Source organism: Arthrobacter koreensis, assembly GCF_035792275.1.
GTDB classification, from domain to species: domain Bacteria; phylum Actinomycetota; class Actinomycetes; order Actinomycetales; family Micrococcaceae; genus Arthrobacter_B; species Arthrobacter_B koreensis_A.
Genome location: NZ_JAMWKK010000011.1, coordinates 1 through 57,671 on the forward strand (window position 1 = coordinate 1; position 57,671 = coordinate 57,671).

The following is a 57,671-nucleotide window of genomic DNA, read 5'->3' on the forward strand; positions in this document are numbered from 1 at the left end:
CACTGGGTTGATAGGCCGGATGTGGAAGCGGGGACTAAAGACCCGTGAAGCTGACCGGTACTAATAGGCCGATAACTTACACCACACATATCCTGGGCAGAACACGACTTCAAACGGTTCCGCCAAAGAAGGGATATGAGATCATGCTGCTTGCGTCCACTATGTGGTTCCCAACCAACAACCCACCGGGTTGACTGGTTCCAGGGAACACAATAATTGAATACACGGTACCCACGTACCCCACATTTTTACCCACCCCCACGGCACGAGTGCCGGCACAAGGGTTTGGGTTGGAAGGGTTACGGCGGTCACAGCGCGGGGGAAACGCCCGGTCCCATTCCGAACCCGGAAGCTAAGACCCGCAGCGCCGATGGTACTGCACCCGGGAGGGTGTGGGAGAGTAGGTCACCGCCGGACAACCATTAAAGTTCAGACCCCGCAACGCTGCGGGGCCTGAACTGCTTTAACACGGCTTTCAATCCACGCCGGCCACCGGAGCCGGCCAGCCTGACCGTCCTTCCCACACTCCGTGACACCTGTGACCCGGTGGGACCACACCAGGCGGCACCAGCCCCACACCATGGGAACCACGGCACACACGGCGAGCCGATCAGGCCGGCGCGCTCTGGGCGAAGCGGGAAGCACAGCTTCTCGACTAGGCTTGAACCCATGCGTATTGCTCGGTTTATCCAGGACAGTGACCCTGCCTTCGGCGTCGTCGACGGTGAAGAAGGCCATGAAGAAATTGCCGTGATCAAGGGGGACCCCTTCTTCTCCGGCGTGCAGCTCACCGGTGAACGGCACAAGCTGGAGGACGTCCGCCTGCTTGCTCCGATCATTCCGCGCAGCAAGGTGGTGGGTATCGGCAAGAACTATGCCGACCACGCAGCAGAGATGGGCGGGGAAGTGCCGCCGGCTCCGCTGATGTTCTTCAAGCCGAATACTTCCGTGATCGGCCCGAACGACCCCGTTGTGCTGCCTTCCTTCTCCGAGGAGGTTTCATACGAAGCCGAACTTGCCGTAGTGATCGGCCGGATCTGCAAGGACGTTCCGCTGGAACGTGTGGACGAGGTTGTCTTCGGCTACACCTGCGCCAACGACCTGACCGCCCGCGACGCCCAGCGCACCGACAACCAGTGGGCTCGGGCCAAGGGCTTCGACACTTCGTGCCCCATCGGTCCGTGGATCGAAACGGAGTTGGACACGGACAACCTGTCCATCAAGGCTTACCTAGACGGAGACCTGGTGCAGGACGGGAACACTTCCGAAATGATCTGGGGAGTCCGCGAACTCGTGTCCTACGTGTCCCAGGCCTTCACCCTGCTGCCCGGCGACATCATCCTCACGGGTACCCCGGCCGGCGTCGGACTGGTTGCCGAGGGACAGCGCATCGAAATCCAGGTTGAGGGCATCGGCACGCTCGCCAACATCGTGCGCGGCTAGGCACCAGCTTTGGCGGGGGGATCACGGGAGCTGAGTGCCGGGGGCTTGCTTCCGGGCGTGCTTTGGAGCGCCGTGATCCTCCTTGCCTCGCTCAGCAGCGGACTGACGACGGCGGCGGCCTGGGCCTGGGGAGCCGGCACCGTCCTGCTCCTGCTGGTCTTTCCCTGGCTGCTGGTCCGGACGCTGGACCGCCGAGGGGACCTGCGTTCGTCGATCGCCAGGGCGCCGGTCACCCCGGTGATCCTGGGCGCCGGCGCGCTGTGCTTTATGATTCTGCGACTGATCCTGTGGCTTGACGGTCCGCGGGTGCTGGCGGCCGCTGTCTTTGCGATGCTCGCGTCCTACGCGACGGTGCTGGTCTTTAGCCGAGCCGTGAAGCTGGACTGGAGCGCTGTGAGCATTGGTGCTGCCGCCGTCGTAGTTCCGATTCTGCTTCTCTCGATCAGTGGCGGGCCGGTCCTGCCGGCAGCAGCCGGCGCGGTCCTTTGTGTCCTGCTCGCCCTGCGGATGCGCGGCGGATGGCAGCTGCCGCTGGCGTCGGCTGCTGCCGGTGCCGTAGTGGGCGGCGGCCTGTTTATGCTGCTTCAGGGCCTCAACACCTAGGGGTTTGGCAGCAGCGACTAAACTGGGAGAATCATGACTACTGAGCCTTCTTCCTTCGCTGATCTTCCCACCGTCGACGACAACACTCCGGTGCGGGTGCGTTTCTGCCCATCTCCGACCGGCACGCCCCACGTGGGCCTGATCCGCACCGCCCTGTTCAACTGGGCCTACGCCAAGCACACCGGCGGCAAGATGATCTTCCGCATCGAGGACACAGACAAGGCCCGGGACAGTGAGGAAAGTTTCCTCCAGCTCCTCGACGCGCTCGATTGGCTGGGCATTACCTGGGATGAAGGCGTCAACGTGGGCGGCCCGCACGAGCCGTACCGCCAGTCCCAGCGCGGCGGGATTTACCAGGACGTCATTGCCAAGCTCAAGGACGCCGGGCACCTGTACGAGTCCTACTCCACGCCGGAGGAAATCGAAGCCCGTCACCGTGCTGCCGGCCGCGACATCAAGCTCGGCTACGACAATTACGACCGGAACCTGACCGAAGAGCAGATCGCAGCGTTCAAGGCTGAAGGCCGCGAGCCGGTGCTGCGCGTGCGCATGCCGGATGAAGACATCACGTTCAACGACCTGGTCCGCGGCGAAATCACGTTCAAGGCCGGCACTGTTCCGGACTTCGTCGTGGTGCGCGCAAACGGCGCCCCGCTTTACACCCTGGTAAACCCGGTGGACGACGCCCTCATGGGTATCACCCACGTACTCCGCGGCGAAGACCTGCTCTCCTCCACACCGCGCCAGATCGCCCTCTACCGCGCACTGATCGACGTCGGAGTGGCTCAGTACATGCCGCTCTTTGGCCATCTGCCGTACGTTATGGGCGCGGGGAACAAGAAGCTCTCCAAGCGTGATCCGGAATCGAGCCTCTTCCTGCACCGTGAACGCGGGTTCATCCCCGAGGGCCTGCTGAACTACCTGTCCCTGCTCGGCTGGTCGCTCTCCGCCGATGAAGACATTTTCACGGTGGACCAGCTCGTGGAGAACTTCGACATCCACGATGTGCTCTCCAACCCGGCACGATTCGATATCAAGAAGGCTGAGGCCATCAACGGCACTCACGTCCGGATGCTGGAGCCTGCCGACTTCCGTAACCGCCTGGTCCCGTACCTGCAGCATGCCGGCCTGGTAGGGGAGCAGCTGACTGAACGCGAAGAAGAGATTCTCACAGAGGCAGCGCCCCTGGTCCAGGAGCGCATCACCCTGCTGGGCGAAGCCCCGGATATGCTCGGCTTCCTGTTCAAGGCCGACGACGCCATTGACGTGGCTGACGACGCCCGCAAGGGCCTGCCCGACAACCTCACCGAGGTGCTGGACGCCACGCTGTCTGCCCTCGAGCCGGTGGAGGAGTGGACAGCTGAGAACATCCAGGCCGCCCTGCGCCAGGCCTTGGTCGAGGACATGGGCATCAAGCCGCGTCATGCCTTCGGGCCGGTCCGCACCGCTGTGTCCGGACGCCGGATCTCACCGCCGCTCTTCGAATCCATGGTGATCCTGGGCCGCGAGTCCTCTCTGGCACGTATCCGCTCCTTCCGCGCCGCGGAGGCGTAAGCAATCCATGAGTGAATTGCGGAGCGGCAGGCCCACGGGGGTGCTCTTTGATATCGACGAGACCCTCGTGGACCTCCGCACCGCCATGGGCAACACGCTGCGCGAAATCAGCGCACGGGATCTGGCGCACTTCACCGAAGAGGACTGGATTGCCTACCAGCGCCTCTACACAGCGGACCCGCAGGGCTACTACGACCGCTATCTTGCCGGCGAACTCAGCTTCACCCGCCAACGGCTGCTCCGGGTAGCCCACGCCCAGCAGGCCCACGGTCTGCCGGCGTTCGACGGCGACGCCGAGGAAGCCTGGAACGCAGCCTACGACGACGTGCTCCCGCGGCACTTCAAACCGTTCGACGACGTTGTGCCCGTCCTGGACCAGCTGGACGCCCTCGGAATTCCCTACGGCGCTGTCAGCAACAACGTCCATGACTACCAGCGCGCCAAGCTCGACGCTGCCGGGCTGGAACGCATTCAGATCCTGGTGGGCATTGACGCAGTTGGCGCTGCCAAGCCGGATCCTGTGATCTTCCTGGAAGGCGTGCGGCTGCTCGGTACCGATCCGGCGCGGACGCTCTATGTGGGCGATAACCCCGTAGTGGACGGACGTGGGGCCTTGGCTGCCGGTCTGCAGGCGTTGTGGGTGGAGCGCAGCGGGACACCTGAGCTCCGTGCCGCGCACCCGGACCTGCCGGTGTCCGGGAGCCTCACTGCGGTGCCGGCAATGGTGGGCCAGTCCTCGCCTGCGCCTGGCTAGGCGGAGAAGGGGCCGCGGCCGTTTTGCACGCTGGCCGGAACCCGTGTATAGTAATAACTCGTGCTGAGGGGTTGAAGCCGGAAGTTGAAGCTTCTGGAACGGCCCGGATGAGCACATTGGGATATGGTGTAATTGGCAACACAACGGTTTCTGGTACCGTCATTCTAGGTTCGAGTCCTGGTATCCCAGCGCTAATCAAAGAAGGCTTCAGCCGGATTTGAGAAACAATCAGCAGGTATGAAATACTTGTTGAGCTTACTTAGCAAGTAATGCAAACGGCCCCATCGTATAGCGGCCTAGTACGTCGCCCTCTCACGGCGGTAACGCGGGTTCGAATCCCGCTGGGGTCACAAACATCGACCTGGCTTGGATGAATAATCCAAGCCAGGTTTTTTGTGCCCTTTCTGCTAACTGCAGCCATAAAGGCACTACCTCATTCCTCCTGTAAACTGGAAAGCAATGGGGCTAAGTCGTCGTATTTAGCCCTGATACAGATTTCTAGGGGGGTATTATGGCCTACGATAATTCCGCTGAGCCATACGATGACGTTGTGGGAACTCAGGTAGATGAGACCGCACTCTTTCGCGTTGCGCTCGAGCAACTCGACGCTGCGCATGAGGAGATATCCCGGCTGAGCAGGTTGGTGGACAACGGTGCGGGGTCACGCAGCGGTGATGTCGGACACATGTCTTCAAGGCTCGTTGGCATGAATGCACTGACTGTGGCTATGAATGAAGGGGACTATGAGTCGGCGTACGTGTGGGCCAAAGCTCTCTTCCCTAGGCTGAAAGGGAACCTACACTTTCTCCGGGCTTTCAGGGACGTGCAGTCTAAGCGTGGCGAGGTCACGGCCGCCCTAGCCTTGGTGCACCGAATTGCTGAGATAGACAAGAAAACCAGTCCCCTTGCGATTATGAAGCTAGAAGGGCGGCTCCGCGAGATCTCGGGGTGGGTACCCAAGATTCCGGGTAAACCGTCACCTGTAATGGACAGTGTTCCTGGCAGAGTTCTTCACCTAGTGAAAGAAAGCAGGCCTTTCCTATCCAATGGGTTTACATCCAGAAGCCACCAGAATTTTAAAGCTGAAAAAGCAGCAGGCTTGGAACCTATTGTAGTCACGGAGCCAGGCTTCCCAAGGAACATGGCAGGAAATAGCTTTAAGAAGAACGAAACCGTTGACGGTATACAACATATCCGTCTGGATATAGGCGACTTTGACTACGCTGGAATGCCGGCCGACGCATTTTTGAACCTGTTTGCTCAGTTAGCATATGAGGAGGTACTCAGGTTCAAACCATCCGTGATACACGCCAGCTCAGGTCGCCGAGGATATGACACAGCTCTAGTCGGACTAGCACTCAAAAACAAAACCGGCCTTCCGTTTGTTTACGAGGTGCGCTCATTTTTCGAAGCGAACTGGACTAGTGATGTTCAGCGTGAAACACGCGGTGAAATCTTCGAGAGGCGCATGCAGACCGAGGCTATGTGTATGCGTGCCGCGGACCGTGTTCTCACCATCGGCGAGGCTATGAAGGACGAGCTAATAGCCCGAGGAGTACCGTCAGAAAAAATCGGGATCATACCGAACGCTGTTGATGCGTCCGCGTTCGTCCCGCGTCCGCGGGACCCTAACCTTGCGAGAAACTACGGACTCGGAAACTTCCCAACGTTCGGCTACGTTTCGAACATGGATCACCACAGGGAGTCCCAAGAGACACTCCTCCGCGCGACAAAACTTCTGAAGGAGCGGGGAACAAACTTCAAGTGTGTTCTCGTTGGGGATGGACCCAGGCGCGCTATATTGGAAAAGCTCGCCATTGAACTGGATATTGTGGATAGTGTCGTATTTACCGGTTCCGTAGATCACAATGAGATTCCTGCTTATTATTCTCTTATTGATTATTTCGTTGTCCCCAGGACAGCCGAAAGAGCAGCCGTCTACGTTACGCCGCTCAAGCCGTTCGAAGCAATGGCCATGGGGAAACCGGTAATCACGAGCGACCTCCCCGCTCTGGTTGAAATCGTCAAGCCGCCCCTACGCGGCTTCGTCTTCGAAACAGACAATGACGTGGCACTTGCCGATGTGCTGCAGTCTGCTCATGACCAACCATCGGAGACCGAAAAGGTGGCTGCAGAGGGCTTGAAGTGGGTGAGGACCGACCGCACATGGGCAAGCAACGGACAGCGCTACGTGACCGAATTCGGTCGTCTAGTTGAAGGAGCAGACAAGTGAGGGCCAGCTATACGGGATTTGTTGACAGGGGGCAAAGCCCAGTTGCCGAGCTTTGGTCGGCCCTAACTTCACTCTCGAGTGTGGGACGTCCTCATCTCTACGGCTACACACCTGTGGCCAGAAACAATCCGTTTCAATCGCTGCTGTATAAGAAATTTGCAGATCATGGAATCGCCACAGCTCCGATTCTCCGTCCTGAGAAGTTCAGAGCGCTTACCGACTTTCGCGATTTAGCTAACGGCACTACGCTCCATTTGCATTGGAACGCTTGGATGACATTCGGCAGCGTCGAACCCGATCGTGCTCGGCGTATGGCTATGGGCATAATAGGCAGGCTAGAATCTCTTAGAGCCAAGGGAAGTAACCTCGTATGGACTGTCCATAACCTCTACCCGCACGACGCCAAGTTCATAGACCTAGAACTTGAGGTGCAGCAGAGAATCGCGGACAGCGCAAATGTAATTCACGTAATGTCTCGCTCTACTCAAGATGCTATGAAGGGCATCGTTGACCTTGCACCGGAGAAAGTGCTATTCGCACCGCACCCAAACTATCGCGGAGCATATCAGGACCTAACAACGCGGGAGGAAGCGAGATGTGTGCTAGGTCTTGGACCCGACGAAGTTGTTTTTCTACTTTTCGGTGCGCTGAAGCCGTACAAGGGTCTCCAACGGTTGCTGGATGCCCTAGACATAGTGGTGCGCAGAAATCCAGATAGACAAATCCGTTTGCTCGTGGCCGGCGCTCCGGATGATTCGCCCGAGGCGGAGTCCTTCGTGCGGAATGCTTTAGTCCATCCGAATGTCTTGATCGAGCCAGCGCGTATCCCTGCTGAGAGGGCGCAGTATTTTCTACGGGCGTCTGACGTGGGGCTCGTGAATTATGAGCGGATGCTCAACAGCGGTGCAGCACTTCTGTACCAGACCTTTGGATTGCCTACGGTTGCCGCCGACCAGGCGACGCTCCGCGAAGGCCTCCCCAGCGACGCGACGGTATTTGTAGACGGTACTGGACCGGATGATTTCGCAGACGCTCTAGAAAAGGCAACGGAAACACTGGTATCGAAAGAAATCCGGGACCGGGTGGCGGCGTACATTCGGCAATTTGACCCAGACATCGTCAGCGACAGATTTGCCTCCGATTTGCTCGAGCGCCTCCAATAACTCGGGCCGTGAATAAGACTTCATAGAATCATACAAACTTCGAGTGGGTAGTAAACGATGAGAAATATTTCCGACATAGCGGACCAATTATTCCACACCTACAGCACGGAAACGTCGTCTGCTATAACAGATAACGAACATGTTTCTCAGCTACTTGATGGTTTGCTCACTCTGGCCCCACATAGTTCGCAGCGCATTGGGCCCGATTTTCACTGGGGGAGCGACCCATTAGAGGATGCCAACTGGCGGTTTCAGTTTCACTGTCTAGTATGGCTAGATCGACTACGAGAGTCTAGCCTGAAGGCCGAATCTGTAGAGGGGATCGAGTTATACGAGCGTCTTTTGCAGTCCTGGGTGGCTGATAATCCAGTTGATTCACCGCCATCTGATTACTCATGGTTTGATATGGCAGTAGGAGTAAGGGCAATCGTTCTCCTTAAGGCGGTGGGTCATTTCGGTGCTGAACAATGGCTGATTGATGCTATTCGAACACACGGTGAACATTTGTCAGATCCAGACAACTATGAAGGCAGGGGAAACCATAGTCTGCATCAAGACATGGGACTGATTGCAATCGGCGAGTTTATGGAAAGGGCCGATTGGATCGAGCTAAGCGTGGACCGGATTCTCGCCATGCTTAGTACGGCTGTAGACGATGAGGGCGTGTCGGTCGAGGGGTCGGTAGATTACCAATACAGGAACTATCGGTGGTACGAAGAGGCGGCGCGGCGTATCAAGTCAGCGACCGGAGAATTGCCGGAAGTAATCGGTAAGGCCTTGGAGAACATGCCGATATTCATGGCGCATGCAACTTCACCGTCGGGCAGATATGCGCTCTTGGGTGACACGTTAGAGCACCGAGCCCCGATTCTTCCGGGTACGAATACGGAGTGGGTTCGAGATGCTGCCTTTGCGCCGAAGCCTCTAACGAAGCTGTACAAAGGTGGTTATTTATTTGCCAGGTCACGCTGGGCCACTTGGAAGGAAGATCCAAGTGTCGCCTACTTTACTTTGCGATTTGGGGCTGGGAGATCTTCGGCGGTACACGGGCACGAGGATGGCGGTTCTATCACCTGGGACATGCACGGCGAAAAGCTCTTATGCGACTCCGGTCTCTATGCGTACGAGGGTGGACCTTACAGGCTATTCTTCCGTGGGAGGGAATCGCATAACGTGGTAGATGTCTTGGGCCGGAAGTACTACCCAAGCGCGGAGAATCCGTTGATTTGTTTCCAGGAGACTCGCACACACGTCCTTGCTACCATTCAGGTGAAGGCTATCGAGGGTGTTGAATGGCACCGGACGGTTCTCTTTTCGCTGGAACACGGCTATATCTTGGTTGACGATCGAGTCCGGGACACATTGATGCCCGCTCCGATCCTTCAGAGGTGGCAGCTGCCCCGGCAGTCCGTGATGACCGTCAACTCAAATGAAGGAATTGTGGACGTGTCCACGCCTATGAATAACTTATTGCGTTTTTCGTCTATTGGGGGTCGAAATTCAGTCAGGATAGCCGAAGGATCTGAAGCGCCTATTAGCGGATGGCGCAGTGAAGACTATCGAATGAAATTTCCTACGCCTGAATTATCATTCGTCGCGCAGGGAGACTCGGTAAGATTTTCGACCTTAATTGAGGTGCACGACAGGCCAGATAGGGAAGGTTTCATCTCGATTGCTGATTCGAAACGTACATCTAAGTCGCTCGTAGTGAGCTTAGGTGGCAACAATTGGCAAGAGCGAGTTGAGTTGACCAGTAGCGGATTTAATGTGACCACCTGATAGGTTCCAGCGTCCTTGTGTGAGTCGTGAGCATTTCCATTTTCGAACAGACTAGGCAGGGCCGTCATTTTTATGCAGTATGGATGGGATCGTCAACTAGATCCGTGGTTGGACAAACTCGGGGGTGATGCCTGGTGAGTTAGCAAGTGCCTGCAGGATATGGAAATCAGCACAACGTTACAAGGTAGTGGGTTGCCATGCCCGCGCCAAGCGTTGTGAGGCGCTCATAAAGCTTCTCCCAAATCCTGCATCAGGAACGGGCTACGAAAAAGGCAGTGGGAAGCGCTTCCATAGGCCCAGTATTTACCCGAACACAGTGGGTAAGAGAGAGCAAGTGGCGCGCCGTTGAATTACTCTCGAAGAATTTGTGGTGCTAGGCTTAAGTCGATTTGGAATGGATTCAGGTCGAGCAATGCAACGCCCACAGAAGAAATGGACTGAAATGACACTCCTGACGGGCCGCCAGAGCCTCCTAGGGCTGATCAAGATGCTGAACTCCGACGACGCGCGTACCTGGCAAGAGGTATTTGTCAGTGGAGACGCTAGCTCGAGTGGCGTGAAGTGCGTTGGATCGATTCTTCACGGAACAATGGTCTCGCTTGTGTTCGTTGATGCACTAGAGTGCCGACACTATGTGACGATATCGGATGACATAGCACTCGGGTTCCCGATCGCAAGCGTATTCTCCCCGGGGGCCGGCACCTACTGGCAGGATGAATTGGCGGCAAATTCACGGGTTCACAAGCACGTCGAGGCGTTGGATTTGCATGATCATGCCGTCGCTGCGCGTCTCGTGACGGCAGAAGAGGCGTCGCCCCGCATCTTGGTACGAGGCAACGCAAACTTTGCTCACGTTCTGCTCTCCGTTTGCCCCGCGGTCGAGCGCCTGATAGACATGGCTGCACACGTCGGCACGCGGCTGCCTGCTGCTGCGCTGAAAGAGCGCCACCCGCTTGGGACGCCCGCTGAGATTTACCCAGAGTTGGGGGAAGTGGTCGATCTGGATGCTATCTCCGAGGACACTGGCTCGGGGTTGCGATACGTACAAGACTCGCTTGTCCCCGCGGCAGTTGGAGTCAGCAACAAGAAGCCGTTAATGGCGGTAACCGATGCTGCAAGAACGCGCCTTCGCGGATTCATCCCGGGTGATGCAGCGCTGCCGTCTGGCCTTTCCGAGAGGATTGCGGGCGGTGACCACGATTTTGTCCTCTGGATGTCTATCAGAATGCTGGCAAGGCGAACGATTCCGCTGGTCGAGGCAATTGATCTCGCTGCTCGCGTCGCCGCCCAACTTGAAACGAGGTACGAACGCCCGGCCATTATTTTGGATGGACTCTCGCTGCAGTCTGGCGACACACTGCAAAGTCGCGTGTCGGGTTTCAGCGTTGAGCAACATCTGGATGCTGAGCGTTTGGCGGCCAGTCTCATCTCAGCCCGCGTAGCCAAAGTGGCGCCTGGCTTGAGACTATATGCGGCGATTGGACTGCCACTGTGGGAATCGATCCGGCTCGCCGAGCAAGCGGACGCGTACATCGTTCACGACGGCACCACGCAGCATAAGATCGGCTGGCTCTATCCCGAGAAGCCGGGGATGGTGCATGGCCCGCGGCAACGAAATGTAGGTCAGGGCTATGTCTGGCACCCCGTTGATATTGGCACACCCGCGATCTATGTTCCGCCTGAATGTGTGGTGGATCATAAAGAATCCGGTGCAAGAATTCCGCATGCCAACTACGGCTACAGCCTGATGCAGGACGATCGCTTGGAAAGTTTCATCGCAGCGTTCCTAGGTGTGACTGGAGAGGACGATCCGAACGGCACCCTCTATCGGCAGGAATACGAAGGCAAGGTGTGAATTGAGCGACTCCCACGGGAGCTGCGGAATTTGGAAGTTCTACTCCTGTGCTGAACGGTCCTCGTGAACGCCTCAAGGGTGCCGCTTTGGGGCCTCGCGAGATACTTTAAGGAATTCCTCGTCGGACCGCGACCGTAAACGGAGGAAAGTTCCGCACACCGTCGTTTCGTCGAGTTTGTCGGTCACAGTGGCGGGCGCACGACCATCGATCGCACCGGGAGGCACGTCCTTTTGGCGCCGACGATGGTGAACGACCGATCATCACGGCCCCAGGATTTTCGCGCCGGTGGCGAGATGGGCGCAGTCGTCAAAGGGGGGGCGTGGGTTTCCATAACCGTCTCTATTCCACCGCTATTCTGTTCAGGGTCCGCATATTACGAATGGTGGTACAGGATTTATAGCGTGGCTTTACGGTGGCACGAGATAGTTCAGATTCCAGTGTGGCACCTTTGAGGGCTGTCCATGCGACTGCCTCGGGACCTAGGCGGACCTGCTCCTGCCCGGCAGCAGTCCCTAGGGCAAACAGCTCTTCCAAGATGCTCGGATCAGTACAGAAGGTCACGTAGGCATGGACGCCCGGGTCGTCTGCGGGATAAGGCACAGCGGCCGAGAGTTCGGAGAGGCGGTCCACGGTCAGCACAATGACCCAGGCGTCGTAGCCGAAATCTTGCCGCAGGCCGTTTCGACCATGCCTTTGACGTCTGCCGGATCTTTTGTAGCAGATACAACGGCGTTCCCGCTCGCCAGAAATGTCCTTACGTCGCGCAGTCCTGTCTGTTCCAAGGTGGCCCGAAGGTCTGCCATTTTCATCGTTACTCCGCCCACGTTGACACCCCGCAGCAGCACTGCATACCTGGTGGGTAAAACGTTCATGCGCCGAGGCTACTCCGGCCCGCAGCCGCCGTGCAGCATAATTGAATTCCGGGCAGTAACAGGGCAAAGGAAACAGGTTCGTGGCAAAGCACCCTCAACAAGTAGCGGAACTCGGCGAAGGGGAGCTGCTGTCCAGGATCTTTCCCCGGCTAGGCGGGCCACGGATGCTTGTGGGCCCGGGCGACGACGCCGCTGTGGTTGGCGCCCCGGACGGACGCATTGCCGTCTCCATAGACACCCTGGTCCAGGACCAGGACTTCCGGTTGGAGTGGCCCGGCGGCTACCGCACCACCGGTTTTGACGTCGGCTGGAAGTGCGCGGCGCAGAACCTCTCCGACATCAACGCGATGGGGGCGGAAGCCACCTCCCTGGTCGTCAGCCTGACACTGCCGGGGCAAACCCCTGTTTCCTGGGTTGAAGGGCTCGCGGACGGGCTTTCGGCTGCCCTGCGTGCGCTGGGCGCAGTGGACTGCGCCGTGGCAGGCGGAGACCTGGGCCGCGGCGGACAGGTTGTTGTCACGGCTGCGGTCACCGGCGACCTGCGGGGACGGACACCCGTCCTGAGGTCCGGTGCCCGACCCGGGGACGTATTGGCCGTGTGCGGAGCGCTGGGTGAAGCCGCTGCCGGCCTGGCGCTGCTGGAGAGCTCATTGGACTATGCCGAACTTGACGGAAGGCAGCGTGCGCTGGCAGCTGTGCAGTCCCGTCCCTGCCCGCCGTTGGCTGCCGGGCCGGCAGCAGCCAAAGCGGGAGCCCACGCCATGATGGACATTTCTGACGGGCTGGTCCGTGACGCCGGGCGATTGTGCGCCGCCTCCGGGGTTTGCGTTGACCTGGATCCGGATGTACTGCAACAGGAAAGTGCTACGCTCGCGGACATAGCGGCGAAACTGGATGTTGACCCTCTGCAGTGGGTGCTGGGCGGGGGAGAGGACCACGGGCTCCTGGCAGCATTCGCTCCGGAACGGGTGCTTCCCCGGGGATTCCGGCGTGTGGGTACGGTGCTGCCAAGGCTGGAAGAGCAGGGGATGGTCACAATAGGCGGAGAGCTGCCCTCCGCCGCCGGCTGGGATCACTTCGCCGGCTGAGACTTACTCAAGCAGATGCCGTTCCCGCACCTTGCGGGCAAGCGCTACCAGCTGCTCACGGCTCAGGTCCGGCAGGCGCTCCAGCTCGCTGACGAACTCCCGAAGGCTGTCTTTCGCCCGAGTACGCAGCAGGGCGTTGTAGAAACCGACGATCACGCCGGTGGCCAGGGCCACGACCAGGATGCCGTAGAGGGAGACCACCACGGTGATCAGCCGTCCCACAACGCTCACGGCCACAAAATCCCCGAAACCGATGGTGGTGAAGGAAACGAACAGGTACCAGAACGCGTCGCCAACACGGGGGATTGCGGGTTCGAACAGCGGCAGCAGCAGGGCTGCGCAAGCGTAGACAGCGAGGAAGCCGTAGAAAATGACGTCAGCGCCAGTGACGCGGATGATGTTCCAGAGGACGCGCAACCGTTTCATGGCCGCTCCTTTGAGCCCGGGCTTCCCACGATAGGCCGACGTCGGCTCAGTCGGTATTGGTTCGCAGTGCTTCGGTGAGCTGCTGGGCAGCTTTGGAAACCACTTCTGCGTGGATGCGTCCGGGCTGGCGGGTCAGTCGTTCGATTGGTCCGGAGATGGAGACGGCTGCAATCACACGGCCCGAGGGTCCGCGGACCGGTGCCGAGACTGACGCTACGCCCGGTTCACGCTCGCCCAGGCTCTGGGCCCAGCCGCGCCGCCGAACGCCGGCAAGCACCGTGGGTGTAAACCGGGCATTCTGCAGGCCTTCGAGCAACCGGTCGTGGTCTTCCCAGGCCAGAAGTACCTGGGCTGCGGAACCGGCCTTCATGGACAGCTGGGTTCCAACCGGAATGGTGTCCCGCAGGCCTATCGGCCGCTCAGCGGAGGCAACGCATACCCGCCACTCTCCCTGGCGCCGGAAAACCTGCGAACTTTCGCCGGTAGCATCCCGCAGGGCCAGCAGCACCGGGCCGGCGGAGGCGATGAGGCGGTCCTCGCCGGCAGCAGACGCCAGCTCCACCAGCCTGCTGCCCAGGACGAACCGCCCCTGAATATCCCGTCCCACCAGCCTGTGGTGCATCAGGGCCAGGGCCAGCCGGTGCACGGTGGGCCGGGCCAGCCCGGTGGCAGCCACCAGCTGGGCCAGAGTAGTGGGGCCGGCTTCCAGCGCGTCCAGCACCATTGCCGCTTTGTCGATGACTCCCACGCCGCTTGAATTGTCCATAGAATGATATTGCCGTCTCATTATCTGAGATGCAAGCCGATAAACTGGCGGGGCTGCGGCCAATGCTGGTTGTCTTAAAAACATCAGAATTCCGCAGGAGCCGGCACCAGCGCCGGAAACTGCGCCGGGCGAGGAGCAGATGGCAATGGCAGAACACACAGCGGGCAGGACGCTCGCGGAGAAGGTGTGGGACGAGCACGTAGTTTCCAAGGGCACCGACGGTGCGCCCGATCTGCTCTATATCGACCTTCACCTGGTTCATGAGGTCACCTCTCCGCAGGCATTCGAGGGACTGCGGCTGGCCGGACGCAAGCTGCGCCGCCCGGACCTGACCATTGCCACGGAGGACCACAACACCCCCACACTGGCGATCGACAAGCCCATCGCGGACCCGGTCAGCCGCACACAGATCGAGACGCTGCGCGCCAACTGCGCCGAATTCGGGGTCCGGTTGCACCCGCTGGGCGACGCAGAGCAGGGCATTGTGCACGTGGTCGGCCCGCAGCTGGGCCTGACCCAGCCGGGACTGACCGTTGTCTGCGGCGATTCCCACACCTCCACCCACGGTGCGTTCGGAGCGCTGGCCATGGGCATTGGCACCTCCGAGGTGGAGCATGTGATGGCGACCCAGACGTTGTCACTCAAGCCGTTCAAGACCATGGCCATCAACGTTGAGGGCACGCTGAAACCAGGCGTAACGTCCAAGGACATCATCCTGGCCGTCATCGCCAAGATCGGTACCGGCGGCGGCCAGGGGTACGTCCTGGAGTACCGCGGATCGGCGATCCGCTCGCTTTCCATGGAAGCACGCATGACCATTTGCAATATGTCCATTGAAGCCGGTGCACGCGCGGGCATGGTCGCTCCTGACGAGACGACGTTCGCGTATCTCAAGGACAAGCCGCACGCGCCGCAGGGCGCGGACTGGGATGTCGCCGTCGAGCACTGGAAGTCCCTGGTGACCGACGAGGACGCCGTGTTCGACGAAGAGGTATTCCTCGACGCCAACGAACTTGAGCCCTTTGTCACCTGGGGCACCAACCCCGGCCAGGGTGTTTCCCTCTCTGAATCCGTTCCCTCGCCGGAGGACTTCGGTGATGAGAACGCCAAGGCAGCCGCTGAACGCGCACTGGAGTACATGGACCTCGTCGCCGGCACGCCCATGAAGGACATCCGGGTGGACACCGTGTTCCTGGGCTCCTGCACCAACAGCCGCATCGAGGACCTGCGGATCGCGGCGGACATCATCCGCGGCCGGCAGAAGGACCCCAACGTGCGGATGATGGTGGTGCCGGGCTCCGCCAGGGTCCGCCTGGAAGCCGAAGCCGAGGGCCTGGACCGGGTCTTCAAGGAGTTCGGAGCGGAATGGCGCTTTGCGGGCTGCTCGATGTGCCTGGGCATGAACCCGGACCAGCTGGAACCGGGGGAGCGCTGCGCCTCGACCTCCAACCGCAACTTTGAAGGCCGGCAGGGAAAGGGCGGACGCACGCACCTGGTGTCCCCGGTAGTGGCAGCAGCCACCGCTGTGCGCGGCACCCTGAGCTCGCCGTCGGACCTTGACCCCCTGCCCGGTGCAGCCGCCGGATCCACCGCTACCGCTGCCGTCTAGGAGAGAATCATGGAAAAGATCACCACCCATACCGGAATCGGCGTTCCACTGCGGCAGAGCAACGTGGACACGGACCAGATCATCCCCGCCGTGTACCTCAAGCGCATCACCCGCACCGGTTTCGAAGATGCCCTGTTCGCCGGCTGGCGCAAGAACCCCGAGTTCATCCTGAACCAGGAGCCGTTCAACGCCGGTTCCGTGCTGGTGGCAGGACCGGACTTCGGTACCGGGTCTTCCCGCGAGCATGCTGTCTGGGCGCTGAAGGACTACGGCTTCCGAGCTGTGCTCTCTTCCCGGTTCGCAGACATCTTCCGCGGCAACTCCGGCAAGCAGGGCCTGGTGGCAGCCCAGGTTGCCCAGGACGACATCGAGCTCATCTGGAAAGTGCTCGAAGAATCCCCGGGCACTGAAGTCACCGTCGATCTGCAAGCCCGTACCGTGATTTGCGGCACGGTGACGGCCCCGTTCCAGATTGACGACTACACCCGCTGGCGCCTGCTGGAAGGCCTGGACGACATTGGGCTGACCCTGCGGCATGAGGAAGACATCACAGCTTTCGAAGCGCGCCGGCCTGACTTCAAGCCCACTACGCTTCCGGCGCGGACCTAGGCTCAGCCCGGTTTCGCCCGGACCCGTCCGGGGCAGTAGGATTGATGGGCCTTCCCGTAAGGGAGGGCCCATTAGTTTTCTCCGATGCACGGGAGAGACACGTCCTCTGCAGGGTGCAGGCGGCGGCCGCGTTATTTCGGGATAGGCAGCCTTGCTCCTATGCTTGGGATGCAGTCTCTTATGGCCTCGGGGGCAATATAAAACGAAAGAAACAGGTGTTCATGGGCAGCGTTCTAACCATCCGTGGTGGTGTACCCCTTACAGGCAAAGTACCGGTCCGCGGGGCGAAGAACCTGGTTCCCAAAGCCATGGTTGCCGCACTGCTGGGGAACACTCCTTCCCTGCTGCGCAATGTCCCGGAAATCAAGGACGTAGATGTTGTCACGTCACTACTGAGGCTCCACGGCGTGGAGGTCACGAAGGATCCGGTTACCGGTGATCTGCTGATGGATCCGCAGAACGCGAAAACGGCTGCGTCGCGGGACATTGATGCCCACGCCGGTGACTCCCGCATCCCGATCCTGCTGTGCGGACCGCTGATGCACAGTATTGGCGAGGCTTTTATCCCGGATCTGGGCGGCTGCAAGATCGGCGACCGTCCGATTGACTACCACCTGCAGATGCTCCGGAACTTTGGTGCCCTGGTAGAGAAGCGTCCCGGCGGTATTTCCATCTCCGCGCCCAAGGGCCTCAAGGGTGCCAAGCTCGAGCTGCCGTACCCCTCCGTCGGCGCCACCGAGCAGGTCCTGCTCACCGCCGTCCGCGCCGAAGGCATCACAGAGCTAAGCGGTGCTGCAGTCGAACCCGAAATCCTGGACCTCATCGCTGTCCTGCAGAAGATGGGCGCGATCATTACCGTCCAGACGGACCGTGTGATCCGTATTGAAGGCGTTCCAGAGCTCACCGGCTATAACCACCGGGCGCTGCCGGACCGCAATGAAGCCGCCTCGTGGGCTTCCGCTGCCCTGGTAACCAAGGGCGACATCTATGTGGAGGGCGCCAACCAGCAGGACCTGACGGCGTTCCTGAATATCTACCGCAAGATCGGCGGCGCATTCGACGTCGACGACGACGGCATCCGCTTCTACCACCCCGGCGGCAAGCTGAATCCGCTGGTCCTGGAAACTGATGTACATCCGGGCTTCATGACCGACTGGCAGCAGCCCCTCGTCGTCGCCCTGACCCAGGCCGAGGGCGTTTCGATCGTGCACGAGACGGTCTACGAGAACCGTTTCGGCTTCACTGATGCACTGATCAGGATGGGAGCTAACATCCAGGTGCACCGTGAGTGCCTGGGCAGCATTCCCTGCCGCTTTGGCCAGCGGAACTTCCTGCATTCCGCCGTGATCTCCGGGCCGGTAAAGCTCAAGGGCGCGGACGTGGACATTCCGGACCTGCGCGGGGGCTTCAGCCACCTCATAGCCGCCCTTGCAGCCGAGGGCACCTCCCGCGTTACCGGCGTCGAACTGATCAACCGGGGCTACGAGCACTTCCTGGACAAGCTCCAGGGCCTGGGTGCGGACTTCGACGTCACGGACGGGAAGTAAGCTTCCGCCCATGAGCGAATCGAGAAAGTCACGGACCACGTTCACCATCCTGGCGGCCGTGGTCCGTCCGGCCATGAACCTCATGATGGGGCGTCGCTGGGAAGGGATGGAGAACCTGCCCAAGGACACCGGGTTCATCGCCTGCCCCAACCACGTGACTGAGATCGATCCGCTGGTAGTCGGCCACTTCTTCTACAACCAGGGCATGCTGCCCCGGTACCTGGCAAAGGCCTCCCTCTTTAAGGCGCCTGTTCTGGGCCCGGCGCTGCGCGCCACTAATCAGGTGCCCGTCCGGCGCGGCGGGGCAGGAGCGGCTGCCTCGCTGGACGGTGCGCAGGCAGTAATCGACGCCGGCGGCGCGCTGATTGTGTATCCCGAGGGAACGCTTACCCGCGATCCTGATCTGTGGCCCATGAAGGGACGGACCGGTGCTGCACGGCTGGCCCTCCAGACGGGAGCGCCGGTGATACCGGTGGCCCACTGGGGCGCTCAGGACCTGCTGCCCCGATACGGCAAGATGCTGCACCTGTTTCCCCGCAAGCGCGTTCGCGTCCTGGTGGGCAAACCGGTGGACCTATCTGACCTGCGCGGAGTTCCGCTCACCAAAACAGTGCTGGAAGAGGCCACGGAACGGATCATGGCCGAGCTGACGTCCCTGGTCGCTTCGCTGCGAGGGGAAAGTGCCCCTGCTGAGCGCTGGGATCCGGCCCGCAAGGGGCAGAAGGCAGTTGGACGGGGTTACGACCCGGAAACGGAGAAGAAAAAGTGACAGCCGCAGCGCTTCCGGCAAAGGTAGCCGTTCTTGGAGCCGGCAGCTGGGGTACAACGTTTGCCAAGATCGCTGCGGACTCCGGGGCTGCCCGAAAGACGGACGTGCTCATCTGGGCCCGCCGGCCCGAGGCAGCGGAGGAAATCAACGAGTCCCGCCGTAACACCAGGTACCTTAAGGACACCGTCCTGCCTGCGAACCTGCGGGCCTCCGCAGACGCCGCAGAAGTTCTCGGCGGAGCGCAGCTTGTTGTCCTGGCCGTTCCGGCGCAGACCCTGCGGCAGAGGCTGCGCGAATTCAAGGACCTCTTTCCAAAAGACGCAGTCATCCTGTCCCTGATGAAGGGGCTGGAAGTGGGCACTGACGCGCGAATGAGCACGGTTATCGCCGAGGAGCTGGACTGGCCGCAGGAACGGATTGCCGTGCTCTCGGGCCCGAACCTTGCCATGGAAATCGCGAGGGAAGAACCGACTGCCTCAGTGGTGGCGTGCTCTGACATCGGGGTTGCCGGATGGATCGCTGCAGCCTGCACAGCCCCGTACTTCCGTCCGTACACGAACACGGATGTGATCGGGACGGAGATCGGTGGAATCGTCAAGAACGTGATCGCCCTGGCCGTTGGCATCTGCGAAGGCAAGCAGATGGGGGACAACACCAAGGCCTCGGTCATGACCCGCGGACTGGCCGAAACCACCCGGCTTGCCGTCGCACTGGGCGGAAAGACCGAAACGCTCTTCGGGCTTTCCGGTATGGGCGACCTGATCGCCACGTGCTCCTCCTCGCTCTCGCGGAACCACACCGCGGGCCGGCTCCTGGCCCAGGGACTGACCCTGGATGAAGTAACCGAGACCATGGCCCAGACGGCGGAAGGCATCAAGTCCGCCCAAGCGGTACTGGACCGTGCCACCCAGCTGGGTGTCTACATGCCCATTACAGAGAACGTCGTTGCAGTGCTGCAGGGCGCCATTTCAGTAGACGAACTGGGTCCGCGACTGCTGGCCCGCGAACTCAAACCCGAAGGTGTACACGCATCATGAGCGTCCAGCCCGTTTCCCCCGACGGCGGCTCCAAGCCGCGCGTAGCCGTTCTTTTCGGCGGACGGTCCAGCGAACATTCGGTCAGCTGCGTGACTGCCGCCGGAGTGCTGGAGGCGATCGACCACAGCAAGTACGACGTCGTTCCCATCGGCATTGCCCGCAACGGCCAGTGGTCCCTTGCCTCCGTGGACCCGGAGCAGTGGTCCCTGCGCTCTGAAGCCCTGCCTGAAATCACTGCGGGACCGGAGTCGGTCGTTATCTCCAGCGATGGTGCCTCCCAGGAACTCGTCTCCCATGCACCCGATGCGATACCGCGCTCCCTGGGGCGAATCGACGTCGTCCTGCCGCTGCTGCATGGTCCGTTCGGTGAGGACGGGACGCTGCAGGGTCTGCTCGAGATGGTGGACATCCGTTACGTGGGGGCCGGCGTACTGGCCTCCGCTGTCGGCATGGACAAGCACTACATGAAGGTGGTTTTCGCCTCCGCCGGACTGGCTGTGGGGCCCTACGAGGTTATTACCGACCGGCAGTGGAACCAGGATCCCGACACCTGTCTGGAACGTGGTTCCCGGCTGGCGTTCCCGCTGTTCGTCAAGCCGGCACGTGCTGGCTCTTCCATAGGCATTACCCGGGTGACCGAGCCCTCGGGCCTGCGCGCCGCCGTCGAAACTGCACGGCAGCACGATCCCAAGGTCATCATTGAAGCAGGCATTATCGGCCGTGAAATCGAGGTAGCCGTGCTGCAGGGCCGCGGACACGACGATCCGCGCACCAGCCAGCCCGGTGAGATCGCCGTAACCCACAATGGCCACGAATGGTACGACTTCGAGGCGAAGTATGTTGACGGTGCTGCTGCGGAACTGAGCTGCCCGGCAGACCTGCCCGACGACATCACCACCCGGGTGCGCGAACTGGCCGCCGTGGCCTTTGAAGCAGTGGGTGCCGAAGGTCTGTCCCGAGTGGACTTCTTCTACACACCGGACGGCAGCCTGATCATCAACGAGATCAACACCATGCCCGGGTTCACTCCGATCAGCATGTACCCGCAGATGTGGGCCAAGTCCGGGCTGCCGTACACCGAGCTGATAGACGAACTCATTTCCCTGGCGCTCGAACGTCCCACGGGTCTGCGCTAAGGCAACGCGGCTGCTTGGTTAGCCCGGCAGGTCGAGGTCGTTGGTGCTTACACACTCGCGGGTCTGGTCTATCCGCGACACGGCGTTTTCGAGTTCAACGAGCACCGTGGAGGACGCCACCTTTTCGGTGTCGATCAGGACTTCTACGGCGGGGTCACGCCCATAGGTCGTGGCCGTCCAGAGATTTCCCTCTTCACGCAGGACCCAATCCACGCCGTTTACCGTTGCGCAGGCATCCGTGGTCGGTCCGGGAACCGGGACACCGCAGCGCACAATGATCTCCGCAGGACTGCCCCAGGCGGAAGTAGCCTGGCTGGTGGTCTCACGCTGGTCTGCACCCGCAAGGTTTTCCGGCAGCGCCACCATCACCGGGGCGCAGCCAGGGTTGGCGGCATCAGGTGCGGCTTCCACATCAGCTGCAGGGGTACAGCCGGTCAAGACTGTGGCGAGGACCAGGGTGCCGGCGGAAACGGCTGCCGGGAAGAATTTCATGTTTCAAGGGTATCCGGAGGGGTTGGTGCCCGCGGAATCAGCGGCCGTGGATAGCAGGGGAGAGGTTGTACGGGAAAGGAAGGATGTCCTAGTAAACTTCTCAGCACGGGGGCCGGAATGAGAGGAAAGCCTTGACAGATCTCTTTTCGGAGAACCGAGAGAACGCCGAGCGGAAGCGCCGTCCAGTGCTCAAGACGGTCTTGGTTATGGCCACCGTCGTCCTGATCGCGGGCTTGGCCGCCGGCGGTTATCTGTACAGCCTGGCGCGCACTTTCGACTCGGGGGCGTCAACTATTCCGCTCTCCAGCGGTAACGCTCCGCCAAAAACCGCGGATGCCGAAGACACTGTGAACATTCTGGTCCTGGGCAGTGACAGCAGGGAGCCCGGGGCAGTCGCCAGATCGGATGCCCTGATGCTGCTGCACATTCCGGGCGACCGTCAGGGTATCTACGCCGTATCCATAATGCGGGATACCTGGACCACCATTCCGGGCCACGGCGAGTACAAGATCAACGCCGCCATGGCCCTGGGCGGGGTCCCATTGGTTGTAGATATTGTCCAGGATATGTTCGGAGTGCCGATCGACCATGCGGCGGTCATCGACTTTGAGGGGTTCAAGGACCTCACCACCGCGCTGGGTGGGGTGAGCATTCAGAACCCTGTCGCTTTCCAGGCGACAGGAGAAGGCGCAGCGTACTTTCCTGCGGGGACCGTGACGGTGGAGGGGGAGCCGGCGCTGGAGTACGTCCGTGAACGCTATGCTTTTGCTGACGGGGATTACCAGCGGGTGCGGAACCAGCAGGCTTTCCTGCACGGGCTTCTGTCGAAGCTCATCTCTACTGAGACCCTGGCAGACCCCGTCAAGCTGCACGGGGCAATCGGGTCCATCTCGCCGTACCTGAGCGTCGACGAGGGGCTGACCGGCCTCCGGGTAGGAACGCTGGCGCTGGAACTGCGCAGCGTGCGCTCCGGCGACGTCGAGATGTTCACCCTCCCCAACGCTGGAGTGGGTACCTCTGCGGATGGCCAGTCGATCGTATTGCCTGATGTAACCGCGGCCGCGGGACTTGCCGAGGCGCTGAAAACCGATACTGTGGCTCAGTACGCCGCCGGTCTGAATGGAGAATAACTAGGATGAGCAGCTCCAGGAGCCGACGCCTGCGCAGAGCCGCGTTAGCGGCCGTACTCATCGCAGGGTTGGGTGGGGTTCCCGCGTACGCGGAGGAACCAGACCTTCCAGTGGTTGAATCGCCGGCACCGGACACCGGGCAAACTCCTCCCCCGCAAACAGAAACACCGCCTCCGAATGAGGACACAGAGCCTAGCCCTGATCCGGTGTTACCGCCGCCCGAGCAGCCGGCGGTAACTGAGCCTGCTCCTGGGCCGACGCAGACAACCGTCCAGCGAAATCCCTTCAGCGGGTACGCCGTCCATCCCGGAACCGGGTATTTGATCGAACCGGGAACCAACAACCTGATCGATGCCAGCACCGGTCTCTACACCGACCTGCGGTGGGATCCGGTATCAAATACTGTCCGCAATATCTTCGATCCCATGCCGGACGAGGACGCACCGAGCCCATCGCCCACCGAGTCCGCGGAAGTGGCCGCCGCACCGTCGGCGAAGGCTTCCCCTTCGTCCACGAAGTCCGCTTCGCCGTCCCCGTCCGCAAGTCCCTCGGAATCCGTCGCCGCTGCTGACCGGGCCAGTTCCGCCTCCGAAACGAACTGGAGCACCCACTGGCTGACCCGGACGCTGGTGTTCCTGCTGCTGGCTGGCGCAGGTGTTCTTTATTACATAAAGCTGCAAAAGGGCACTCCTGGTCTGGGCAAAACCGAATAGGGTCAAAACGTTAGGTAGACTTACCTCTGTTTTGAGGGGGCTGCGTTCGGCGCCTCCAGATTCTGGGGGGACCACCACATGCGCGCACAGCTGCTGACGCATTCATACTTACCGGAGAACAGCCCGCCGCAACGCCGCTGGACCCAGCTCATCCGCACGTTCCGGGAACTTGGATGGGACGTAGAAGTCGTCGCCCCTGTTGCGCATTCATCCGGGCGGCGGACCCTTCCGAGGAAGGAAGCGGGCCGTGCGTTTCGCACGGACAAGGGACGCCACGGCGAGACCATTCGCCGGGCCCCGTACCTTTACCACCGCACCACCCGCTTGGGGAGGTTCGCCGACCAGTGCTTTTCGGCCACCTGCAGCGTGCTCGCAGCGCTCGTGGGACCTAAACCCGATGTCGTGATTGCCACCGTACCTTCACTGCCCATCCTCGGCGCTGGCTTTGCTGTGGCACGGCTGCGGGGCGTTCCCTTTGTTGCCGATATGCGGGATGCCTGGCCGGACATTGCCCGGGACGCCCGGCTGGTGCAGGGCGGCGCCAAAAGCCTTGCTGAAAGAGCGATCGTTGCCATCCAGCAGCGAGCCGAACTCATTGTCACCGTGACCTATGGTTTTGCCCAGACACTGCGGGACCGCGGACTGAAGAACGTGGCAACCATCAGCAACGGCATCGACACCGCGAGCAGGGAACTGCTGCCGCCGCCTCCCGCGGAAGCTGACCGCCTGGAAGTGCTTTATCTGGGCAATCACGGCGAAAGCCAGCGGCTGGAGACAGTCATCACGGCGGCTGCGCAGGCAGGCGACGCCGTCCGGCTGACAATGGTCGGACAGGGTGTGCACCGTCGAAAGCTAAAGGCACTCGCTGAAGCGCTGGGGGCGCCAGTCGAATTCCACGAACCGGCCCGAGGCATAGAAGCAGTTATGAGCTATTACCGCAGGGCGGATACCTGTGTCATCTCACTGAGGGATGACTGGAAGTCCTTTGAGACCACGATCCCTTCCAAGACCTACGAGGTGCTGGCTGTCGGACGGCACGTCACAGGAATCGTGCTGGGAGAAGCCCGGGAGATCATTGAAGAGTCGAAGGCTGGAGACATCGTGCGGTCCGACCCAGCTGAGATCGCTGCACTCTGGAAGGAACTTGCTCAGGACCGCAGTCGGCTGCTCACAGGGTCGTCCGGCCGGGACTGGGTGGAGGCCAACGCCAATGTCGAGAGCTTGGGCCGGGCTTATGTTGAGCTCCTCACCTCCGTTGTCTCGGGAAACCGCAGCACCAAATGAACCCCACCAGAATTTTGAAGAACTTGTCGCTCGCCGCATCCACGGTTGTCGAACACCTTGGAGATGACCCGACCGTGCTTGCGCTGCAGCTCTCGCGGCGTCTGCCCGCTCGCTCGGTGCGGCCAGTAGCGGCGGCTGCCGCAGCAGCGCCGGGTGTCTTCCTGCCGGCAATGGCAGATTTGATCCGTGGGCGGAAGGACGATGTCGAAGCGCGGCTGGTTGAGGTAGCGGCAACGGGACTTTCGCCTCGTTCAGCCGTGCGTCTCGCAGACGTTGCGTTAGCGGCCGGTCTGCCGGAACTCGCAGAGAAGATACTCGCTCAGGCCCCTGCACGGACTAACGGCTGGGCGGCAGCCCAAGCGAGGCTCTGCTGGTACCAAGGCGACATGTCGGGCGCACTTTCCGCCCTGGACCAGGGAACCGGAACGCGCTCCGAGCGCCGTCTCCGATCCCGTCTCGCGAGCGAACTGAGTGTTTTTGACGGCTGGGCCCCGGTACTTCCCAGAGTCCAGGGGTTCAGTTCAGAGCCGAAAACAGTCCTGCATCTGCTCACGAACTCGCTGCCGGCAACCGGCAGCGGATATGCCCAGCGGTCGCAGTCACTGCTTCACGCGCAGCATCAGCGCGGCTGGAAAGTCCATGCAGTCACCCGGCTCGGATACCCGGTTCAGGTGGGCCATCTCTGGGCACCTGACGTTGAGGAACTCGACGGAGTAACTTACCACAGGCTGCTGCCAGGCAGGCTGCCCAACGGCATGGCGGCCCGGTTGCAGCTCCAAGCGGAGGCGGTGCTGCGGCTGGCACTGGAAGTGAAGCCCGCAGTGCTGCACACCACCACCCACTTCGTGAATGGACTCGTGACGCAGGCGGTCGCCGAAGCGCTGGACATTCCGTGGGTCTACGAGGTGCGTGGGCAGCTGGCTGATACCTGGGCGTCAGCACGGGGCGAGGAAGCCCGGGGGAGTGAACGTTACCTAAAGTTCATTGCCCGCGAAGCGAAGACTATGCGTGCTGCCGGAGCGGTGGCAACGCTCGGGCAGGCTATGCAGAGCGGTGTTGTCGCCGCGGGGGTACCGCAGGAAGACATCTTCCTCCTGCCGAACGCAGTCGGAGAAAACTATCTCGCTGAACCACTCGAACCGACCGCTGCCCGCGAACACCTCGGCCTGCCCGTAGGAGGGCAGTTCATTGGAACGGTCAGCAGCCTGGTCGAGTACGAAGGACTGGACGATCTACTGCGTGCCTTCGCCGTCCTGGCACCTCAGGTCCCTAATGCCATGTGTTTGATTGTGGGTGATGGAGCCGCTGCACCCGGCCTGAAACGGTTGGCCTCCGGACTTGGAATCGCGGAAAGAGTCGTCATTACTGGCCGTGTTCCGAGGGAGAAAGCCCATCTGTACCATCAGGCGATGGATGTTTTCGTGGTGCCGCGCAAAGATCTGCCGGTGACGCGGGCTGTTACTCCCCTGAAACCTGTCGAAGCGCTGGCATCGGCACGTCCCGTGGTCTTCAGCGACCTTCCAGCGCTTCACGAAGTTGTGAGGGCCGGAGTTGACGGACGCGCAGCACCTCCGGAGGACCCCGCGAGCCTTGCCAGGATTCTGCAGGAGGTTCTTGAAGACGATGCAGCCCGGGCATTGATGGGAAATGCAGGACGTCAGCACGCGGTGGCCACACGAACCTGGTCATGGCTGGCCGAGACAACGGTAAAGAGGTACATGGAATTGGGATCCCGCGTATGAGTCAGGAAACCAAGGTCGAACTTGGCGCCAAGACCGTGCCCGTCAGAGTGGATTTGAGGACACTCACCAGGGTCGGTGCGAAACCGGGTTTGATCGACTATTTGATTTCGCTGTGGAATTACCGCCACTTTATGGTCTACGACGCACGGGCTCGGGTCCAGAGCGGCAACAAACGGGATCGCTTGGGGAGCGCCTGGCTGCTCCTCGACCCGCTGCTCAACGGTATCGGCTACTTCCTGATTTTCGGCCTGCTCCTGGGAGCCAGCCGTGGCGTCGAGAATTTCATCGGCTTCTTGATCATCGGGGTATTCCTCTTTCAAATGAGCTCTCGGGCCATTGTCAGCGGTGCCCGGGTCATTCCGTCGAACCGAAACGTTATTCAGGCGTTTAACTTCCCGCGGGCTACTCTCGTGGTTGCAGTAAACATCCGTGAGCTCCTGGCCAACATCCCGGTAATCATCATGATGCTCCTGATGATCCTGGTCATTGCACCTGCCGAGGAGATCACCTGGCGCTGGCTCCTTCTTGTGCCGGCGGTTGGACTCCAGCTCGTCTTCAATCTGGGCGCCGGGCTCATGCTGGCGCCTCTCGTGGCGAAGGTGAACGACGTCGTCCATGTGATTTCCTTCGCCATGCGGTTCTGGATGTTCGCCTCCTGCGTCATGTTTCCAATTGACCGGTATAACAGCGTTCCTGTTATCAAGGCGATCGTAGAGGCGAACCCGCTTTATCTGGTCCTCGATATTGTCCGCAGCAGTGTCCTATACGCGCAGACGCCGGGATGGCAGAGCTGGGCCGGATTGGCAGCCTGGGCCCTGGGCACACTGATGGTCGGCATGCTCATTTTCTGGAAGGGGGAGGAGAGCTATGGCCGAGACGACTGACTTGCTCCTGCCACAAACACCTGCGGTGGTGATAGACCGGGCTTCTATGACCTATACGGTCAATTCCGACGAGAAACGCTCGTCCCCGGAAAATGTCCTCGGGCGGATTATGCGCAAAATCGCCGGCAGGGAGTCCACGGTGCAGATCCATGCACTCAAAGAGCTGTCCCTGGTCGCCTACCACGGTGAGGCGATCGGCGTCATAGGCCTAAACGGATCGGGCAAAAGTACGCTCATGAACCTGATCTGCGGCAAGATTCAACCTACAGGCGGCGCCGTCTACGCGTCTTCGACTCCCATAATGCTAGGTGTTTCAGCAGCGCTTGTTCCTGATCTTTCCGGAGCGCACAACGTGATCCTTGGTTGCCTCGCGATGGGGCTGACAAGAGCACAGATCGCCGATAGGCATGATGCCATCATGGAACTTGCAGGCTTGGGCAGCTCCATCAACCTGCCCATGAGATCCTACTCATCAGGCATGTCGTCCCGCCTGCGTTTTGCGATCGCAGCGGCCATTGATCCTGAGATCCTCATCATCGACGAGGCGCTGAACACGGGTGATGACGAGTTCCGGGGACGGACCAAGCAGAGGATGGACCAGCTCAGGGAGCAGGCCGGGTGCGTGTTCCTTGTGAGCCACAGCATGAAAACGATCCAGGATCTGTGTACCCGGGTGATCTGGATCGACAAGGGAGACCTGCTCTTCGACGGAGACCCAGAGACCGCCCTTGGGTGGTACCGAAAATATACTAAGGAGCTCGCCGGAGGGGATCGCTTTGCCGCCGCGAAGATCCGGCGTCGAATGCAGAACACTCTCGAAACAGTCTCCGTTGAGCCGCTGCAGCCTGGACGCCGGAAGTCTGTGGGCGCATGAGCACGAATATGACTGAGCTTCGCCGTTCACTTTGGCATCTCCGGAAGTCCGGCTGGAGCGGATTGCAGACTAAGATCCGGCGCGACAGGGCCGAGCGCGGGATTTACCGGGGCTCGGCGGATGGTGCCCTCGCGTTCCAGACCGGCCGCCGCCGCCGTATTTCATTCAATCCGATGATCGTGGACACCGCAGAACCCAGGACCGGGGTATCGGCTGCCGTGATATTGGACGATTTTTCCCTCATGGCCTTCGGCTACGAGTGGCAACAGACGGTACTGTCCAGAGACGGATGGGCAGGTCAGATTGCTGCCAAGCAGCCTGATCTGCTCTTTGTAGAGTCGGCCTGGTCCGGAAACAAGGGTGAGTGGAAGCACCAGCTGACGGGCTCCAAAGGGCCATCTGCAAACCTCCGAGCCTTGGTTGAGGAGTGCCGCAGCCGCGATATCCCTACCGTGTTCTGGAATAAAGAAGACCCTCCGCACTACGACGATTTCCTGGAAACAGCAAAGCTGTTCGATCACGTCTTCACCAGTGATTCGAACCGGCTGGCTTCTTACCGGAGGGACCTTGGCCACGACCGGGTAGCTGTTCTCCAGTTCGCCGCCCAGCCGGTCATCCACAATCCGGTTCGGCCGCGTTATGGGTGGCACCTGCGTGACATCGCTTTTGCCGGCATGTACTTTGCCCACAAATATCCTCAGCGGCGCGAACAGATGGACGTCCTCCTGGGAGCAGCGGATCAGATTAGCGCGCAGTTGCCAATTGGCCTGGAGATATTCTCCCGGCACGCTGAGGCAGACGACAACTATAAGTTCCCAGCTCCGTACGATGGGCGGGTGGTCGGGAGCCTGCCCTATGACCGCATGCTTACGGCGTATAAGGCGTACAAGGCGTTCCTCAATGTCAACTCCGTGGTGGACTCTCCGAGCATGTGTGCCCGGCGGATCTTCGAAATCACTGCATCGGGTACCAGTGTGGTCAGTACTCCAAGTGCGGCACTGACCCAGCTGTGGGACAACGATGAACAATTCATCGTGTCCGACCGTGTGGAAGCTGCCCAAACCCTAAGCGCCCTGATGCGTAATCCGGAGTTGTCCGCCAGACAACTGCATCTGGCGCAGCGGCGGATTTGGGCAGAGCACACATATGCCCACCGGGCGGAGACGGTTCTTCGCCTGGCCGTGCCGGAAAAAGCCCAGGCAGTGAGGTTACCCAGTGTGTCCCTGCTTGTGTCCTCCAACCGGCCCCACCAGCTGGAACACGTTTTCAGGACCGTTGGCGGATTAGTGGGACCAGCCGCTGAGCTGGTGTTGCTTACGCACGGTTTTGATGTTGGGAAAGAGAAGATCGCGCAGTGGCAGGAGAAATACTCCGTCCCCAACCTCGTCCTCCTTCACCAAAGTGAGGATCTGTCGTTGGGCGAGTGCCTGAACCACTGCGTCAAAGCGGCAAGCGGCGATGTCCTGTCGAAGATGGATGACGACGATTACTACGGGCCGAACTATTTGCTCGACCTGGTTAACGCACTCGGGTACTCACGGGCTGACGTAGTGGGGAAACAAGCCCATTATATGTACCTCGCGGAACGCAACGCTGCGCTGCTTCGATTTGCGGAGCGTGAGCACAGGTTTACTAACATGGTGATGGGCCCCACAATCACTGCACGGAAGGACGTGTTTGGCGACATTCCATTCCAGAGTCTCCGCACTGGTGAGGACAGTACGTTCCTCAACGATGTCATTGCGCGCGGAGGGACCATATACTCCGCCGACAAATACAACTATTTCCAGTTTCGTGGAAGCGTGAACCACGCATGGAAGGTTTCCGATGCAGAACTCCTGACATCGGGAGATATACAGTTTTTCGGCTCGCCCGAAGAACACGTAACACTTTAGGGGAAACATGAAAGAATTCAAGAGCGTAGCCGTTATCGGCCTGGGTTATATCGGCCTGCCTACGGCGGCCGTACTGGCGGGCAAAGGACTTAACGTCATCGGCGTTGACGTCAAGGAATCCTCAGTCGAAGCCATCAACCGGGGAGAGGTTCCGTTTGTCGAGCCCGACTTGGGCGAAGCAGTGTCCAAGGCTGTGTCAGCCGGTACTCTTAAAGCCACAACGGACACACCAGTGGCCGACGCCTACATCGTCGCCGTTCCGACTCCGTTCAACGCTGACCGGACTGCCGACCTCTCATACATAGAGGCAGCAGCGCGGAGCATCGCCCCCCAGCTGACGGGGGATGAGCTGGTCATTCTGGAGTCGACCTCTCCTCCCGGCGCTACGCAGCACCTTGGCGACTACCTCGTTGAGCTCCGCACTGACCTGTCGCTGGACACCCAATCAGGAAAGCCTGTGCTCCACGTTGCACATTGTCCCGAGCGTGTGCTGCCCGGCCGGGTCATGATCGAGCTTGTCTCCAACGACCGGATTGTTGGTGGACTCACCCGCGAGGCTGCAGAAATGGCACGCGACCTCTACAGCGTTTTTTGCGAAGGGGAAATGCACGTCACGGATGCAAAGACCGCTGAAATGGCGAAATTGGTGGAAAACTCCTACCGCGACGTGAATATTGCCTTCGCCAACGAACTGTCGGTCATCAGCTCCCGCTTGGGGATCGACGTCTGGGAGCTCATCGAACTCGCCAACCACCATCCGCGGGTGAACATTCTGCAGCCCGGCCCCGGCGTCGGCGGCCACTGCATTGCAGTTGATCCCTGGTTTATCGTCGCGGCGGCTCCCGAGGACGCCAAACTCATTCGCCAGGCCCGCGAAACGAACGATGCCAAGCCGGAGTGGGTAATCAATAAGGTCAAGGAATTGGTCGCCGGCCGCACAAACGCAACGGTGGCTGCCTTGGGTTTGGCGTTCAAAGCAGACATTGATGACTTGCGTGAGTCTCCTGCTATTTCAATTGTTGCATCGCTGAGTGAGCAGCTCCCCGAGGTCCGCTTCTCCGTAGTGGAGCCTCATGTGGAAGATTTGCCCCGAGCCCTCGTGGGTCGCAGCAACGTCTCTCTAACCGCCACGAAGGATGCCATCGAGCAGGCAGATGTGGTCCTTCTTCTTGTCGACCACACGGCATTCAAGGAACTGGACAGGGATCTTCTGGCCGGCAAGAAGGTCATTGATACGCGTGGAGTATGGCGCTAGCCAACCAGCAGTAACGGATCGAGCTCCAGCATTAGGACAGAATGAAGTACGCAGATGAACAGCAGTCCTTCTCGGCTGCCGCGTTGGCCCGGCGCCAGAAGTACCCCTCGGATATGGATGGCCTCTTGGCTCTGTATGAAGAGACGGTTGCACGCGGCCAGGAGGACGCTTTGGCGCTCCGCGCGCTACAACGGGAGTTCCTCGAGCTACGTGCCGAATCGGATCAGCTGCGTTCCGAACTGCAAACTGCCAGAAGCGAGGTCCAGCGGCTGAAGACGGAGCTGACCAAGCTGCGCCGATCTGCGAGTCTGCGTCTCGGAAAGGCGATGCTTGCGCCGATCCGGAAGGTCCGCCCGGCTGGTCAGGCACAGTCGCTGAAGCACCCGGTCCCGCAAAACGGCGAAGGACGCACGTTGGCACAAGCACCGGGGCCTTCCGAACCGGGAGGGCCCGGAGAGCAGCGCATGGAGCGGGAAATCCGGTTGGAGGAGTTGCTGTCCGATGTGCGGAAGGAACCGTCCGCGGCCAATATCCTCCGTGCCGTCGCGCATTACTACTATGTTCTCGGAGAGATCCAGGCACCGGCTGCGCTTATCCGGGAACATGCGGATGCTCTCGTATCACTGGATGCTCCTGGCCGGAGGGCTGTGGAAACAGTGCTCGGCCAGGAGCGGTTGCGGTGCAGAGAACCGGACATCGCTCCCAGACAGCCCAACGCCGGATACCTGGTTGAACGTGGGCGGGTCATGTACTGTGCCCACAGCACCGGGCACTTCAACAGCAACGGTTATTCGACGAGAACTGCTGAGCTCGTCCAGGGTTTCCTGAAGCAGGGTGTCGATGTTCGGGTGGTTGCCCGTCCCGGCTACCCCTGGGACGTACCGGTGGACCAACCAAAACCGCCTGTGAAGCGTTTTACGAGGGAAGTCCTTGGGGTGGAGCACGTTTTCACCCCTGGACCTTCCTGGAGCAACCAGCCGCTGGACCGTTATTGGCTGGAAGCTGCTGACGTGTACGTGCGGGAAGCCCAGCGGGCAAGAGTCGCCGCTATTCACTCGGCTTCGAACCATGTAACAGCGCTGCCGGCGTTGCTGGCAGCCCGTCGCCTTGGTCTGCCGTTCTCCTATGAGGTACGCGGGCTGTGGGAAATCACTGAGGCCTCCGAGAAACCGGGCTGGGAAAAGTCCGAACGTTTCCAGTTGGCAAAGAGGCTAGAGACCCTCGTAGCGTCCAACGCTGACATTGTCTTTGCGATCACGGAGCAGGTCCGGGAAGAGCTGGTTCGCCGTGGGGTCGAACGGGAAAAAATCCAGCTGTTGCCAAATGGCGTGGACACTGACCGGTTTACTCCGATGCCGGCGTCGGACAAACTCCGCCTCGACCTTGGTCTGCCAACCGGTGTTCCGGTCATTGGATATGCAGGGAGTTTGGTCCATTACGAAGGACTCTCTGATCTATTGGGCGCGGTTGCCCTGCTTCGGGACCGGGGCATTGATTTCCATGCAGTCATCGTGGGAGACGGGCCAGAATTGCCGCACCTCGTGGCCCGCACTGACAGTCTGGGACTGGGGGACAGAGTTACCTTCACGGGTAGGGTTGAGGCCACCAAAGTACCTGATTTCGTAAGCGTTTTCGACGTCATGCCGTGTCCCCGTCTTCGTCTTCCGGTTACCGAACTGGTTTCACCTTTGAAACCATTGGAAGCCATGGCCGCAGGGAAAGCCATGGTGCTGACCGACCTTGCACCCCTCCGTGAGTTCGCGGGCGCGGACCAGGGGCGGGCGTTGCTGGCTGAGCCGGCCAACCCGGTATCGCTGGCCGATCAGCTTGCCAAGCTTCTTACTAACAAGGCTCTTCGCGAGGAACTGGGGAAACGAGCGAGGCTTTGGGTCGTCCGGTCACGCCAGTGGGGCGACATAGCCCGGACCATGAGTGATTCGCTCTTACCGCTTCTTCAGGGCGAACAGCCTGCGCTGCCCGATCAAAGAGACCTGAAGCAGATCTCCGTCGGGGTCATAGCCGACTCCTTTACCACTGAGGGACTCCGCCCCGAAGTGCAGCTGACCGAACTGCTGCCCGGCGCCTGGCGGGACCAGCTCACGCAAAGCCCAATTGACGTGCTGCTTGTTGAATCTGCCTGGGAAGGGGTAGACGGGAAGTGGAAGCAGAAGGTCGGCTACTACGATGAGGAGCGCTTCAGCGACCTCCGCGGGATAATCGCCTTCTGTAACGAGCAGTCCATCCCAACGATCTTCTGGAACAAGGAAGATCCCGTCCACTTCAACCGGTTCAAGCGGACGGCCGAAATCTTCGACCATGTGTTCACCACAGACTCTGGATGCATCGCACGGTACGCCGAGTCCAGCAGCCGCAACCGAACGGTTGCTTCGCTTCCGTTCTACGCCCAGCCAAACCTCCACAACCCTCTCCCCACCGACTACCCGTACGAACACACTGTCGCCTATGCCGGTTCGTATTATGGCGATCGGTACCCAGCTCGCTCCGCGGAGCTGGCAGCAATCCTGTCAGCAGCCAAGCCGTTTGGGCTGGCCATCTATGATCGACAGCATCTCAACGAAGACAGCCCTTATCGCTTTCCGTCCAGTCTGGGACCGTTTGTTCGAGGAGGGCTGCCTTATCTGGAAATGGTAAAGGCATACAAGGCACACCCGGTCCACGTGAACGTCAATTCCGTGGACGCCTCTCCGACAATGTTCTCCCGCCGGGTCGCGGAGATTGCCGCTTCGGGTTCCGTTGTCCTCAGTGGAAAAGGCGAAGGCGTCACGAACGTCATGGCCGGTCTGGTCCAAACCGTCGCCAATTCGGAGGAAGCACACGCTGTCCTCAGCCGCTGGATGAAGAACGAAACAGTGAGACTGCGTGACGCCTGGCTTGGTTACCGGCTAATCCATCGAGGGCACACCGCTGCCCATCGCCTGGCCTATATGCTTCGCTGCGCCGGTATGGTGGTCCGCGCACCGGAACCGCCACGGTATGCGGTTCGGCTCAATGACCCGAGTCCGGACGCGCTGCGTCTTTTGGCTGCTCAGACAATTAGGCCGACAGCGGTAATCACCCCTGACCACTACGCGCTGGAAGGAAGCGGCCTGGACTTCCTTACGGAGTCGGAAGCGACCCCCGCAATGCTCGAACGCCTGGGCATCCGGTGGGTTGGCGAGATGCCGGGGGAGGGAACGGATAGAACAGTTTTCGAAGATCTTCTGACGGCGACAACTTTCGGCGAATGGTCTGAGATCGGGTTGTCCGCCGAAAACGGCAGCGGGGCTGGCGAAGGCCTGTTGCGCTATGGAACCGCTCCTGAGGGCTCCCTCAAGCTGTCATCAACGGTTCATGGTGGGGACCAGATAAACGGGAGGGTTGTTTTTCGCCGGTATCCGGCAATAGATGCACTCCGTGCTGCCCAGCCGCGGGTTTCCGTCAGGCCGCGATCAGACACGAACATTCTCATCGCCGGTCATGACCTAAAGTTCGCCAGCGGTATCATCCGGTCCCTTGAGTCCGAGGGACATACGGTAATTCTGGATTCGTGGCAGGGGCACAATCAGCATGATGAGGAGCTCAGCAGACAGAAGCTGTCCCAGGCTGATGTTGTATTCACGGAGTGGACGCTGGGAAACGCCGTTTGGTATTCCAAGAACCTGCACGCGCATCAGCGCTTGGTATCGCGGTTCCATTCCCAGGAACTTTTCACTGATTATCCCAAGATGATAGACACGGACCGGGTCGAGAAATTCATCTTTGTTGGGGAGCATGTGAAGAACATCGCCGTAAGAGATTTGGGTATGCCCCTGGCAAAGTCGATTGTTCTGCCTAACCCGGTGGAGGCACTGGAATTGGCAGCGTCCAAGGATGATGACGCGCGATTCACTTTGGGCCTGGTGGGGATAGTGCCGGCCCAGAAAGGTTTGGACAGGGCCCTGGATCTGCTGGCAGCGCTTCGCGCCGTCGATCCGCGTTACCGGCTCCGCATCAAGGGCAAACGGCCCGAAGACTACACGTGGATGAGTGCAAGGCCCGACGAAATGGCGTATTACGAGTCCCAGTACCAGCGCATCGAAGCCGATGCATTGCTCCGCGGAGCCGTCACCTTTGACGGGCATGGCCCGGACATGAGCCGATGGTACCGCGACATCGGTGTGGTCCTCTCAGTCAGTGAATTCGAGTCTTTCCATATGACTCTTGCTGACGGCGGTGCCAGCGGTGCTGTACCTGTGAGCTTGGCTTGGCCTGGTTCGGACCAGATCTACCCCGACTCGTGGCTGTTCGCATCCGTGCCCGAAATGGCGGCGTACATACTCACGGCGACCAGAACCACCAAGGAATGGAAGCGCCACGGCGCTGAGGCGAGTTCGTGGGTCAGCGAGCACTTGTCTTCAAAGAAGGTGCTGCCTGCGCTGACCAGTGTCATCTTGGGCGACCACCAGGCATGAGGGCCCGGGGCATCGCGCAGGCAACATTTGGGGCGCTCGGGGAAATGGCCGCTCGGCGCATCTTGACCCGTCCTTTAACCGGGAGGTCTAATCCCGATGGTGGTTGGAGTGCGAATCAAACCGACGCCGGCTACACCGTCAGGGCAACCACCGAAGGCAGATCCTTCAGTCTCTCCTGGACTATTCCCAAGCCCTATGATGTCGAAATGCATGGCCATTCGTTCGTCCTCCTCGACAGGAAGAGGGCACACCTTGGCGAAATTCGAATAGAGGCGGACGGACCCGCAAAGCTCGTAGGGGACCGGGTAGACAACAGGTCATCTCGTGTTCCGAGGCAGCAGCAAAAAGTAACGTTGACTGCGTGCACCGATGTAAGACTGCATGTTCAAACCAAGGACGGTCTTCTCGTACCCCGCGGTGTCTCGAGCCCGGGTGCAGGTTGGGCGGTATGGCAGGGAGAGCGTCACCTCACGTATTTGCTGGAAAAGCCTTTCTCGGGAGCGGGACGCTCCAAACTATGTGTCGCATTTTCGGCGATAGGCGCTCCGTACGACTTCACCTATAACTACCGCTCATCCCTAAAGAACGTGGACGCCTATCGGTTGTATATTCTCGACGACTTCGGGTCCCAGGGCTCGTACTACTTTGCGGATCACCGGGACCGGACGATATTCAACGCTGTGCAGGAGTTTATTGCGGAAACAGCCCGGCAGCTCGGCGTGAATCGCATGGATATCACCATGTTGGGTACCTCCAAGGGAGGGACGGCCGCAATCGCCCATGGTCTCAGGCTCGGCGTCGGCCGCGTTGTTGCTGGAGCGCCCCAGTACCTGCCCGGTTCCTACCTCAAGGGTGCGGCGCCCAATATCCTCTCGTTCATCGCAGGAGCTGATGACAAGGAGTCGGTAGCCTGGCTTGACCGGCTGATCCCTGAATCGCTAGGAGAGTCCAGCCGCGACACGTCGGTCTCCATCCTTGTTGGTGAAAATGACAGCCATCTTAAGATCCATGTCCGCCCCTTCATGGAATTTGCCGAGCGGGAGAACCTGCATGCCGCTGTGCTGGTGGTGGAAGATCTCAGTCATCAGGACATCGGCCGGGCATTCTCGCCCTATGTGGGCGAGGTACTTCGCTCAGACGACGATCCCGCCAGGCGAGGATCTCTCATTCCCTACCAGTTTGAATGGCGGAATGGGGCAGCGGGCAACGAGGTCCAGCTTAAGGCCTGGGTACCGCCGGGTGAGGTTGTCTCCACTGTTTTCAAGACCGAAAACGGTGCCTTGCCCCTGATGCCCTCGCACACTCCGACGTACTTCCGTACTGAGGTTCCGGAGGGACAGAGCGTTTGGGCGACGGTTACTCGCAGGGCCACAGATGGTTCCGGCGGCCTTCGTACCTTCGATACGAGGATTCTCGCACCCCGGGACAACTGAAGGACCATCTTTGGGGCGTTAGGAACTGCTTAGCCCCAGATTCGAACGGCTTTCCTATGGATAATCTCGTCCCCCAAACGTACGAACGCCCGGACGGAGCAGCCAGGGGGAACATCCTTGAAGACAACCACCTCTTCGCGGGAGTACCAAAGGGTCTTAAGCCGTTCAGCCCCCTTCACCAGATAGTAGGCGATCATCGCATCTGGACCGAACATTTTCTCGAGGTTGGCGGACACCACGGCCCTGCCGTCTGGAGAGCGGCTGACTGTCAGGCGGAATTCACGTGCCAGTGGGGCGAGATCCGGCGAGTAGGTCAGGTCATTAGATTGGCTTGATATGAAATCATGCAATTCATCTTCGTTTTTGAACTGCCGTCTACCCTCGAGGTTGTCTATATAAGCTGACTTATTGTCCTGAGACAGGTTGGATCCACGTCTCATGTATAGGAAGGTTGGCTCATTGTTGCGAACTAAAGTTAAGAGGATGCCTCGCTGGCTGAACAGGTCCGCTGCTTCTTGATCAATGAACTCCGGAATTCCCCAAGGACTGTAAGTTTCGAGCGTGTCATAGTAAGCACGGGGAATTACAAAGAACTTGTTCCCGGGTATGCACCGTCTGAATGCTACGTTTTCGAGTGTTACACCCTCCGGTCGGACATAGGCCAGAAACTGGCGGTACATGCCGACGGCGCTGACTGACTGAGGGGTTTCGCGCAGAACTCCACGAGCGATCAAATTAATTTGCTCAAAGTGGGCTGGGTGCAGTAGGTCGTCATCGTCCATAGATACTCGGATCAAGGCATCGTATTGATCGAGATGCAGATACTCAGAAGCCGACGCGAAAAGGGACTCCCTTCTTCCTGGCTGTTTATTTGGGTTTTTAAGTTTGTCAACGTGGGAAGTAGGGGGAGCGTCGTATCCACCGTTCGGGTGGTCATAAAGATGGATGCGGGTCATTGCCCCTATCAAGGAGCCCATGCGGCTGATTGACCGTTCGAGGGCCGGAAGATAAGCACTCTTGTCTCTGGAGACGTGGATGACTATCTGCATGTCCGTGCCGTCGGATAGCGGCGATTGTTCGCCTATAGAGGCAAGCGTTCTGCTAAAGCGGCTCAAATAAGACTTTATGATCTCCGGATCCGTCTCCGCATCACAGAAAATCATGTCTGCCCAGAGTAATAGTCGGGGCTGTTTGGAGCTCATACTGAAAGTTTTCCCGTCATTGTGCAGAAACAGCTAAGCGCTCGTATTGCTGCTTGTTCCAGGGGTTGAGTTTTTCTCCCCAATCTTGCAAAGCGTAGTCAATGAGTGGGTTGAGAACACTTCGGTACGGCATGTTGTGGCCGGCGGAAAATCGCTCAACAATGATTTGAACGTTCCCATCCGCTGAGACGGACGTTGTGGGATTCATCCCCAGTTGTTTGGCAAAAGGCTTGAGGTGTCGTTCGAGATGAAATGCATCATCGTCGTTCTGGACATAGATTACCTGATAAGTCCCTGGCGGCCGGGTGGCTACTCTCTGAATCAAACTAACGCGCTCTTTGAAATGGCTTAGCTCCTCGGGGGAGTTCATCTCCGGAAAGAGAGTCCGCTGGTACGTGAGAACGGGTTTAGCCCAATAGTTACGGACATCTGTTTGTGGGTTGAAAGCCAGGGCTCGGGATCCTTCGACGGATGCCGCGAGGTTGACGGAGGCGAAACCACCGCCCGACCCGCCAACAAACAGAATCTTCTTGGCATCCAACTGCTCTGCCACAGTTCTGACGGTTGAGCTGTAGCGTGCAGTTAGATCATCTTCCGCATCTCCTGTGAACCAAGCCAGCTCGAGCTCCGGGTAGGCCTCCAGCGCCCCGTCAGACAGAAAAAGAAGATTCTCGCTCCTGGACTGCAATGTAGACAGGAACTCGAATCGGGGAACCTCATACTTCGCGCGTGCAAGTGCGCCGTGACTAACGACCAGCAGGGTGTCGTCGCCTGTATTCTGCAGTAGGAAGCGAAGTGGATACTTTTCCCCAGCCCCCGTCCGGGGACGGATGACGTGTTCTGTACGTCCCTCAATACGGACATCCAGCTGATCAGGATCGCTCCAGCAGATCACGGGCGCCTGATGCTGGGCATCCCAGTTCCAATACAGGGGGTTTTCAAGGCCGCGGCTTTTCAAAGCGGCGGCTAGCTGCCCGGTAAGGTCGTGATAAAGCTGGTCCCTCAGGCTGGGAACGGCCTTTATACTCGCTCCTTTGGTCAGCGCCACCTTCGGTTTGGCATCGAGAACCGCAATTCCGCGCCGCTGCAGGTGTCGATAGTAGGGTGCATAAGCGATGGCGCGGGCACGCCCATACATGCGGCGGCGGACTCCCGTGGCTTTCTGGGAGCGGGTTGCCGGAGGCAGCTTCAGGGTGAACGTCCGAGATTGGAGTCCCAGCGTCCCGAGAAGGGCTATCAACCCGTCAGCGGCGGTTTTCCACAGGGCTAGGTGCTCCCGCGTACCAAACTTGATATGACGGGTGATCTCGGCACCCCGCACGGAGGCCTCGGCTAGGTGCGGTGACGCGGTCAGATAGGTCCCGTCGGTGAGCCGGAAGACTCCGAATCGTTCATCTGACAAGTCCCACAGCACACAGTCCAATTGCCCTGACTTCTCTACGAGTTCGTCGGTCAAGGACGATTGCGCGTCATCCATCAAGACACGTGACGCGGCAGAGGTCAGGTTTGGCACGGCGGAGAGGTCAACACTGCTGGCACCGTTCATTGAACTAATCAACGACTGGCGAGCTACGTATCCCGCACGGACCGCGTTGTCACTGTAAGTGGCGAGGAGGTTTACGGCAACCTCGCTGCCGTAAACCAGAACCCGGATTTTAGGCATCCCCGAAGTCAGCGATCCGCGACCCGACTCCCAGCATTTGTTCAATGGCAGCCACTGTGCGGGCGGCAGCCTTTCCATCGCCGTATGGATTAACGGCGTTGGCCATCGAATCGAAGTGCACCTTATCGTTCAGGAGCTGATCAACCTCGGTTACGATCCGTTCCTCGTCGGTACCGATCAGCTTGACCGTGCCGGCAACCACGGCTTCCGGGCGCTCGGTATTTTCCCGCATCACCAGGACAGGCTTGCCCAAGCTGGGAGCCTCCTCCTGGACTCCGCCGGAATCGGTGAGGACCAGGTGGGACATGGACAGCATGCGGGTAAATTCACCGTAAGGCAGCGGCTCAACCACCAGGATGTTCTTTTTGCCTTCAATCGCAGGCATGACTGCTGCACGGACCACTGGGTTCTTATGGAGCGGTACCACGATCATCAGATCGGGTTCTGCGCCCGCAATGCGGGCCAGAGCACGTCCGACGCCGCGCATAGCCTCGCCCTGGTTCTCTCGACGGTGGGTGGTGACCAGTAGGATCTTTTCGCCCTTGGCAGCGAGCTCCTCGAGCGCCGGATCTGTGAAAGGAACCTTCTTGTCAACGGTCATAAAGAGGGCGTCGATGACCGTGTTTCCAGTGACGACGATGTCCGCTGAAGGGATGTTTTCCTTTAGGAGATTTGCGCGGCTGGTGCTGGTGGGCGCCAAATGAAGGCTGGCGATCTGGGACGTGATTTTGCGGTTTGCTTCCTCCGGAAACGGCGAGAAAAGGTCACCGCTGCGCAGGCCCGCTTCTGCGTGGACCACGGGGATGCTGTGGTAGAACGCAGCGATGGCACCGGCTGTTGACGTGGTGGTGTCGCCCTGCACAACTACGGCGTCGGGCCGGTTCACACTGAAGAGCTTATCGAGGCCCTCGATGGTCCTGGTCAGGATGCCGTTGAGCGTCTGACCGGGAGAGAAAATGTTCAGGTCGTGGTCGGGCACGATCCCAAAGAGGCTGTTCACCTGATCCAGCATGGAGCGGTGCTGCCCGGTAACCGCGGTGAAGTGGTCCAGCGTTGCCGATTCCTGAAGTGCCGCGACGATAGGCGCCATTTTGATGGCTTCAGGACGTGTTCCGTAGATAGGCATAACGAGTGGCAAAGCGGTACCCCATAAAAGTGCGACTTGTTGAGTGTCCGCCAATTCTAGCTGATCCGGCATTACTCTTGTCCTTTGCCGATGTCTGTGACTGATGCCCCCGCCGTGACGACGCTTGGGTGCGGGAGGTCTACAAGCGGTAAAAGACGGGTGAACCAAAAGCAAATTACTTATTTACGAGACCCAATTTCTCCCCTAATTTCAGCCCTCAACGAGGATCGGGTTCGGTGGAAGCGCATGGGCGTCTCTGGGGCTGAATCCGTCGGTTACCGGGGGAGCGGCGTGGGGGAGCTGTCGAGCAGGAAGCGGTCGCTGGGCCGCACTGGCCAGAGATGGGCGTGGTTCGCATCCTCGCTCCACCCCGCCCTGCGCGCCCGTCTAAAACGGACACAGCAACTCAGCCGCCCTCGCTCCGGGGAACCAGACTATGGGCTAGTGAGCGTCATCGTTCCGTTCCACAACGTGGCGCCGTATCTGGACCGCTGTCTCACCAGCTTGGTGACACAGTCCTACCGCCGGCTGGAGATCATCCTGGTGGATGACGGCTCCACGGACACGAGCGCCCGCATCGCGGCAGGCTACGCACGCTATGACCGCCGTATCAAAATCATTCGCGGCCACAATGCTGGACCCGGCGGGGCGAGAAACATCGGCATCAGGGCTGCGCGCGGAACACTGCTCGCCTTTGCTGACGCGGACGACGTCGTTCCGTACCGGGCGTACGAGTTCATGGCCGCCAGCCTGGCACAGTCCAAATCTGACTTCTGCGTCGGCTCCTACGGACGTATCCGGGGCAACCACCGCACGTCGGTGCACCTCGCGGACCGGCTGCATCAGAAGCGGCGCCCAAGGGTCACTCTCCGGGACGTGCCGGAGATCATTGATGACGTGTTCCTTTGGAACAAGATGTTCCAGCGGCCGTTCTGGGACAACGAGGTGGGCAGCATCCCGGAACGGATCCGCTATGAGGATCAGGAGGCCACGGCACGAGCCTATCTGAAGGCATCCTCCTTCGACGTCCTGCCGGACCCGGTTTACTCGTGGCGCATACGTGAAGACGGTTCCTCCCTGACCCAGGAGAAGCACCTCATGGAGGATCTCCGCGACCGCCTGCTCGTCAACGAACGTGTCCGGGCACTCCTGTCCGAAGGAGCGCCCGAGGCTGCCGTGGCGGCCTGGCAGCGGCGGGTGGCAGGTGCGGACTTGATTCCGTACCTGGAACAGGCAGCAGATGCCTCTGATAAGTATTGGGCGATGTTGAGCGAGGGTGCAGCCAGGCTGCTGGAGGGAAGCCGGCAGGAGCTGGACCGAATCGACCCGCAGGCCCGGGCCCTGGCGTACCTGGCAGCTGCGAACCGCCGGGACGAGCTGGCACTGGCACTCGTCGACAGGATCAACAACGGAACAGCCACGCCGCTGGTGTTCGGAAGGACTATCACCGCCCGTCCGACGTTCCTCGCAAGTCTGGACGTGTCGGTTCCAGCCAGCCTGCTGCGCGTCGATCCGTCCACCCTTGAACTTGTGGCAGCCGCGGACCCGCCGCAGGAACAGGAGAACGGTGTTTTCCGGGTTGAGGGGTATGCCTACGTCCGCAACGCCGAGCTGACGGGTATCCCAACGGTGCTCACTGTGGGCACGACCGGAACGGACGGATTTAGCGCGCTGCCTGTGGAGCGGATGCGCAATCCACATCTGGATCTCGTATCGAGCGACCGCAACTGCAGCCACGCGGACGCCGCCTTCGCAGTTGAAATGCCCGGCCCGACGCCGGAACTTACTGTGCGGCTCGAAGTGGCCGGACATTTGCTGGAACGTGCCGTGGCCGTTCCCGCCCCAAAGGCAGCGAGCGCCCGAAGGATCGGTACCCCCGCCGCGGAATCCCTAGCCGCAGGTCCCCGAGGAAGCCTGCAGATAAAGGTTTCAGGGGGACCGCCGGAAGCCTCCTATGCCCTCGTCACCTCCCGCCACCGGATCCCGGCGGAAACCAATGCGGTTCAGGATGGGGTGCTGCTGACCTTCCCGCTGGCCTTCCGGTCCTGGGGGCAGGAAGTGCCCGCGCCGCCGTCGGGCGCCTACACACTGCGTTGGAGTGCCAAGGGGAGCGGAGCCGGTGCGGGGGATGTTGCAGTGGCCGTCCAGGAGGGCGTCTCACGTTCGTTCCGTTCATTCCTCACCCCGGCTGCCCGCGTCAGGGGGTTCAGGACTTCATCCGGAGCAATGGCCGTCAGCATCACGGCTCCGCTGGCTGATTCCGAAGCCGGAGACTTCCACCAGTACAGGCTGCGCCGCACCTGCTTTGCTCCCGGGCGTGAACCGTCCCTGCAGCCGGGGATCCTTTTTGAGAGTTTCGGAGGCAAGAACTGCACTGACAGCCCCCGCGCCATCTCGGATTACCTGGCATCCGCCGGGTTCGATGAACCCCTGTACTGGTCGGTGGCCGACAGGTCCGTGGAGGCACCGCCCTACGCGGTACCGCTTCTGCAGGGATCCGCTGAATGGTACGAGAGGCTGGCAACAACCCGGGCACTCGTGAACAACAACAATTTCCCCTGGTACTTTCGCAAGTCGCCGGGACAGTTCTACCTGCAGACCTGGCACGGAACCCCTTTGAAGAAGCTTGGGCTGGATATCCCGCCTCGTAATCTCTCCCTGTCCTACCGGGACCTGATGAAACGCGAAGCGCAGTGGTGGGACCTGCTTCTTGCACAGAATGAGTTTGCAGCGCGAACCCTTCCGGCAGCGCTGGGCTATAGGGGCGACGTCCTCTCCTCCGGTTATCCCCGGAACGATGTGCTGGTTCGGGAAGGAAAAAGGGACGACGCCGTTCGGAACAGGCTGGGAATCAGTGCCGGCCAGAAAGTGATTCTCTATGCCCCTACGTGGCGTGATGCTGCTCGGACCGATGCCGGACGCCCCGACTGGGTGGGGCATCTGGACATGAAGCTGGCCTCACGTGCCCTGGGCCCCGGATACACGTTCCTTATCCGCGCACACCACAACGTTTCGGCTCAGCGCCGCGTTGCAGCATCCCCCAACATTCTTGACGTTACTGACTACCCGGACATCAACGACCTGTACCTGGCAGCGGATGCGCTGGTGACGGACTACTCTTCCGCAATGTTCGACTTCTGCCTGCTCGGAAAGCCGATGTATTTTCTCGTCCCGGACCTGGCAGGGTTCGAGTCTTCGCGCGGCCTGTACCTCGACCTCGCTGAGACTGTGCCCGGTGTTCCCGCAGCAAACACAGCGGAGCTGGTTCGGATGCTCCGACAGGACCCCGCTCCGCTCATTGCCCAGGTGCGCGAGTTCTCAGCACGGTTCGCCGGAGGGGAAGTCGGCAGGGCCGCGCAGGCTGCAGCCGAGGCCATGCTGGCGGCTACCCCCGCATTTAGTGGGGCACATCCCGAAGGGCGGAGGTGAAATCTGTGGCCGTTGGACAGTTCGCGCTGGTCGTCGCGGTCTACAACGTGGCCGAGTACCTGCCTGCGTTCCTTGAATCACTCAGAGCGCAGAGCTATCCCCTTAAGGATCTCGAAATAGTCATGGTCGACGACGGGTCAACGGACGAGTCCGCCAAAATCGTGGAGCAATGGTCCAGACTGCACCAACCTTCCCTGCGCCTGGTCCGGCAGGAGAACCTTGGCCCGGGGGCAGCGCGCAACGCAGGGCTTCGGCTGGTCAGCAGCACCTGGGTCACGTTCTGCGATCCGGACGACGTATTCCATCCCCGCTACTTCCAAGAGGTTGCCGACTTTCTGGCAGGCGACTCCAACGGGTCGGCTCAGCTGCTGGCCACCCGGCTGGTCCAGTTCTCTGACGGCACCGCAACTCTTCGGCACACTCACCCGCTTGGCAAGAAGTTCCGTGCCGGCAATGCGCTCGTGGACCTGGACGCAAACCCCGAGTACATCCAGCTGCACGGACCCACTGCCTTCCTGCGCACCGCGATCCTGAGAGAGCACGGGCTCGGGTTCGATGCGCGGATCCGCCCCAAGTTCGAGGACTCGAACCTGATCGGCCGGTACCTGGCCGCGGCGGACCGCCCGGTTCTGGGCATCGTTTCCACCGCCCGCTACCTGTACCGCAGGAACCGGCAAAGGGGGAGTTCCCTCGTGGCCGGCGCATGGGCGGACCCCCGCGCCTACGAGGAGCTGCCGCGATACGGGTACCTGGGGATGCTCCAGGCCATTCAACGCAGGCTGGACCGGGTCCCGGCCTGGGCGCAGTACATGGTGCTCTATGACCTCGTCTGGTTCTACATCGATGACAAGAGGATGCACAGCCAGACCGCCGGTGCCACACCGGAACAGCAGGAGTCGATGCATGCCCTGCTCACCGAGATCATAGCCATGATCGATCTGGAGGTTATCGATACCTTTAGCGTGGTCAGCCAGGGGTGGATCTTCCACAACGTCCTCCGGACCGGCTACAAGACCCAGGATGCTTCTCCGCCGCTGGTACAGGAATGGGAACGGGATGAGCGGCGGAACACAACGCGGTACTCCTTCCTCTTCCACGGCTCGCCGCCTGAGGAAAAAATCTTCATAGACGGAACTCCCGCCGTTCCGGCAGCCACCAAGATCCGCCACCACCAGGTGCTTGGCCGGACCCTGATCAAGGAACGCATCCTCGTCCTGTCTATCGATGAGTCATCTACCCTCGAAATCGCTTTGGACGGAGTGCATACGGAGGTGACCAGGGACCGCCGGGTACCACTGCAACCGGGCCGGACACCTGATCAGCTTCCCGATTTCGATCTGAGGCCTCCCGCGCTGCCCTCCCTGATAAGTAACCCTATTCGCGTACGGGCTGAACGGATCGCCAGCACCCTCCGACGCCGTCGAGACAATCTGGTACTCCGCGGAATCCTCACCGGCAGAGGGACTGTGGCTGAAGGCCGTGCCGCGGTCCGGCGCCGTCTCGCACGGCTAGACCGGCGCCGCCAGCTCCGGAGCAGGGCCGCAGCAGACCAGAAGCTCATTGCCCGTGCGGCAGAGGAACCTGCCCAATCCAGATACCGCGACGCATGGATCCTCATGGACCGGATCGGACGCGCAGATGACAACGCAGAGCACCTCTACCGCTATCTTCTCCGGAACCGTTCGGACATCAATGCCTGGTTCCTCCTGGATCCGGAGAGTCCGGACTGGGCACGCCTGCGGGCTGAAGGCTTCCGTCTGGTTGCCTACGGTTCAGACGAAGCCGTCCTGCTGTACCTCAACGCTGCGTACAAGATCTCCTCCCACGCAAACGGCAACGTCGAATTCCCGGTCAACAAACAACGTTTCGGTTCGGGTCCCGCCCGTTTTGTCTTCCTGCAGCATGGAGTCATCAAGGACGACATGTCCCTGTGGCTCAATGCCAAGGACATAGCCCTGATGGTCACCGCCACGGCCGGAGAACACGACTCGATCGCAGGGGACGGGAATAACTACAAGCTAACTCCGCACGAGGTAAAGCCCCTGGGATTCGCCCGGCATGACGCACTATTGCATGCCGCCGGAAAATCGGGGCTGGAGGGACGGAGAAGCATCCTGGTCGCGCCCACCTGGCGCCAGTACCTGAGCAGGGAACTTGCAGCGGCCGGCTCGGACGCCGCACGGGTCGAGGTGTTCGAACACAGCGAGTACGGCAGTGCATGGCTTCGGCTGCTGCGCTCGCCCGAGCTCCGCGAGTACTGCGTGCGAAACGGGGAACAAGTTATCTTCCTGCCCCACCCTGAGCTCGAGCTGATGGTGCCTTTGCTGGAACTGCCCGATCACGTGGTTCCCACCGCGTATTCCGGGATATCCGTCCAGAAAAAGCTCGTCGAAGCCCACACGCTGGTGACTGACCACTCGTCAATTGCCTTCGACGCCGCCTACGCGGGAGCCAGGGTTGTGTACATGCAGCCGGACGGCCGGGGGATATTCGGCGGGGGACACGTCTACCGGAAAGGCTATTTCGACTATGTTCGGGACGGACTGGGTCCATTGGCAAAGGACGTTGAAGACGCCATCTCGATGCTGAGCCGTGTTGATGCAGGCGAACTCCACGCACCGTATCGTGAACGCATCCTGCGGACGTTCCTCCACTGGGATGGCCGCAGCTGCGAACGTATTACGTCCGCCATCGAGGACCTCGGACGCCCCGCCGGGACACGCCCGTATGAGCGGCCGGCCTGAATGGCACCCGCCGGTTCCCGGCCACTTCTGCAGCGGATCCGCAGCAGGGCCAGGAAGATCACGGAGCGGGCAGGCGGCCGAAAACCAGGCGCCCCTGCCGGGAGCGGACTTCTCAGCCTGGTGCTGGTGCCGGGACAAGATGAAGATTCACTGCTGAGAACGGTTGCTGCACTCCTGGCCGGGGACGAACAGGACCTTGAGATCATCGTGGCAGTTCCGGGCGATGCCCCGCCCACTGGACTTCCAGCGTTGGCGGCCACGGATCCGCGCCTCCGCCTGCTGACGGGAACGAGTCTTGAAGATGCCTTTCACTCGTCTGCCGGCGCGTTTCTCACGTTCGTAGAGGCCGGTGCGGTTCCTGTCCCCGGACTCCACCGGGCGCTTGCCAATGCGCTGGAATCGTCGTCGGCGCAGTTCGTGGCAGCAATCCCGTACCAGACCGCATCACCCGCCAGCCGAACCATAGTCAGGCTGCCGGAAGAACAACGCCGAGGGCTGACCCTGCTCACGCGACCCGAGGCATTTGCAGACACCGCCATGTGGACGAAACTCTATCGCCGGGAATTCCTGGTGCGGGTCATGGGGCATACACCCGTGCCTGACCCAGAATTCCTCGCTCTGCGGGGATACCTGCTGGCTGACGGCTTTGACTACCTGGTCACCGCAACGGGCAGGCAAGCGGGTCGGCCCACAGCCGCGGGCATCCGTGAAGAGCTTTTTGAACTCGCTCAGCGGGCACGCAGTGTTGCAGCCCTGGTAAGTGGAGAGACTCACGAGACAGCGTTGCGCTCCTGGTTCGGCGCAGCCCTGGGGAGCGAATGGCTGCGCTTCTCGAAAGAAGTTCCGCGGCAGGATGAGTCCTATTGGGACGATTTGGGGGAAGCGGCTGCTTTGGTCCTGAGAACGCCCGGCGCCGTGAGCGGATTCCCCGTTCACTCCCGAATCCTGGCGTTTTTGGCCGCCGGCGGGTATCTGGAGGACTTCAGGACGGTGCTCGCGGAGCTGCAGGACAACGGAACCGGTTTTCGCCTCGTTGCAAATCCCGGCGGTGAACTGGAAGAAATCCCGGCTTATCTGCCTCTCATCAGCCGGGCAATCCCAGCCGAAGTGCTCCGTCTGCCCGGGTTACCAATGCTCCGGTGCGGGCTTAGCCGGTTTGGCTGGACAGGAAGAACCCTCCAGCTGGGCGGGTTTGCCTATCTGGAGGGCCTGGACGCAGGCAGGGAGCCAGTGACGCTGGGACTGTGGCTCGTGGAACCGCGTTCGGGCAGCCGGCTGCAGCTTCCCGCCGCAAAGCACTATGACCCTGCCATTGACGAGGCTTCAGGCGACCAGCTGAACTCCTACGCCGGTGCCTGTTTCCTCGCAGAGATCGACGCTGCAACGGTGCTGGCGGCCATGGGCGACCAGAGCGCGGGCGAATGGTACGTGGAACTGGAATTGTCCTGGCGGGGCCTGAGTGTCCGTGACCGGCTGGCCGCGCGGGACACGGACCGTGTCCCTGCCCGCTTCCCACTGGGCCCTGTCATCGGAAGGCGCAGGCTTACAGCTCTCTTCGACGGAGTCCTCGGACTGCGTTTCAGCGTTGTCAGCTACCGCTACCTCGCGGACCCGCCGGCCGTGAACGGTCCAACGGTGTCCCTTTCATTCCGTGGAGAAGCGCCGGCCGGCGTTTTCCTGGATGTGCCCGGGGCAGCCTCCCTGCCGTTTGAGGCTTCGCCCTCTGACCCGGCGACCTTTAGCCTCACCGTTCCCTCCGCACTCACACAGATTGCCGCCGATGCCGAGCTGGGCTGCCTGATACGCGCCGGGAAGCCCGGTGCGCCCCAGCCGGTCGGCGCAGCCGACGAGGCGCCGGAAGTGGAACGGCTGGAACAATCCGGCGCAGAAGTTCGTGTGGCGGTGAGCGGATTCGGGTTCCTCTCCCTGATCTTGAGTCCTGCCCGGCTCCAAGTGAGCGGCTGGCGGACCGAGGGGACCGCCGTCGTTATTGTCCTGGCGGAGGGTGCCGCCAGGCTGCAGCGACCGGGCGACCTGGCACTGGTAGGCCCGGAGACTATAGTCGCGGATGCCCTGCGAGCCGGACCGGCCGGCAGGACGGAGGCCGTGTTCGAACTCGCCAGGGACTGCTGGGGTGCAGGCGCTTCGCTTCCCAGAGTTGGTCGCTACCGCCTCGTGTGGCAGCAACCCGGGCGGGAGACCCCGATAGTCGTGAGCGGGGCGCTCGCGGAGCGACGAGCCGAGGCCAAGATGACCAGTCTTCGCATCGTGTCACCGGCACGTAACCAGGGGCAGGAGTTCCAGCTGCAGCTGACGTCTTTCCTCAAGGACGTGGAGCGGAGCGGATATGGACGTCGGCGGCTCATCGACGCGTATTGGGCCAGTGTGGCCCCTTTGGACGCAGATGCGGTGCTCTTCGAGAGCTTCGGAGGCAGATCGCCGTCGGACAGCGGGTTGGCCATCTCGAATGAGCTGGCCGACCGCCGTCCGGGGCTCAGAAGGTATTGGAGCATCGCGGACGCATCGGTTCCCGTCCCGGAGGGGTGTGTTCCGCTGCTGAGGTTCAGCGCTGAGTGGTTTCACGTCCTGGGGACCGCAAAATACCTGGTAAACAACAACGACTTTCCCGTGTTCTTCCGAAAACGGCGGGGGCAGGTGTATGTGCAGACCTGGCACGGCACGCCGCTGAAGCGCATTGGGTTCGACACGCCGCGCCAAAGACTGACGCCCTCGTACCTGCGCACTCTTGGGCGGGAACCGGGGGAGTGGGACCTGCTGCTGGCGCAGAGCCCGTTCGCTGCGAGGCAGCTCGCTAGAGCTTTCCGCTACACGGGGCCGGTCGCCGTGCTGGGATACCCCCGGAATGACGCGCTGAGGAGTGCTTCAGCACAGTCCGTCCGGGCAGAGGTACGTGACCGGCTCTGCATCTCTCCGGCAGACACCGTGGTCCTGTATGCCCCGACGTGGCGCGACAACGCCGTAGACAGCAGCGGCCGAGTGCAGGCTGTCAGCTACCTGAAGGCGGCAGACGCTGCACAGCTGGGCCCTGGATACTCGCTGCTCTACCGCGGCCACCATAAGGTACTCGGCCAGAGGGGAAATCCGGCTCTGGGAATGAAGGATGTGACGGACTATCCGCACGTTACCGACCTTTGTTTGGCCGCCGATGTCCTTGTCACCGACTACTCATCCATCATGTTCGACTTCGCCGTTACCGGTAAGCCGATATTCTTCCTGGCCCCGGACCTCGCACAGTACCGCGACGAAACCCGGGGGTTCTATTTCGATTTGCAGGAACAGGCGCCCGGACCGATAGCAGAAAACAGCCGGCAACTGTTCGACCAAATACGGTCGCATCGGCCTGCGCAGTGGGAAAGCAAGTACCGGACTTTCGTCGAGACATATGCTCCGATGGACGACGGCGGTGCGACCGCCCGCGTGTGCCGGGCGGTTTGGGGGGACGATTAAAAGCACTGTTGTGGCAATGGTCTCCGTCTGGTAGTTCCTATGCCTTCAAAACAATCCGGATTTCAAAAGGGTCTCATTTGTCCCTGCCGGATTACCGAGTGTCAGGAGCAAACCATGACAGTACAGGCAGTCATCCTCGCGGCTGGCATGGGCACCAGATTGGCGCGTCCGCATCCTAAATCGATGACGCAGCTCAGTGATGGCCGGACAATCATGGAACAGCAGGTCGGCAACCTTCGCGCGGCATTCGGTGAAGAGCTGCGCCTGACAATCGTGGTGGGTTACAAGCTTGAGCAGATCATGGAGCATATGCCCGACGCGTCGTTTGTCTATAACGAAGCATTCGACCAGACGAACACGTCCAAGAGCCTGCTGAAAGCCCTCAGGAACTCTTACGAGGGCGGCGTGCTGTGGATGAACGGTGATGTGGTTTTCGACCCGGCCATGCTGGAGGAGCTCCGGCCTTACATCGATGCTGACCAGTCCTTTGTAGCCGTGGATACCTCCGTCGTCTCTGACGAAGAGGTGAAGTACACCGTTGACGGCCACGGACACATCGACCAGTTATCGAAGGCAGTCAAGAACGCGCTGGGTGAGGCTGTCGGCATCAACTACGTATCCTCAGGAGGCAAGAAATACCTCCTCAACCGACTGGCTGAGGTGGCGGACCAGGAGTACTTCGAGGGCGGAATCGTCCAAACCATTCGGTGGGACGGACTGGCCTATATGCCAGTGGACATCAGCAGGTACTACGCGGTTGAGGTCGACTTTGCCGAGGACCTGGACCGCGCGAATGAGGAAATGAGGCTCCGCCTGCTGACTCCCTGAGGGCGCGGGGCCACTGGGCACCTAGGAATCTGCAGCGTGCGCCTTGGCGCTTTCAAGGCGCTGCTCCCATGCAGCGCGTTCCTGCCAGAGGCCGTCGATGGTCCGGGCGTACATCTTTACCAGCTGAACCAACACGGATTCGTGCCGCATCAGGTGTTCGTAGCTGATGGAGAAGCCGGTCTGGAAGGGCTTCTCTTCTCCCTGCCTGTTTTCAGGTTTTGAACCGTAGAGGTTCTTCATGAGGCGCTCCTCGGTCACGTCCGCATTGGCCTGCAGAATGAGCCGGTACTGTGTACGCCAGTGTTTCCCAATGGTCTGCTCTGCGTCATTCACCCCCGCCTCCCTGAGCTGCATCGCCAGCCATCCCAGGAGGCTCTTGCTCAAGTACTGCTCGATGGACCTAATCGGAAAATGCGCCAAGGCAGCAAAGGGCTGCGGCTGTTCTTCGGAGACTGTCTGCCCGCCATGTGCCCAATCCCGCACATGATGGTTGCCGTTGCCAATGTGGTATCGGCGGCAACCTTCCCTGTCGTGAAAGATCATCGATTTGGGGGACATCTTTAGGGTGTCGAGGGTGGTCATCGTGTCGAAGATGGAGAGAGCGTCACCGGGTTTCGGCTCTCCCGTGTACACGTAATTCAGCCGGGGAACATAAAAAGCCCGTCCTTGGCCGGTCTTGCGCGGCACGGCAGCCATAAGACCTTTATCCAGTTGGAGGAACTCGTCAGCGTCCAGGAAAAACGCGAAATCAAAGTCCTCGGTTTCAGAGCAACGCCGGTACATTGAGGTCATTTTGACGTTTTGTTCCATTGCCTGGGAAGGGTCGGTGGAGAGCGTCAGCGGGAGCCCCTCGGCGACGAGCGCGTCCAGGATATCCCTTGTGCCGTCGGTCGACAGGTTATCCGCAATATAGAGATGGTCAACCTGGCTCAGTGTGTGGCGGACGAAAGACTCTATGATGTCTTCTTCGTTTTTGACCATTGAAAAACAAACAGAACGCACTTAGGCCCCCTAGTGGTTTGACACTTGCGGCGGACAATTCTGATGAGTGCCTGATTTCAAAGAACAGCCATGAGGAATTGGTATCCGGCCTCCTTGGCGTATGCAGCAGGATCGAAGACTTCCGAGGGCAGGGTCCCCTCCGCGAGCCTCGTTAGCCCGGCACGAATCCCATCCGCGGAGTTCTCTACGATGAGCCCATAGCGGTCCTGCAGGATGTCGCGGGGGCCGGGAAGATCGGTGCAAATGATGGGGCGCTGCAGGATCATCGCCTCGAAGAGCACCATGGGCTGCCCTTCGTGCAGCGAACTGAGGACCAGCGCTGATGCCCTGGCAAGGGCCGGGTAAGGGTTCTGCCTCTGGCCGGCGAGGAGGATGTATCCTTCGGCGTCCGACGCCTGGATCTGCTGCTCAAGATCAGCCCGCAGAGGTCCTTCCCCGATGATTGTCAGGTTCGCGTCCGGGTGGATTGTCCGGTACTGGATGAAAGCCCTGATGAGTTTGGCATGGTCCTTCTCCGGTGAGAGGCGTCCGATCGCCAGTACATTCAGGCGGGCAGAGCCGAACCAGTCTGCGATGTCCGGGTCAAGGGGAGCAGCCGACTTCTCCCTCACTGCCTCGGCGTCGATCTGGTTGATGCAGTACCCGAAGAGGCTCCGGTCGATGTTGAAGGCGCTGCCAACGTTCCGGGCGTTTTCGTACCCGAGACTTTCCGACACCGAGAGCAGACGGTCGAACTCGGGATAGAGGCGGAAGACCCCCTCGAGGTTGGCGAACTTCATTCTCAATTCATTGAGCATGTCGTTGTGCAGGTAGATGGATCGTTTGGTGCCGGAGCTTCCGCCCGCTGCCAGCAGCGCCGTCCAGAAAGGGGAGTAGCCGTCGAATTCCACCAGGGAGTGGAAAGCCGCCGAACCAAAAATCCTGCGGAACTCCCTATTCATCGCGGCAGCATGAATTCTCTGCTGCTCCGGGGAGTCAAGCCTGTGTGTTCGCGTGAAGCGGTCGTGCAGCCAGCGTTCCTCCGGCCGAAGGGCATGGACTCCGACCCGGCCGATGAGCTGCACGTCGCCGGGGAGGAGTTGAAGCTGGGACAGGCGCCCCGGTTCCTTGTTCAGCACATGCGGCTCAACTACGAGGATTTTCCGGATTTCCCGGTCCAGGCTGTTGGTCAGATTACGGAAGGAGGTAGAAATGCCGTTGGGGATCAGGCTGTGGTGGAAGAGTACCGCGGGCGGTTCGGCATCCGGGTCGGGCAGATGCTCCACTCCGGTCTCGGAATCTCCAAAGAAAAACTCGGTCACCCGCGCACACGCCCCGCCGTCTTCGTAGCCGGCGAAGCGTTGGGCGGCCTCAGCATACCTGTCCTGGATCGCCGCGTGCCCGCCAGATAGGGCGTCGCTGACCAGCGGCGCCAGTTCCCGTCTGTTTCGGCAGACCACCCCCGGCATGTCGTCAAGCTCCAGGTACAGACCGCGTTCCGCGGCGTACTCCTCGTAGTCGTACGCGTAGTAGATGATTGGACGGTTCATCGGCAGGTAATCGAACGCGATGCTGGAATAGTCGGTGATGAGGACGTCCACCGCGCTGAGGAGATCACTCGTGTCGATTTCCGGTGGAACGATGGTGACGCCGAGGTCCAGGCCGGCGAGCAGTTTCTCGGTGAGCCGGTGTGCCCGGAAGACCAATTGATACTGAGTGTCTGAGAGCGCCGCCAGATCAGCCAGGAGCGCAGCCCGGTCCAGAACGCGGTCGGTGGTGGAACCCCGCCACGTTGGCGCATACAAGACCACCGGCAGGTCCCCGGGAACGTTCAGGGATTCACGAATACGGTCCCTCAGCTGACTGCCCATGGTGACCATCCGGTCCAGCCGGGGTGAGCCCGTCACCCGGATCTTTCCCCGGAACAGTCCTTCAAGGTCATGGCGTTCAATCAGTGCCCAGGACGTATGGGTGTTGGGAGCCATAATGTGAGAGCTTTGAAGGAAGTTGCGTGCGAGGTTGCTGTGCTCCATAGCGGGCCCCCTCATGTCCTTGCCGAGGGTCTTCAGAGGAGTCCCGTGCCAGGTATTGAGGTACCGTTGCCCGTCCCTGCGAATAAAATACGGCGGAAACGAAACGTTGTTCACCAAATGTGAAGCGGTTGCAAGTACCCGCAGGTACAAGTCGGAGTGGGGAACGGCGAAAAAGACATTCTCCCGTTCGCGGACGTCACCGGGTACCACCGCGGGATCGTTGACGGCCCACACATGCCGGTAGCCGCTGAACTCGGGCAGGTCGGCAAAATGCCGGAAGAGGGCCAGAGGATGGCATCCCACAGTGGCACCGTGATTGCTCTCCCACAGAATCGTCTTTGGCCGCAGTTCTACGGTTTCGTAATACTCGAGGTACTGCATCGAGTGTTTCTGGGACGTGTTTTTCAGGTATTTCGGGACGTCGATCCCGTCCGGAGTCATGAAGATACGGGTCTGCAGGAATGCATTGGCGGCGCCGGATAGGTCACCCATCTGCATCAAGGCATGAGCCCAAAGGAAGTAGAGCCGGGGCTCGTGGCGGTTCGAGCAGAAGATGGCTCTCTCATATGCGTCAGCAGCTGATGGCCAGTCGCCCGCGGCAGCGAACCCATCGGCGACAGAGCACTGAAGATCCGGATCCTTTGCGAAATCCCTCAGTACCAGGCGCTGTGACGCGAGCTGCGAGAGGTAGCCTTCCTTCGGAACGGCCGGCACTGTACCCGGCTCAATTGGCCTGAAATCTGCCGGCGCCGCACGGCGGAAGTAACGGCAGGCGCTTTCCAGGTCTCCGGCCTGCACGCTCGTGTAGCCGGCCCGGTACCACCAGTAGCGGTTGGACGGCCGCAGCGACGCTGCGTACTCGTAGGCATCGACTGCTTCGTGCCAGGCCTGCATCCGCTCGTAGGCGAACCCCAGCTTGTAGTGCCAGTAGGGCTGATCCGTTTCGAGGGCAACCGCTGAAAGGTAACTCGCGGCGGCCTCCTCCCACCGGAAGCACCGGTCATGGGCCAGCCCGGCGCGGAAATGAAGCTCGGCGTCCAGCGGCCGCGTCCGTTTTAGTGCGTCGTAGGCCTCGGAAGACATGTCCCAGTTGCCCTTGAGCTGGTGGTAGGCGCCCGCGCCAAACCGGGCTTCCTCGCCGTCGGGTTTCACGGCAATGCCGGCGGAAAAAGCCGCATCAGCTTCACCGGGCCGGCCCGCACGCTCCCACTGTTCGGCTTCCTTGAACAGGTTCTCTGCGGTTGCCGGCTTCAGCACGTTGGCCTGTCGGTAGCTCTCGGCTGCCTGCCGGTGCCGGCTCAGGGAGGCATAGCTTTCAGCCATTCGCAGATGCCAAGCCGGATCCGTGTCGTGATACGGCAGGCCGCGTTCAAGTGCCTGTGCCTCCTGCCACCGCGGGCCCCTGGCTCGCAGCTCGGCAGCTACCAGATCGTGGTACTTCGGATTCTGCAGGTCCCCGTTGAGGGCTTTGCGCAGGTGGTCGAAGGCATCCTGGTTGTTGCCCAGAGCGGTATGGCATCTGTAGAGGCGGTAATGCCATGCCGGATTGCCGGGTTGAGCGGCCAGCGCCAGTTGGTATTGCCTGGCTGCCAGCTCCATCCTCCCCTGCCGTTCGAGGACAAACCCGAGCCGGTAGTGCCAGGGAGCGCTCCCGGGTTCCAGCTCCACGGCACGGGAGAGGGCACGCTCGGCGTCTCCCAGCTCGTTGGCGCGGAAGAGTGCGTTGCCGAGCTGGAAATGGACCCGCGCGTTTTCCTGCTCCCCGCTGCTGAGAATGGTCCGGTATATCCGGACCGCGGCCTGCCATTTCTGCCGCTGCTCAAGTTTCCGGGCGGTCCGGAACAACACCTGCCAACCGATCAATGTTTCCCCCTTGCCCACCCGCTTCGCGAATGGAGTTGGCTTCTGCTGAAATCGTTAATTTGCCGGTCCGTCCGGAGGTGTTCCCAACATGCGTTGAATAGCGGACGCCGAGAGTTGTGCAGCGGTACCGTCGCCGTACGGGTTGCGGGATTCGGCCATGGACCGGTAGGCCTTGGCATCGTGCAGAAGGTCCTGCACCTCGGAGACGATCCGATCCTCGTCCGTCCCGATCAGCCTGACGGCGCCGGCGCTGACTGCCTCCGGACGTTCCGTGTTCTCCCGCATCAGCAGCACCGGAACACCGAGGCTGGGGGCCTCTTCCTGGATCCCTCCGGAATCAGTGAGGATGAGGCGGGACATAGCCATTAGGCGGCAGAACTCTCCGTAGTCCAGCGGCTCTGGTGCCAAGACGTTTCTTTTCCCCTGCAGGGGAGGAACAAGCGCTTCACGCACAACGGGATTCCTGTGCAGCGGGACCACGACGGCCATGTCCGGGACAGCGTCCGCAATCCGGGCAAGCGCCCTGCCAATTCCCCTCATCGCTCCGCCCTGGTTTTCCCGGCGATGTGTGGTAACCAGCAGAATCGGTCTCCCCGACTCAGCCAGCTTCTCCAGGGCCGGGTCCGTGAACGGCACCTTTACACGCACGGCGGCGAAGAGGGCATCGATTACGGTGTTGCCGGTAACCACGATCTTCGCGGCGGGAATGTTCTCCTTTAGGAGGTTGTCCCTGCTGGTGGCAGTTGGAGCGAGATGCAGGGTGGCGATCTGTGAGGTCATTCTCCGGTTCGCCTCCTCCGGGAATGGTGAGCGGAGGTCTCCGCTGCGCAGTCCGCCTTCCACATGCACCACCGGGATGCCGTGATTGAAGGCAGCGATGGCACCGGCAGTTGAGGTCGTGGTGTCACCCTGGACGACGACGGCGTCGGGACGGTTG

38 protein-coding genes, 2 tRNA genes, 1 rRNA gene and 1 pseudogene (1 of these 42 running past the window's edge) are annotated in these 57,671 nt (G+C 60.6%); 32 read left to right on the forward strand and 10 right to left on the reverse strand.

The features are described 5' to 3' along the window. The first annotated feature begins 300 nt into the window (after positions 1–300). The 11 genes from rrf (at position 301) to NGB94_RS11585 (ending at position 11,384) form a co-directional block, all read left to right on the forward strand. Positions 301–417 (forward strand): 5S ribosomal RNA (gene rrf, locus NGB94_RS11535). Positions 418–669: 252 nt separating this feature from the next. Beyond that, positions 670–1,443, forward strand: coding sequence for a fumarylacetoacetate hydrolase family protein (locus NGB94_RS11540; RefSeq protein ID WP_325790788.1), 774 nt, complete (start codon positions 670–672; stop codon positions 1,441–1,443). 72 nt (positions 1,444–1,515) lie between these two features. Then, complete coding sequence (locus tag NGB94_RS11545; protein WP_325790789.1) at positions 1,516–2,046, forward strand: hypothetical protein; 531 nt, start codon at positions 1,516–1,518, stop codon at positions 2,044–2,046. Between the two features lie 33 nt (positions 2,047–2,079). Further along, positions 2,080–3,600, forward strand: a complete 1,521-nt coding sequence (gene gltX, locus NGB94_RS11550; protein WP_325790790.1) for a glutamate--tRNA ligase — start codon at positions 2,080–2,082, stop codon at positions 3,598–3,600. A 7-nt stretch (positions 3,601–3,607) separates the two neighbouring features. After that, positions 3,608–4,354: an HAD family hydrolase gene (locus NGB94_RS11555; protein WP_325790791.1), complete on the forward strand. Its 747-nt coding sequence runs from the start codon at positions 3,608–3,610 to the stop codon at positions 4,352–4,354. A gap of 117 nt (positions 4,355–4,471) precedes the next feature. Next, a tRNA-Gln gene (locus tag NGB94_RS11560) sits at positions 4,472–4,543 on the forward strand. An 88-nt stretch (positions 4,544–4,631) separates the two neighbouring features. Next, positions 4,632–4,704, forward strand: a tRNA-Glu gene (locus tag NGB94_RS11565). 161 nt (positions 4,705–4,865) lie between these two features. Next, positions 4,866–6,587: a glycosyltransferase family 4 protein gene (locus tag NGB94_RS11570; protein ID WP_325790792.1), complete on the forward strand. Its 1,722-nt coding sequence runs from the start codon at positions 4,866–4,868 to the stop codon at positions 6,585–6,587. Further along, positions 6,584–7,750 carry a glycosyltransferase gene (locus NGB94_RS11575; protein WP_325790793.1) on the forward strand — a complete coding sequence of 389 codons (1,167 nt, stop codon included), beginning with the start codon at positions 6,584–6,586 and terminating at the stop codon, positions 7,748–7,750. Before NGB94_RS11570 ends, NGB94_RS11575 begins: the two co-directional genes overlap by 4 nt. A 57-nt stretch (positions 7,751–7,807) precedes the next feature. Next, complete coding sequence (locus tag NGB94_RS11580; protein ID WP_325790794.1) at positions 7,808–9,529, forward strand: heparinase II/III domain-containing protein; 1,722 nt, start codon at positions 7,808–7,810, stop codon at positions 9,527–9,529. 442 nt (positions 9,530–9,971) lie between these two features. Beyond that, complete coding sequence (locus tag NGB94_RS11585; RefSeq protein WP_325790795.1) at positions 9,972–11,384, forward strand: hypothetical protein; 1,413 nt, start codon at positions 9,972–9,974, stop codon at positions 11,382–11,384. A 340-nt stretch (positions 11,385–11,724) separates the two neighbouring features. Here the strand turns inward: NGB94_RS11585 and NGB94_RS16810 are convergent. Continuing rightward, positions 11,725–12,257 (reverse strand): annotated as a pseudogene (locus NGB94_RS16810) (DUF1697 domain-containing protein). A gap of 80 nt (positions 12,258–12,337) precedes the next feature. Between NGB94_RS16810 and NGB94_RS11600 the strand changes: the two are divergent. Then, a complete protein-coding gene (locus NGB94_RS11600; protein WP_325790798.1) occupies positions 12,338–13,345 on the forward strand; it encodes a thiamine-phosphate kinase in 1,008 nt (335 codons plus the stop codon). A gap of 3 nt (positions 13,346–13,348) precedes the next feature. Here NGB94_RS11600 and NGB94_RS11605 read toward each other — a convergent pair whose 3' ends face one another. Next, on the reverse strand, positions 13,349–13,771 hold the full coding sequence (locus NGB94_RS11605) for a potassium channel family protein (RefSeq protein ID WP_325790799.1): 423 nt from the start codon (positions 13,769–13,771) through the stop codon (positions 13,349–13,351). A 46-nt stretch (positions 13,772–13,817) separates the two neighbouring features. After that, on the reverse strand, positions 13,818–14,537 hold the full coding sequence (locus NGB94_RS11610; protein ID WP_055240772.1) for an IclR family transcriptional regulator: 720 nt from the start codon (positions 14,535–14,537) through the stop codon (positions 13,818–13,820). 145 nt (positions 14,538–14,682) lie between these two features. On the opposite strand from NGB94_RS11610, the gene leuC reads away from it, so the two are divergent. The 6 genes from leuC (at position 14,683) to NGB94_RS11640 (ending at position 21,244) form a co-directional block, all read left to right on the forward strand. Further along, complete coding sequence (leuC, locus tag NGB94_RS11615) at positions 14,683–16,146, forward strand: 3-isopropylmalate dehydratase large subunit (RefSeq protein WP_418910647.1); 1,464 nt, start codon at positions 14,683–14,685, stop codon at positions 16,144–16,146. A gap of 9 nt (positions 16,147–16,155) precedes the next feature. Beyond that, on the forward strand, positions 16,156–16,755 hold the full coding sequence (leuD, locus tag NGB94_RS11620) for a 3-isopropylmalate dehydratase small subunit (protein WP_154579867.1): 600 nt from the start codon (positions 16,156–16,158) through the stop codon (positions 16,753–16,755). 221 nt (positions 16,756–16,976) lie between these two features. Beyond that, the gene (gene murA / locus NGB94_RS11625; protein ID WP_325790804.1) at positions 16,977–18,302 is read left to right on the forward strand and encodes a UDP-N-acetylglucosamine 1-carboxyvinyltransferase; all 1,326 of its coding nucleotides are present in this window, start codon (positions 16,977–16,979) and stop codon (positions 18,300–18,302) included. 10 nt (positions 18,303–18,312) lie between these two features. Then, positions 18,313–19,071, forward strand: coding sequence for a lysophospholipid acyltransferase family protein (locus NGB94_RS11630; protein WP_325790805.1), 759 nt, complete (start codon positions 18,313–18,315; stop codon positions 19,069–19,071). Beyond that, a complete protein-coding gene (locus NGB94_RS11635; protein ID WP_325790807.1) occupies positions 19,068–20,108 on the forward strand; it encodes an NAD(P)H-dependent glycerol-3-phosphate dehydrogenase in 1,041 nt (346 codons plus the stop codon). The genes NGB94_RS11630 and NGB94_RS11635 overlap by 4 nt, the downstream gene beginning before the upstream one ends. After that, a complete protein-coding gene (locus NGB94_RS11640; RefSeq protein WP_325790808.1) occupies positions 20,105–21,244 on the forward strand; it encodes a D-alanine--D-alanine ligase family protein in 1,140 nt (379 codons plus the stop codon). The genes NGB94_RS11635 and NGB94_RS11640 overlap by 4 nt, the downstream gene beginning before the upstream one ends. Before the next feature lie 18 nt (positions 21,245–21,262). On the opposite strand, the gene NGB94_RS11645 is transcribed toward NGB94_RS11640, so the two are convergent. Beyond that, the gene (locus NGB94_RS11645; RefSeq protein WP_325790809.1) at positions 21,263–21,736 is read right to left on the reverse strand and encodes a DUF3515 domain-containing protein; all 474 of its coding nucleotides are present in this window, start codon (positions 21,734–21,736) and stop codon (positions 21,263–21,265) included. 131 nt (positions 21,737–21,867) lie between these two features. Between NGB94_RS11645 and NGB94_RS11650 the strand changes: the two genes are divergently transcribed. From NGB94_RS11650 to NGB94_RS11695, 10 genes are all read left to right on the forward strand, one after another. Beyond that, positions 21,868–22,866 carry an LCP family protein gene (locus NGB94_RS11650; RefSeq protein WP_325790810.1) on the forward strand — a complete coding sequence of 333 codons (999 nt, stop codon included), beginning with the start codon at positions 21,868–21,870 and terminating at the stop codon, positions 22,864–22,866. A 320-nt stretch (positions 22,867–23,186) separates the two neighbouring features. Further along, a complete protein-coding gene (locus NGB94_RS11655) occupies positions 23,187–23,579 on the forward strand; it encodes a hypothetical protein (RefSeq protein ID WP_154579870.1) in 393 nt (130 codons plus the stop codon). A gap of 78 nt (positions 23,580–23,657) precedes the next feature. Further along, positions 23,658–24,863 carry a glycosyltransferase family 4 protein gene (locus NGB94_RS11660; protein ID WP_154579871.1) on the forward strand — a complete coding sequence of 402 codons (1,206 nt, stop codon included), beginning with the start codon at positions 23,658–23,660 and terminating at the stop codon, positions 24,861–24,863. 386 nt (positions 24,864–25,249) lie between these two features. Beyond that, positions 25,250–26,605, forward strand: coding sequence for a glycosyltransferase family 4 protein (locus NGB94_RS11665; protein ID WP_325790811.1), 1,356 nt, complete (start codon positions 25,250–25,252; stop codon positions 26,603–26,605). Next, a complete protein-coding gene (locus NGB94_RS11670; RefSeq protein ID WP_325790812.1) occupies positions 26,602–27,489 on the forward strand; it encodes an ABC transporter permease in 888 nt (295 codons plus the stop codon). The genes NGB94_RS11665 and NGB94_RS11670 overlap by 4 nt, the downstream gene beginning before the upstream one ends. Further along, the gene (locus NGB94_RS11675; protein ID WP_325790813.1) at positions 27,473–28,363 is read left to right on the forward strand and encodes an ABC transporter ATP-binding protein; all 891 of its coding nucleotides are present in this window, start codon (positions 27,473–27,475) and stop codon (positions 28,361–28,363) included. Before NGB94_RS11670 ends, NGB94_RS11675 begins: the two co-directional genes overlap by 17 nt. Beyond that, positions 28,360–30,258, forward strand: a complete 1,899-nt coding sequence (locus NGB94_RS11680; RefSeq protein ID WP_325790814.1) for a glycosyltransferase family protein — start codon at positions 28,360–28,362, stop codon at positions 30,256–30,258. The genes NGB94_RS11675 and NGB94_RS11680 overlap by 4 nt, the downstream gene beginning before the upstream one ends. A 7-nt stretch (positions 30,259–30,265) precedes the next feature. Then, entirely contained in the window at positions 30,266–31,513 is a 1,248-nt protein-coding gene (wecC, locus tag NGB94_RS11685) for a UDP-N-acetyl-D-mannosamine dehydrogenase (RefSeq protein WP_325790815.1), read from the forward strand. A 41-nt stretch (positions 31,514–31,554) separates the two neighbouring features. After that, positions 31,555–35,964, forward strand: coding sequence for a glycosyltransferase (locus tag NGB94_RS11690; protein WP_325790816.1), 4,410 nt, complete (start codon positions 31,555–31,557; stop codon positions 35,962–35,964). A gap of 353 nt (positions 35,965–36,317) precedes the next feature. After that, complete coding sequence (locus tag NGB94_RS11695; protein ID WP_325790817.1) at positions 36,318–37,397, forward strand: hypothetical protein; 1,080 nt, start codon at positions 36,318–36,320, stop codon at positions 37,395–37,397. A gap of 29 nt (positions 37,398–37,426) precedes the next feature. On the opposite strand, the gene NGB94_RS11700 is transcribed toward NGB94_RS11695, so the two are convergent. The 3 genes from NGB94_RS11700 to wecB (NGB94_RS11710) are packed head-to-tail and all read right to left on the reverse strand — an operon-like array spanning position 37,427 to position 41,400. Further along, a complete protein-coding gene (locus NGB94_RS11700) occupies positions 37,427–38,599 on the reverse strand; it encodes a hypothetical protein (RefSeq protein WP_325790818.1) in 1,173 nt (390 codons plus the stop codon). Between the two features lie 16 nt (positions 38,600–38,615). Next, on the reverse strand, positions 38,616–40,262 hold the full coding sequence (locus NGB94_RS11705) for a DUF6270 domain-containing protein (protein ID WP_325790819.1): 1,647 nt from the start codon (positions 40,260–40,262) through the stop codon (positions 38,616–38,618). Continuing rightward, positions 40,255–41,400: a non-hydrolyzing UDP-N-acetylglucosamine 2-epimerase gene (gene wecB / locus NGB94_RS11710; RefSeq protein ID WP_325790820.1), complete on the reverse strand. Its 1,146-nt coding sequence runs from the start codon at positions 41,398–41,400 to the stop codon at positions 40,255–40,257. Before wecB (NGB94_RS11710) ends, NGB94_RS11705 begins: the two co-directional genes overlap by 8 nt. Before the next feature lie 432 nt (positions 41,401–41,832). On the opposite strand from wecB (NGB94_RS11710), the gene NGB94_RS11715 reads away from it, so the two are divergent. From NGB94_RS11715 to NGB94_RS11730, 4 genes are all read left to right on the forward strand, one after another. Continuing rightward, the gene (locus tag NGB94_RS11715) at positions 41,833–44,817 is read left to right on the forward strand and encodes a bifunctional glycosyltransferase/CDP-glycerol:glycerophosphate glycerophosphotransferase (RefSeq protein WP_325790821.1); all 2,985 of its coding nucleotides are present in this window, start codon (positions 41,833–41,835) and stop codon (positions 44,815–44,817) included. Positions 44,818–44,822: 5 nt separating this feature from the next. Beyond that, positions 44,823–47,561: a glycosyltransferase gene (locus NGB94_RS11720; RefSeq protein ID WP_325790822.1), complete on the forward strand. Its 2,739-nt coding sequence runs from the start codon at positions 44,823–44,825 to the stop codon at positions 47,559–47,561. Positions 47,562–47,687: 126 nt separating this feature from the next. Beyond that, on the forward strand, positions 47,688–51,029 hold the full coding sequence (locus NGB94_RS11725) for a bifunctional glycosyltransferase/CDP-glycerol:glycerophosphate glycerophosphotransferase (protein ID WP_325790824.1): 3,342 nt from the start codon (positions 47,688–47,690) through the stop codon (positions 51,027–51,029). Positions 51,030–51,143: 114 nt separating this feature from the next. Further along, positions 51,144–51,857, forward strand: a complete 714-nt coding sequence (locus NGB94_RS11730) for a phosphocholine cytidylyltransferase family protein (RefSeq protein WP_325790825.1) — start codon at positions 51,144–51,146, stop codon at positions 51,855–51,857. Between the two features lie 21 nt (positions 51,858–51,878). Here the strand turns inward: NGB94_RS11730 and NGB94_RS11735 are convergent, their stop codons facing one another. The 3 genes from NGB94_RS11735 to wecB (NGB94_RS11745) form a co-directional block, all read right to left on the reverse strand. After that, positions 51,879–52,838 carry a glycosyltransferase family 2 protein gene (locus tag NGB94_RS11735; RefSeq protein ID WP_325790826.1) on the reverse strand — a complete coding sequence of 320 codons (960 nt, stop codon included), beginning with the start codon at positions 52,836–52,838 and terminating at the stop codon, positions 51,879–51,881. Between the two features lie 77 nt (positions 52,839–52,915). After that, positions 52,916–56,734: a CDP-glycerol glycerophosphotransferase family protein gene (locus NGB94_RS11740; RefSeq protein ID WP_325790827.1), complete on the reverse strand. Its 3,819-nt coding sequence runs from the start codon at positions 56,732–56,734 to the stop codon at positions 52,916–52,918. A 54-nt stretch (positions 56,735–56,788) separates the two neighbouring features. After that, a protein-coding gene (wecB, locus tag NGB94_RS11745; RefSeq protein WP_325790828.1) for a non-hydrolyzing UDP-N-acetylglucosamine 2-epimerase crosses the window boundary here: on the reverse strand, positions 56,789–57,671 show its 3' portion. Its footprint extends 269 nt past the window's final position; the window shows 883 of its 1,152 coding nt (coding positions 270–1,152); its start codon lies beyond the right edge, outside the window; it ends in the stop codon at positions 56,789–56,791.

Bases quoted from the DNA above. Each gene is read 5' to 3' on its own strand.
- NGB94_RS11540 (WP_325790788.1), top strand. From the start codon at position 670: ATGCGTATTGCTCGGTTTATCCAGGACAGTGACCCTGCCTTCGGCGTC.
- gltX (WP_325790790.1), top strand. From the start codon at position 2,080: ATGACTACTGAGCCTTCTTCCTTCGCTGATCTTCCCACCGTCGACGAC.
- NGB94_RS11555 (WP_325790791.1), top strand. From the start codon at position 3,608: ATGAGTGAATTGCGGAGCGGCAGGCCCACGGGGGTGCTCTTTGATATC.
- NGB94_RS11570 (WP_325790792.1), top strand. From the start codon at position 4,866: ATGGCCTACGATAATTCCGCTGAGCCATACGATGACGTTGTGGGAACT.
- NGB94_RS11580 (WP_325790794.1), top strand. From the start codon at position 7,808: ATGAGAAATATTTCCGACATAGCGGACCAATTATTCCACACCTACAGC.
- NGB94_RS11585 (WP_325790795.1), top strand. From the start codon at position 9,972: ATGACACTCCTGACGGGCCGCCAGAGCCTCCTAGGGCTGATCAAGATG.
- NGB94_RS11605 (WP_325790799.1), bottom strand. From the start codon at position 13,771: ATGAAACGGTTGCGCGTCCTCTGGAACATCATCCGCGTCACTGGCGCT.
- NGB94_RS11610 (WP_055240772.1), bottom strand. From the start codon at position 14,537: ATGGACAATTCAAGCGGCGTGGGAGTCATCGACAAAGCGGCAATGGTG.
- leuC (WP_418910647.1), top strand. From the start codon at position 14,683: ATGGCAGAACACACAGCGGGCAGGACGCTCGCGGAGAAGGTGTGGGAC.
- leuD (WP_154579867.1), top strand. From the start codon at position 16,156: ATGGAAAAGATCACCACCCATACCGGAATCGGCGTTCCACTGCGGCAG.
- murA (WP_325790804.1), top strand. From the start codon at position 16,977: ATGGGCAGCGTTCTAACCATCCGTGGTGGTGTACCCCTTACAGGCAAA.
- NGB94_RS11630 (WP_325790805.1), top strand. From the start codon at position 18,313: ATGAGCGAATCGAGAAAGTCACGGACCACGTTCACCATCCTGGCGGCC.
- NGB94_RS11640 (WP_325790808.1), top strand. From the start codon at position 20,105: ATGAGCGTCCAGCCCGTTTCCCCCGACGGCGGCTCCAAGCCGCGCGTA.
- NGB94_RS11645 (WP_325790809.1), bottom strand. From the start codon at position 21,736: ATGAAATTCTTCCCGGCAGCCGTTTCCGCCGGCACCCTGGTCCTCGCC.
- NGB94_RS11660 (WP_154579871.1), top strand. From the start codon at position 23,658: ATGCGCGCACAGCTGCTGACGCATTCATACTTACCGGAGAACAGCCCG.
- NGB94_RS11665 (WP_325790811.1), top strand. From the start codon at position 25,250: ATGTCGGGCGCACTTTCCGCCCTGGACCAGGGAACCGGAACGCGCTCC.
- NGB94_RS11670 (WP_325790812.1), top strand. From the start codon at position 26,602: ATGAGTCAGGAAACCAAGGTCGAACTTGGCGCCAAGACCGTGCCCGTC.
- NGB94_RS11675 (WP_325790813.1), top strand. From the start codon at position 27,473: ATGGCCGAGACGACTGACTTGCTCCTGCCACAAACACCTGCGGTGGTG.
- NGB94_RS11680 (WP_325790814.1), top strand. From the start codon at position 28,360: ATGAGCACGAATATGACTGAGCTTCGCCGTTCACTTTGGCATCTCCGG.
- wecC (WP_325790815.1), top strand. From the start codon at position 30,266: ATGAAAGAATTCAAGAGCGTAGCCGTTATCGGCCTGGGTTATATCGGC.
- NGB94_RS11690 (WP_325790816.1), top strand. From the start codon at position 31,555: ATGAAGTACGCAGATGAACAGCAGTCCTTCTCGGCTGCCGCGTTGGCC.
- NGB94_RS11700 (WP_325790818.1), bottom strand. From the start codon at position 38,599: ATGAGCTCCAAACAGCCCCGACTATTACTCTGGGCAGACATGATTTTC.
- NGB94_RS11705 (WP_325790819.1), bottom strand. From the start codon at position 40,262: ATGCCTAAAATCCGGGTTCTGGTTTACGGCAGCGAGGTTGCCGTAAAC.
- NGB94_RS11730 (WP_325790825.1), top strand. From the start codon at position 51,144: ATGACAGTACAGGCAGTCATCCTCGCGGCTGGCATGGGCACCAGATTG.
- NGB94_RS11735 (WP_325790826.1), bottom strand. From the start codon at position 52,838: ATGGTCAAAAACGAAGAAGACATCATAGAGTCTTTCGTCCGCCACACA.